This is a genomic window from Pseudomonas allokribbensis, from assembly GCF_014863605.1.
Classification (GTDB): Bacteria; Pseudomonadota; Gammaproteobacteria; order Pseudomonadales; family Pseudomonadaceae; genus Aquipseudomonas; species Aquipseudomonas allokribbensis.
Map to the genome: position 1 here is coordinate 508,493 of NZ_CP062252.1, position 57,671 is coordinate 566,163.

Consider the following 57,671-nt stretch of genomic DNA (forward strand, 5'->3'; position numbering starts at 1 on the left):
TCATTAGTGCCAGCGCTTCCTTGGGACGCAGCACCAGCGGCGTCCAGCCCAACTCGCGATGCACATCGGCAGCCTGGCGGCGTTCGCCACGGAACATCACTTCGCGCTCGCCGGACAGGGTTGCGGCGACATAGGACAGCGGCGTCAGATCGCCGCTGGCACCCACCGAACCTTCTTCGGGGATCAGCGGCAGGATGTCGTGTTCGAGGAAGGCATGCAGACGTTCCAGCAGTTCGATGCGCACCCCGGACACGCCGTGGCACAGCGACTGCAAACGCGCCGCCAGCACCGCGCGGGTGGCCTGGGCGTCGAGCAGTTTGCCCAGTCCGCAACCGTGGAAGGTGTAGAGATGACGCGGCAGCGCCTCGACGTGATGCAGTGGCACCGCGACCACGCAGGAGTCGCCGTAACCGGTGGTCACACCGTAGATCACGCCTTCCTTGTCCAGCAGCGAATCGAGGAACCGCGCGCCTTTGGCGATGCGTTCGCGGTAGTCGGCGTCGCTCTGCAACTGCACGGGCGCCTGACGGTTGGCCAGGGCCAGCACGTCTTCGATGCGCAAAGGGCGTTCGCCGAAGGTTACCGGCTCATGGGTTGGCGTCGTCATCGGTCTTCCAGAAAGGGTAAAAGTTGAACCATTGCTTGGGGGCTTCGAGGCAATAGTGACTCAGGCGTTCGGCATAGCGGGTCGCCCACTGATGAATGACCTGTTCGCGCTCGCGGCGTGTCCACGTCACGGCATCGGCGAACGGTTCGAGGGTCAGGCGATAGTGGCCGTCAGGTTGCTTGAGGCACATCAGCAGATTGACCGGGCACTTCAGCAGGCCGGCCAGCAGCCACGGGCCTTGCGGAAACCGCGCCGGATGGCCGAGGAAGTCCACGGTTACGCTGCGCCCGCCGTGCAGCGGCACACGGTCGCCGGCAATCGCCAGCCATTCGCCGCGCTCCAGGCGTTCATGCAGTTGCAGCATGATCACCGGGTCCAGCTCGCTGACCTGGATCAGTCGCAGATTGGTCGCCCCGGCCTCGCCCAGCAAGCGATTGAATTGTTCGGCGTGCTTGGTGTGCACCAGAACGTTCATGGTGACCTTTTCACCGATCTCCGCCAGCGCCCGGCACACTTCGAGGTTGCCCAGATGCGCGCCCACCAGCATTTGCCCGCGACTGCCGCGCAACTGATCGCGCAACAGCGCCGGGTCGATGATTTCGATCTGCTCGATGCGCAGCTTGCGGTTCCACACGTCGAGCTTGTCGAGCAGCGAATCGGCGAACGCCATGAACTGGCCGAACACCCGCCACAGGCTTGGGCGCAATTCGTGGCGGCCGCTCCAGTCGGCGAGGCGTTGCTGATACTGCCAGGCACTGCGCCGGGCTGTGCGGCCGAACAGGAAAAAGTACAGGACGATGCTGTACAGCAACGGGCTCAACAGGCGTCGGCCAAGAACCTTGGCGGCGAACGCGGTGAATTTCATCAGCAGGAAACTGCCGCGCTCTTCGCGGTCGGCCCAGTGCTTCTTGTCGGTCTCGACCGTCATGCGCGCCACCGTCGCCAGAGGATGGCGGGCGAGCGCAGCAACATGCCGAAGAACAGGCGCGTGTGCATGCTCGAAATCAACACGTTGTCGTGGAACATCCGAAAGTGCGACACGCCGTCCAGCGGGTAGTGCACGCTGGTTTGCAGCCAGCGCATCGGCTGGTTGCGCCATGACAGGCGCACGAGGATGTCCGAGTCGAAATCCATGCGCTTGCCGATCCGCGCCGAGTCGATCAGTGCCAGTGTCGGCTCCAGCGGATAGACACGGAAACCACACATCGAATCGCGAATCTGCAGTGACAGGCTGTTGATCCACACCATCACGTGAGTGAGGTAACGGGCGTACAGGCGCCCCTTGGGCACGCTGGCGTCGTAGAGCGGATAACCGCAGATCAGCGCACGCGGATGGGCGCGGGATTCTTCGACGAAGCGGCTGACGTCCTGCAAGTCGTGCTGACCGTCGGCATCGACCTGCAAGGCATGAGTGAAACCCAGTCGCGCGGCTTCACGCAGTCCGGTCATCACTGCGCCGCCCTTGCCCTGATTGGTGGTGAGTCGCACCAGATACACCCGCTCGCGTTCGGCCAGAACATCCAGCACGGCTGCGCAGGATTTGCTGCTGGCGTCGTCCACCAGAATGCACGGCAAGCCTTGGGCGAGCAGGGCCTCGACCACCGTGGTGATCGCGGTTTCGTGGTTGTAGACCGGGATGACCGCACAAGGATTATGCATCGCCAGCCCCCAGCAGAATCCGGCCGCTGGAGCAGGTCGCGGTGTCGTTGCGGTAGGCGAAATACAGCTTGCCGCGTTCGGCGTCGAAGCGCAGGTGCAACTGGATTTCATCGCCGGGGCGCACCAGTTGCTGGAACTTCAGCACTTCCATCCCGGCGAATGCACCAGACAGGTTCAGCAGGTGCCGGCCGAGGTTCAGCGCCCATTCGACCTGCACCACGCCGGGCAACACCGGGGCCTTGGGGAAGTGACCGCTGAAGTAGGCCAGATCCGGCGGCACGCTCAGTTGCAGGCTCCATTCGCCCTCGGTTTCGGTCTGCTCCAGAACTTCCGGTGCCTTCGGACGCGGTGCCAGCAGCAAGGCTTCGACGTCAGCCTGAGGCAATTTGCCTTGAGTGTTCAGCGGCAGTTGTCGCAGCAAGCGCCAGCGCCGAGGCAGGGCGAGGGCTTCGCAATGCTCGCCGAGGTGACGGCGCAGGGTTTCGGTGAGGCTGCGCCGGCCGTGTTCGCGCAGGGCAAACAGACCGGATTCGCTGAGCACCAGCAAGGCACCGAGAGACGCACGGTTTTCCTGCACCACACCGAGTCGCGCTTCGGCGACCCAGTCGTGGGCGACCAAGGCCTGTTCCAGCATCGGCAGGGAGATACGCTTTTCTTCCAGTTTGACGATCCGGTCCAGTCGCCCGAGCAGTTCGAAACGACCATCGGCCTCGATGCGCGCGGCATCGGCGGTGTGTTCGACATGTCCGAAGGGCAAGTACGGTGAGGCGATCAGCAACGCGCCGTCGCTGTCCTGGCTCAGTTCGACCCCGGCGAACGGCTGCCACAGCGACTCGCCCTGACGCCAGGCGATACCGCCGGTCTCCGAGCTGCCGAGGATTTCCGTCGGCCACTGTTGCAAACGCTGGTGCAGGCTTTGTGCGGCATCCACAGGCAACGCACCACCGGAGGAAAACACCCGGCGCACGGCGCTCAGGGCCGGCCAGTCGGGGTTGTCGCCCATGCGCTTGAGCAGCGCCGGGCTGGCGACCCAGGCGAAGGCCGGGTGCTCGCGACTGGCGCGCTGCATGTCTTCGGGAAAGGCCAGTTGCTTGCGCAGAAACGGGCGTCCGGCACACAGCGGCCACAGCACACGGAACAGCAGACCGTAAATGTGTTGGGTGGCGACGCTGCCGATGATGCAGGCCTCACCGAGATCCATGCCCCACAGTTGCTCGAGGGCTTCGACTTCGTTGGCCAGTTGCCGCAGGGATTTGTCGATGCGCTTGGGTTCGCCGCTGGAACCGGAGGTGCACAGGCTCAGGCGGCACTGGTCGAGATCCAGTTCGGCGCCGGTCAGTGCGGTGTGCTGCCAATCGCTCAGGTGCGCGTCGTCCGCGTGATCGGTCAGCCACAGGTCGACTTCATGCGACCAGCGCTGGCGAGTCTGTGCTTGTAGATCCGAAGGCAGCAATACGCTGACGCCGGCGCGCCAGGCACCGAGCAGGGCGACGGCCAGTTCTGCGGCATCTTCCAGGTGCACGGCCATTCGCTGCACACCTTTGGCTTGCAGGCCCGCAGCCAGGCTCAGGGCCTGTTCGCGCAGGTGTGCGTGATCGAGTGCCGGCGCGACGGTGATGGCGCGCTGCGGCAGATCCTTGAGCAACAGTTGCTCAAGTTTTATCCAGTTCATGGGCGACCTCTTACCCGTTGTCGTATCAGCCATTCAATGGCAAACATCAGGCCGATCAATCCGTAGGAGATCAGGCCGGTGTACAACATCCACCAGTGCAGCGGCGCCCAAAGGGTCAGCAGGGCCGCGCACAAGCCGTTACAGAAAAAGAACACGCTCCAGGCCACGGTGACCTGGCGGGTGTAGCGGATCGCTTCGGGTGGCAGCTGCGGTTCACGCAAGCGCGCCAGGCGCTCGACCATCGGCGGGCCGTATTTCAGGCTCAGGCTGAACAGCATCAACATGAAGCCGCTGATCAGCACCGGGTACCAGCGCAGTAACAGCGGGCTGTCGAACAGCGCCAGCAGCAGGCAGAACACGATCGCGACGCAGGCCATCCACAGGCTGCCGGGCTTGCGCTCGCCGGTCAGCGCACGGGCCAGCCACAGGCTGCCCAGCAGCAGGCCGAACTGCCACGGCGCAAAGTGCTCCATGCCGAAATACACCGCAAAGGGGTACAACAGGCCCGCCAACAGCAGGCCGAGGCCGATCAGTCGGCTCATGCGGCCGGTTGAACCAGACGGTAGACCGCCTCGACCACGTCGCCGACGGTGCGCACCGACTTGAATTCCTCGGCGGCGATTTTCTTGCCGGTCTGACGCTTGATGTGGTCGATCAGGTCGACCGCGTCGATGCTGTCGATTTCCAGGTCCTGATACAGGTTCGATTCCAGGCTCACACGGGCCGGGTCCAGTTCGAACAGCTCGACCAGGGCATCGCGCAGGGTGTTGAAAATGTCGTCACGAGTTTGCATGGTCCGGTCTCAAGCTGCCTGTTTTGCCGTGACGAACGCCGCAAGGCTCGCCACGTTGGTGAAATGGTTGCGGGTGTCCTTGGCGTCGGCATCGATCTTGATGCCGTACTTTTTCTGGATGGCCAGGCCAAGTTCCAGGGCGTCGACCGAATCCAGGCCCAGGCCTTCGCCAAACAGCGTCTGGTCGTCGCCAATATCGTCGACGCTGATGTCTTCGAGGCCCAGGGCGTCGATGATCAGCAGTTTTATCTCACGGTGCAGATCGCTCATCTTCGGCGAGCTCCTTGATAAAAAAATGGTGCAGAAAGTCGTTTAGCTTGCGCGAGGCCTGCGGTGCAGGGCCTTGTGCGGCAAAGGTCTGTGGGTCTATATCGGCCCCGACGCGAAAACTGAAGTGAACACGGCGGCAGGGGATGCGATACCACGGCTCGGCCTTGGTCAGCGTAGTCGGGCTGACCTTGATGATCACCGGGGTGAGAATTTTCGCACCCCGCAGTGCGATGGCCGCCGCGCCCCGATGGAAGGCCGGTGCCTGTCCGGGCTGGGTGCGGGTGCCCTCCGGGAAAATGATCAGGGTCTGCCCGTCTCGCAGCGCATCGGCGGCGGCATCGAGCATGTCCATGCTGCCGTCGTTGCTGATGTATTCGGTGCTGCGCAGCGGGCCGCGGGTGAAAGGGTTTTCCCACAGGCTTTTCTTCACCACGCAATTGGCGTGGCGCACCAGACCGATCAGGAACACCACGTCGATCAGCGACGGGTGGTTGGCGATGATCATCTGCCCCGGACGGCCAAGGCGTTCGGCGCCCTGGATGTCGTAGGTCAGCACCCCGGTGCGGGCCATGAACCGGACGAAAAACCAGAACAGCCGACTGACGGTCTGCCGCGCCCGCTCCCGATGGGTCTTCGCATCGCCCGGCAGGCAGCCCAGCAGCGGAAACACCAGCAGTCGCAGGCACAGCCCGCCCAGCCCGAACAGGGCGAAGCTGATGGCGGTGGCCAGCAGACGCCAGTAGTAGGCGTCGCGGTTTTTTTCGGTTACGGGTTGCGTTGCCAGGTCCATACACGATTTTTCCAGGCATGTTGGCAAAGGGTTTGCTGGCCGAGCAGGGTTTGCAGCAGATTCAGCGCGTGGGGCCATTGCGCTTTGGACAGTGCTTCGGGGGCGCTGTTCAGGGTCAGCCGCCAGTCGGTACCGGGGGTCAGCAGCAAGCCCACCGCATACGGAAACGGCACGTCATCGATCCATGCCGAATAGGCGGCGGGCGGTTGTTCTTCGGTGATCACCAACAGTACCGCTGGAGCACCTTCGTCCAGCAGGGCGGCGGCTTCCAGCACGCCGTGCTCGAGGCCGTCGCCCGCTGCTGCGAGGGCGGTCATCTCACTGGTTTCGCCGCGCATGATCGACCACAGGCCGATGATCGCGTTGTGCACGGAGAGGCTGAACTGGGTCGGTGACAGCGGTTGTTCGTTGGCCAGGTCGCTGAGGATGTCGAACGTACGCGGGGTTTCACCGTGGCGGGAGACGAAGACCAGCGGCAGGTTTTCCCGACCGTCGGCCAGTGGCCAGCCGACACTGAAGGCCATCCGTGCCAGACGACTGAGACGGCGGCGCTGCATGGCGGGAAGGAACGACACATCGGGCGCGGCATCGCTGCTCGGGAGCACGACCGGCTGTCGGCTCCAGGCTTGCCAGGCGTCCACACTGTCGAGCCCGGGAGCCCAGGCGCGCCATTGGGCGATGTTGAAGTTGATCACGGACATTCATCCCGCCCCTGCGGGCTGTTTTTGACGCGGTTCTGCCAAAGCCACAGAGGTGCTGACCTTGCCGAAAGTGGCGTGGCGCTTGGCGCCGGGTGGCGCGCATTATCCCGGTGCGACGAGTGTGTAGCAAATGCTGGTTACATTTTGCGCGCTGAAATGGACCGAAGGGTACATGGCAAAAACTGTCACTTGGCCATTATCCGGATTGCGACGGGATTGTCTGTCGGGCATATCGGCGGCCAATGGCGGCATTTGCGCCGTGTCCATTGAGATATTTGCGCCTGACCCTGTAGTCCGTGTCCGTGAAGGTAGCGAAGCGGGGCCGGGCACCACTACACTCGGTCATTCTTTGATACACGGAGGTTTTGTCATGCGGCGCGTGGTGTTCAATCAGAAAGGTGGCGTGGGCAAATCCAGCATCGCCTGCAATCTGGCGGCGGTCAGCGCCAGCGAGGGTTATCGCACGCTGTTGGTGGACCTCGATGCCCAGGCCAACTCCACTCAGTATCTGACCGGGCTCACCGGTGACGACATTCCGATGGGCATCGCCGACTTCTTCAAACAGACCCTGTCTTCGGGTCCGTTCTCCAAGAAGAACAAAGCGGATATCTACGAAACCCCGTTCGACAACCTGCACATCATCACCGCCACGGCAGAACTGGCCGACTTGCAGCCCAAGCTCGAGGCCAAGCACAAGATCAACAAACTGCGGAAGTTGCTCGATGAGTTGAGCGAGGACTACGACCGTATCTACCTTGATACGCCGCCGGCCCTGAATTTTTATGCGGTTTCGGCACTGATTGCTGCTGATCGGGTGTTGATTCCCTTCGATTGCGACAGCTTTTCCCGTCAGGCCCTGTACGGGCTGATGTCGGAGATCGAAGAGTTGAAGGACGACCACAACGAAGGCCTGGAAGTCGAAGGCATCGTGGTCAACCAGTTCCAGGCCCGGGCCAGCCTGCCGCAGCAGATTCTCGACGAATTGATCGCTGAAGGTTTGCCGGTGCTGCCGGTTTATCTCGCCAGCTCAGTGCGCATGCGCGAATCGCATCAGGCCAGCACGCCGCTGATCCATCTCGACCCGCGACACAAGTTGACCCAGCAGTTCGTCGAACTGCACAACCTGCTCGAAGACGCCTGAAAAAACAATGTGGGAGCAAGCTCCCACATTGGAGGGTGTCGTTTTAGATGCCCTGGCTGCGCAGCCACGCCATCAGTTGCGGCAGCGGAAACGCCCCGCTTTGCCGCGCCACCTCACGACCGTTCCTGAACAGAATCAGGCTCGGAATCGAGCGGATCCCCAACTGCGCCGACAACTGCTGATTGGCCTCGCTGTCCAGCTTGGCCAGCCGGCACTTGCCTGCCAATTGCGCAGCGGCTTGCTCGAACACCGGTGCAAACGACTTGCACGGCCCGCACCAGTCCGCCCACACGTCCACCAGTAACGGCAGATCGCCCTTGATCTGGCTGGCGTAGTCGCCTTGCTTGAGTTCGAACGGCTTGTTCAACAGCACCTCTGACTTGCAGCGTCCGCATTTCGGGTGGTCGTTGAGGCGCTCGGCGGGAATGCGGTTGAGGCCGTTGCAGGAGGGGCAGGGGATGAGGAGTGGGTCGATCATGATTGGCTCAATGAACAAAACGGGATCGTACGACTGATCTGGAGCCGTACGGATCGATTATCAAGGTTCAGTCGTTCCCGCTCACGACGAACAACTGATCTCCAAATGCTTGCCCCACTCCGGCGGTCGCTCGGCATAGCTCTCCATTCCAGGCTGTTCCTCGAATGGATTGCTCAACACGGCATGTAAGCGTCGCACTTCTGAATAATCACCCTGTTCCGCCGCATCAATCGCCTTCTGCGCCAGGTAATTGCGCAGGATGTACAGCGGATTCACCGCGTGCATCCGCGCGCGGCGCTGTTCCTGGTCAGTAGCACCATCGCGCGCGACACGGTCGACGTAACGCTCGCCCCAGGCATCGAAGCCTCGGATATCGACGAAGTCATCGCGTAAACGAGCGACAGCCTGATCCGCAGACTCCTCACCCAGACGACGGAAGAACAAGGTGTAGTCGACACCGCTGTTCTGCATCAATTGCAGCAGTTGTTCCAGCAGTTGCTGGTCCTCGTCCTCGGCCGTGGTGAAGCCCAGACGGCGGCGCATCAGGTCGAGGTAATGGGCCTGGAACAGTGGCAGGTACAGGCCAAGGGTTTCGCGCAGGGCTTCGACGCTGATGAACGGCGTCAGGGCCTGGGCCAGGGCGCTGAGGTTCCACTGGCCGACGGGCACCTGATTGCTGAACGAGTAGCGGCCCTGATCATCGGAGTGGTTGCAGATGAAGTTCGCGTCGAAGTCGTCGAGGAAGGCGAACGGGCCGAAGTCGAAGGTGATGCCGAGGATCGACATGTTGTCGGTGTTCATCACCCCGTGGCAGAAACCGTAGGCCTGCCACTTGGCGATCAGTTCGGCGTTGCGCTCGACGATTTCGCGGAACATCGCCAGGTACGGTTCCGGCTGTTCCAGGCATTCGGGGAAGTGCATCGCCAGCACGTGTTCGCCGAGCAGTTTCTGCTGCTCGGGACGCTTGGTGTAATAGAAATATTCGAAGTGGCCGAAACGCACGTGGCTCGGCGCTAGGCGCAGGACCATCGCGGCGCGTTCCTGTTTCTCGCGCCACACCGGGGTGTCGGAACCGATCACGCACGCGGCGCGTGAGGACGGGATGTTCAGCGCATACAGCGCTTCGGAGGCGAGAAACTCACGAATCGACGAACGCAGCACCGCACGACCATCGCCCATGCGCGAAAACGGTGTCTGGCCGGCGCCCTTGAGGTGCAAGTCCCAATGCTCGCCGGCCGCGTTGTAGACCTCGCCCAGCAGCAGACCGCGACCATCGCCCAGTTGCGGGGTATAGCCGCCGAATTGATGCCCGGAATAGACCATCGCCCGCGGCTCGGCATCGGCCCACAACTTGTGGCCGCCGAACAGTTCAGCGAATTCCTGAGTGTCGGCCGTCGCCGGATCCAGATCCAGCAGCGCCAGGGCCGCCGGGCTGGCGACCACCAGTCGCGGGTTGTCGATCGGTTCAGGCAGCACATGGGCCGAGAACGCGTCGCCCAGGCGGGCGAAGCGGTTGTCGAAGGTCAGTTCGTCGAGGGCTTTCAAGGGCCGGCTCCAGCAGAATGTCCGAGCATTCTGCTGGGATTAGTCGGGTTAGTCGAGTTTGGCGGGCGGCGGCTCTTGCAGCGGTTTTTGCTCGCCGCTGACGGGCACGATGGTTTTGCTGTCGTCTTCGACCGGCACCAGTTTGTACTCCTGGCCGTGGAGGTTCTTCAGGTAAACCTCCATCTGCCGGAACGAGATGTTGATGTGCTGCTTCTTGAACTCGCGGTTGATGAAGCGGTTGACCTCGTCGATCACCGGGTTGCGGTCACCGAGGTCGCGCACGTGCATGCGCAGTTCGTGGTCGAGGGTGCTTTCGCCGAAGTTGAGGAAGTACACGTGCGGCTCGGGTTCTTTCAGCACGCGCGGGTTTTCCCGGGCGGCCTTGAGCAGCAGTTCCTTGACCAGATCCAGATCGGAGCCGTAATCGACGCCAAGTTTCAGCGTCACCCGGGTGATGGTGTCGGTCAGCGACCAGTTGATCAGTTGCCCGGTGATGAACGTCTTGTTCGGGACAATGATGTCCTTGCGGTCGAAGTCGGTGATGGTCGTGGCGCGGATGCGGATCTTGCTCACCGTGCCCGACAGGTTGCCGATGGTGATGGTGTCACCGATCCGCACCGGGCGTTCGAACAGGATCATGATGCCGGAGATGAAGTTCGCGAAGATCTCCTGCATACCGAAACCGAGGCCGACCGACAGCGCCGCCACCAGCCATTGCAACTTGTCCCAGCTCACCCCGAGGGTCGACAGGGTCGAGACGAAACCGACCCCGGCGATCACGTACGACAGCAGCGTCGTGGTCGCGTAGGCACTGCCCTGGGCCAGATTGAGTTTCGACAGCACGAACACTTCAAGCAGACCCGGCAAGTTGCGGGCGAGCGCAAAGGTGATGCCGATGATGATCAGCGCGCCCAGCATGTCGCCGATGCTGATTGGCACCATGCTCATGTTGGCGCCGGTGCCACTGGTGTATTCGTAGAGGGTGATGTTGTCGAGGTACGAGAACACCGTGATCAGGTCGGCCCAGACCCAGTACAGCGCGGCGATGAAACCGCCGAGCAGTGCCAGGCGAATCAGGCGCAGGGACTGTTCGTTGACCTTCTCGATGTCCAGGGTCGGTTCTTCGATCACCGCTTCGCCGTCGCCGGCTTCTTTCGCTGCCTGACGTTTGGCCAGGGCCCGCTGGTAGGCGAGACGCCGTGCCGCGACCGCCAGACCACGGACGAAGGTGGCTTCGATCACCAGCCAGAACATCAGCAAGTACAGGGTGTTGATCAAGCGGTCGCTGAGTTTCAGCGCGGTGTAGTAGTAGCCGAAGCACACCGCGACGAACAGGGCGATCGGCAGAAGGGTGAACATCACACCCACGGCCTTGCGGAACAGCGAGGCGTTTTCGTGGGCCGGGCTGCTGATCAGCAGTCGACTGAGCAGCCACCCCATCAGGGCGTAGCAGGTCAGCACCACCGGCATGCCGATGACGTCATCGGCCAGCGCCGCCGGTTGCAGCTCGGCAACCGCCACCACCGCCACAAGTGCCATCACCACCAGACCGAGGCGACGCACCCAGCCCTGAAGGAATTCGACCTGCGGCTTCTCCCAGCGGAAATGCAGCTCGGCCACACCGCCCGGCGCGAGGATCCGGTAAGCGGTGTAGAACACCAGCCACGCCTGGCCCATTTGCAGCAGGGCCGCACCCATGTTGGCGTTCTGGCCCCGGGCGTCGATCTGTAGCGCCAGCCCGCACAACGCCAGGCCCAGCGCCACCGGCATCGCCAGCAGGATGTTGATCAGAATTGCCTGCGGGGTGTGCCACTGGCTGTCACGTTTGAAGTGACCGATATCCTGGTGAACCTTGTTCAGTCGTGAATACAACTGTTTGCGGCGCCACAGCAGCGCGCCGATCAGCAGCGCCAGCGGCAGGAACAGCAGCGGGCGCTGAGTGAGGCCGTCGGTCAGTTCGCTCAGGCTCGAGGCCAGCGGCAGGGTGTCGATCTGGCGTTTCAGGCGTTCCGGCACGCCGCGAATCCACTCGTTGTCCAGCGGCTTGTTGCTGGGGATCCAGAACATCTGCTCGTCGAGGGTCGCGCGCAGGCTTTGCGCGGTGCTCAGCAGCTGCTTCTGGTTCAGTTGCAGGGTGATCGACTCGTTGAGCATCGCGCTCAGTTCGCGACTCAGTCGCTCCAGCAGATCGACACGGGTGTTGGCCAGCTCCAGCAGGCTCTTGCGCAGCTGTGGCGTGACTTGCTCCGGCGGCTGGGTGGACAGCAGGTTGTCGACGTAAGTCGCCGGATTGCTCAACTGTTCGCGCTGTTGGTTGATTTCGAACTGGTACAGGCGAATGTCGGCGATCTGATCCGCCAGGTCGCGGTCGACCTTGAGGCGTGGCAGTGCCTGTTTCTGTTTATAGAGAATCTTCGACAGCAGCAGGCTGCCCTTGAGCACGTTGATCTGCTCGTCGAGGGCCGAATCGCTCTGGGTCACGCTGTCCAGTTGCTGCTTGGTCTGCAGGTTCTGCTGGGTGAGCTCGTTGAGGCGGTCGGTGCTTTTGAGCAGATAGTCGGAGAGCTTGAGGTTGGCCGCGCTTTCAGTGGCGAGCAGGGTGCTGCTGCCCGACTTCTGAGCCTCGATCGACTGCTGCGTCACGGTTTCCTGAGACAGGGTCAGACGTTTCTGGTTGATCAGGGTTTGCAGTTCCTGGATCTCATGGTCCAGGCGGTCGGACTTTTCCGTGAGCAGGTCATGCTGGCTGTTGCCCAGGTCCTGCAACTGGTTGTTGCCGGCCAGTTCCTGACGGCGCAGCGGGATCAGTGCATTGAGCGCCGACAGCTCGGCGTTGAGCAGGTCGCGTTGCTCGGCGCTCAGGGTCTTGCCGCTGTCCTTGCCGGTCTTGAGGATGTTGTTGATCTGCTGGATGCGCGTCTGGCTGCTGGCGATTTCTGCCTGGGCGCGCTCCGGGCGAGTCTGCGCAGTGATGATCAGGCTGTTGGCATCGGCCAAGGCTTTTTGCAGATCGCTTTGCTGGGTCGAGCGCTCGGTGAGTATCTGCTCCAGCTGCTGGATGTTCTCTTTGGTGAAGCGCTGCGCCACAGGCACCACAGGGGTGGCCTTGAGTCGCGTCAGTTCGCGCGCGTTCTCGATGGTCTGCTTCGGCGCGGTGGCCAATTGCTGCTTGAGGTCGCTCAGCTTCTGCTCGTAGTCACGCCGGTTGTTGAGCTGGTTCAGCGTGTTTTGCAGGAGCGTTTGCAGGGCCTTTTTGTCGACCTCGGGCAGTTTGCTGTCGGTGAGCTTGTCCAGGTTGGCCTGCACGGCGTCGCTGGATGGCGGTTCTGCGGCGTGCAGCGGGCCGACAGTAAGACTCAGGCCCAGCAGGGCCGCGAGGAAAAAGGAGCGCAGGGTAGGCATAGAGACCGGTCAAGCAAGTGAGAGTGGAGGCAGTTTAGAGGAAGAGCCCGGGGCCCGGGCGACTTCCTTCGGGGAATCTGACGCCCACTTTGGCGATCTTGTTCCCGTCCATGACCGCAACCGTCCAGTGGGTGTTGTTCCATTCCACCTGGTCGCCCACGATCGGCGCACCGCCGACTTTCTGGGCAATGAAGTGGCCCAGGGTCATGTCCGGATCGATGCCTTCGGCCGGTAGGCCGTACAGGGCCGCAACCGCTTTGAGCTGGGCGTCTCCTTCGAGTACGAAGTCGCCGAAGAAACGCAGATCGAGGCCCCGTTGCGGTGCCTGGCTGAACAGTTTTCCGAGGGCCGGCAAGTTGTGTTCATGGCCGATAACGCACAGCAAATCATCGACTTCCAGCACCGTACTACCCGACGGATGGAGCAGTTGCTGGCCGCGAAACAGGGCGGCGATACGGGTGCCTTCGGGCATTTTCAGCTCCCGCAGGGGCGAACCGATGCACCATTTCTCCGCGCCGAGCTTGTAAACGAACAGCTCCCACTCGCTGGTGATGTGCACTTCCAGGGCCGAACGGGAGATCGGCGCAGGCTCCGGCGGCACCGTCACCTTGAGCAGTCTGGCCACCCACGGCAGGCTCGTGCCCTGCACCAGCAGCGACACCAGCACGATGAAGAACGCGAGGTTGAAGTACAGCTGCGCATTCGGCAGCCCGGCCATCAGCGGGAACACCGCCAGAATGATCGGTACCGCGCCGCGCAGGCCGACCCAGGAAATGAACGCCTTTTCGCGACCGTGGAAAGCCTTGAACGGCAGTAACCCGACCACCACCGACAGCGGCCGTGCGAACAGAATCATCCATAGCGCCAGACCCAGAGCGGGCAGGGCGATCGGCAGCAGATCGTGCGGAGTGACCAGCAAGCCCAGCACCAGGAACATGCCGATCTGCGCCAGCCACGCCATGCCGTCGAGCATGTGCAGAATGCCGTGGCGGCTGCGCACCGGACGGTTGCCGATCACCAGGCCGCACAGGTAAACGGCAAGGAAGCCGCTGCCGTGCAGGGCGTTGGTCAGGGCGAACACCACCAGACCACCGGCGATTACCAGGATCGGATAGAGGCCGGTGGCGAGGTTGATCCGGTTGACCAGTTGCAGCATCAGCCAGCCGCCGCCGAGGCCGATCACGCCACCGATGCCGAACTCGCGGATCAGGTGGGTCAACAGGCTCCAGTGCAGGCCGGTCTGGCCGCTGGCGAGCATGTCGATCAGGGTCACGGTGAGGAACACCGCCATCGGGTCGTTGCTGCCGGATTCGATTTCCAGGCTGGCGGTCACCCGTTCGTTCAGGCCCTTGCCGCCGAGCAGCGAGAACACCGCTGCGGCGTCCGTTGAACCGACGATGGCGCCGATCAGCAGGCCCTGGATCAGATTGAGGTCGAACAGCCAGGCTGCGGCCATCCCGGTGAGGCCGGTGGTTATCAGAACGCCGACGGTGGCCAGCGACAAGGCCGGCCACAAGGCCACGCGGAAACTGGACACCCGGGTGCGCAAACCGCCGTCGAGGAGGATCACCGCCAGAGCGAGGTTGCCGACCAGATAGGCCGTCGGGTAGTTATCGAAAATGATGCCGCCGCCATCGACCCCGGCAGTCATGCCGACCGCGAGGATGATCACCAGAATCGGGATGCCGAGACGCGACGAAAGGGAACTGACAAGAATGCTCGCACCTACCAGCAACGCGCCGATCAAGAACAGGCTGTTGATGGTCGTCGCATTCAAAGGCAGTACTCCAGAAGCGGAAAGACGGGCACAAACTGACCATGCAGTCTGCGTGCCAGCGATTCTAACCTGTTGAAATGTGATGCTGTCAAAAAGCTTTTTGCGCGGAGTGCAAGATCGTTCCCACGGGCGTGGGAACGATCAGTCATGCGGAAGGTTACAGGCTGAACCGCCCAACCATATTGTTCAGATCCAGCGCCAGGCGCGACAGCTCGTTGCTCGCCGCACTGGTCTGATTCGCGCCGGTCGCCGATTGCACCGACAGATCGCGAATGTTCACCAGGTTGCGATCCACTTCACGTGCAACCTGTGCCTGTTCTTCGGCAGCGCTGGCGATTACCAGGTTGCGCTCGTTGATTTCGACGATGGCCGTGTTGATGGTGTCCAGCGACAGACCAGCGCCACGGGCGATGTTCAGGGTCGATTCGGCGCGCTCGGTGCTGTTGCGCATCGAATCCACGGCGTGCTCGGTGCCGCTCTGGATGCTGCCGATCATGCGCTCGATTTCGCTGGTCGACTGCTGAGTACGGTGCGCCAGGGCACGGACTTCGTCCGCCACCACGGCAAAACCGCGACCGGCTTCACCGGCACGGGCCGCTTCGATGGCGGCGTTGAGTGCCAGCAGGTTGGTCTGGTCGGCCAGGCCGCGAATCACGTCCAGCACCTTGCCGATGTCACGGGATTCGTTGGCCAGATCACCGATCAGGGTCGCGGTGCTCTGCACGTCGGCGCTCATGCGCTCGATGGCGCTGACGGTTTCCTGCACCAGGTCACGGCCGTCGCCGGCGGAAGTGGTGGCGTTCTTCGAGGCTTCCGAGGTGCTGACGGCGTTGCGTGCGACTTCTTCAACCGCGCTGGTCATCTCGTTGACTGCGGTGGCAGCCTGTTCGATTTCGTTGTTTTGCTGGGTCAGGCCACGGGCGCTTTCGTCGGTGACGCTGTTCAGCTCTTCGGCGGCGGAGGCCAGTTGGGTGGCCGAGCCGGAAATCCGTTGCAGCGTGTCGCGCAGTTTCGATTGCATCTTGGCCATGGCTGCCAGCAGGCGACCGGCTTCGTCGGTGCCGTCAACGTGGATCGGCTGGGTCAGGTTGCCTTCGGCGATGGTTTCCGCCGCATCCAGCGCTTTGGAGATCGGCTTGGTGATGCTCAGGGTCAGCAGCCAGGCGAAGAGGAAGGTCAGGCCGGTCGCGATCACCAGCAGCGTCACCACCAGACTGAAAGCCGAAGAAAACTGCTCGGCGGCTTGCTGGTTGGTGGTGCTGATCTGCTCGCCGTTGATTTGCATCAGACGGTTGAGCACCGAGTTCATCGCTTCGGAGTTGTCGAGCAACTGGGTGTTCAGCAGGTTGCGCAGTTCATCCACCTGATTGTTGCGCGACAGGGTTTTCATCCGGTCTTCGATCTGGCGGTACTGACCCAGCAACTGCACGTATTGGTCATAGGCCGCACGCTCGGCCGGGCTGCCGATCAACGGCTCGTAATCGGTCTGGGCCTTGCGGATCTGCTGGTTGCGCATCTCCAGCAGTTCGATGGTTTTCTGCTGGATGTCCGGCTCGCGGTTCACCAGCAAACGGTACGACAGCACTCGCAGACGCAGGGTCAGCTGAGTGAACTCGTCGAGGTTCTTGATGCTCGGCACGCTGGTGGTGGTGATGTTTTCGGCGGCGCCGCGGATCTTGCTCATCTGGTTCAGGGCGAACACACCGAGAATGAGCATCAGGCCGCCGATCAGGGCAAAACCGGTGAACGCCCGGGGGGCGATATTCATATTGCGAAGGGACATGGGGCGTATACCAGGAAGGGCCGCATCCATGCGGGCTGAGACTGCTGTTGGATGACTTATCGGTCATACGACTAAAGTCTTGAGCCGGTGCGCGTATTTGTCGCACTGAAGGCCGGGCGACGAAGTGCAGGAACCAGATCGGCAGATCACAGTCTCTAACACTCGCAGGAACGGTCGGCCACCAGGAAAATCAAGGCCTTGCGCCGGTTTAACCCTGGCATCCACGACGACTTTTCTTTATCGTACGCGCCCTTTGAAAATGCCCTGGAAGATCAAAATGTTGGAAGCATCCCTCAGCCAATTGGAACAGCTCGTCAGCGACCTGGTGCAACAGAACCAGACCCTCTCGGAAACCAACCAGACCCTGTCCACGGAACTGGCCCAGGCCAAGGATGAAAACGAAAGCCTGCAACTGAGCCTGATGGAACAGGAAGAAAAGCACGGCGCCACCGCCGCACGCATCCAGGCCCTGGTTGATCGCGTCAACGCAGGTCCTGTCAGCGCATGAACCACGGCACAGCAGGGGTAAAAGTCGTCTCCATCATGGGGGAGGACTATTCGATCAAGGCACCGGCCGGGGAAGAACAGACCCTGCTGGACGCCGCATTGATGCTCAAGGCCGCACTGGCCGATACCAAACGCAAATACCCGACGCTGATCGGCGACCGCCTGCTGGTGCTGGCGGCGATGAATCTGTGCTCGCAGCAGATTGAAATGAAGAAGCAGCACCAGCAGGAACTCGAGCGTTACCAAGAGCAAGTCAGCGCCACGGTCGAGACCATCGCCAAGACCATCAATCAGGGTTGATGGGTTGCGCACAACCAAAGAGTAAGATTGTCGATTGCGCTGTATACAATCGGCACGGCTGTTGCAGTGTTTCAGCCTCTTATTCTTTGGGGGTGCTCCATGCAGTTCTGGCGTCGCAGTATTCAATGGCAGTTGATCCTCGGCATGGGCACCGCTCTGCTGGTCAGCATCCTGATCGTGGTTGGCATTTATACCCTGGTGGTCAACCGCCTCGCCCAGAGCTATCTGGTCGAGCAGGCGTTGCCGTCGAGCATCGAAGCGACGCGCAACGACATCGAGCGAATCCTCGTTCAACCCCTCACTGCCGCCAAAGACATCGCCAGCAACACCATGGTCCGCGACTGGCTGGCCACAGGTGAAGACTCCGCCAAAACGGCAGACTTCGCGCAATATCTGGAAGGCATCCGCGCCGAACACAAGGCGTTTACCGCGCTGATCATCGGCACCGAATCCAATCACTACATCACCGAAAAAGGCCTGGATCGCACCCTCAGCCGCGCCAAACCGGCCGATGCGTGGTTCTACTCATTCCTGGACAGCAATCAGCCCCGAACCCTGAACATCGACAACGACGGGGCCACCGGAGAGTTGGCGCTGTTCATCGACCTGAAGGTCGAGCAGGCCGGCAAAGTAGTCGGCGTTGCGGGGCTAGGTCTGAGCATGAAAGAGCTGTCCGAGCTGATCCACAACTTCAGCTTCGGTGAACGCGGGAAGGTCTATCTCGTGCGTTCCGACGGTTTGATCCAGGTCCATCCCGAGGCGCAATTCAGCGGCAAGCGCACGCTTACGGAGCAGATCGGCGCAAGCGCGGCACAAGCGGTCATGGGCCATAAAGTGGCGGCCAACAGCAGCTTCCAGCGTGACGGCGAAGACTTCCTCGCCTTCAGCCTGCCTTTGCGTGACCTCGGTTGGACTCTGGTGGCCGAAGTGCCGCAGTCACAGATCTACGCTGAAGCCCGCCGCGCGATGTGGATGAGCAGCGGCATCGGTCTGGCGGTGGCGCTGGTTTGCCTGGCGCTGGTGATCTGGCTGGCTCAGGGATTGGTGCGACCGATTCGTCAGGTAACAGCTGCGCTGGTAGCAATCGGTAGCGGTGGTGGAGATTTGACCCATCGGTTAGATTCCAGCCGCGCCGATGAGCTGGGCGACCTCGCTCGGGGCTTCAACCGCTTCCTCGACAGCCAGCGCGGGATGATCGCCGAGGTGTTGACCACCAGTGAGCGTTTGCGTGTCGCTGTGGGTCAGGTGGCCAGGGTTGTGGATAACACCGCCGAGCGCTCCGGCCGCCAGCAGGAAATGACCGACATGGTTGCCACCGCCGTCCACGAAATGGGCCTGACCGTGCAGGAAATCGCCCAGAACGCCGGCAACGCCGCGCTCGCCTCGCAAACCGCTCGCGATGAAGCGATGCAGGCGCGCGAAGTGGTCGGCGGCTCGATTCGCCATATAGAAAGCATGTCCGATGAAATCGGCGTCGCGGCCGGCGCGGTGGGTGAGCTGGCGCATCAGGTGGCGTCGATCGATCAAGTGCTGGCGGTGATTCGCGGCGTTTCCGAGCAGACCAATCTGTTGGCATTGAACGCGGCGATTGAAGCGGCGCGGGCCGGGGACATGGGGCGTGGTTTTGCGGTAGTGGCTGATGAGGTGCGGACGCTGGCGCGCCGCACCCAGGCATCCACTGACGAGATCCAGCAAATGATCGGCAGCCTCAAGCAGGGGGCGGAGAACGCGGTGTCTTCGATGCGTACCGGGCAGGCCGCAACGGGGACTGGCGTTGAATCGAGTCAGCGTACCGGTGCGTCGCTGACCGCGATTACCGGGCAGGTCGAGCGCATCAGCGACATGAACCATCAGGTGGCGACGGCGACAGAGGAACAGTCGGCGGTGACCGAGGAGATCAACCGCAACGTGCAGGGAATTTCCGATCTGGCCCGGGCGACGGCGGGGGAGGTTCGGGCTTGTCGTGAGGATTGTCAGATGCTGCAGCGGCTGGCGGATGATCTGGCGCGGCAGATGGGTGGGTTCAAACTTACCTGATTAGTTGATCGTTCCCGCGCAACGCGTGGGAACGATCATCAACGGGTCAGAACCACGCGTCCTGCATTGCAAGGCACGTATCATCCCGAGCCTCCAGCAACGCCAGCTCATGATGGCAGCCCGGCACTTCCCACGTCAGGAAATACCGCGCCGCCTGCAACTTGCCCTTATAGAAGTCGGCATCCGCCACATTCCCCTTGGTCAACCCTTCCTCGGCGCGAATCGCCTGCTCCAGCCAGCGCCAGCCAATCACCGTGTGCCCGAACACTTTCAGGTACAGCGCCGAATTCGCCAGGCTGCTGTTGACCTTGCCCTGGGCCAGATCCGTCAGCAGGCCGATGGTCACGCTCTGCAGGCGTGCGACCAGTTTCTCCAGCGGCTCACGCAATGCGGTCAACGATTCGTACGCCACCGCGCGTTCGGCCGTGTCGGCAATCAGGCGGATCAGTTGCTTGAGCCCGGCGCCACCGTTCTGCGCCAGTTTACGTCCCAGCAAGTCGAGCGACTGAATGCCGTGGGTGCCTTCATGGATCGGGTTAAGGCGGTTGTCGCGGTAATACTGCTCCACCGGGTATTCGCGGGTGTAACCGTGGCCGCCGAGAATCTGGATCGCCAGTTCGTTGGCCTTGAGGCAGAACTCCGATGGCCAGGATTTGACGATTGGCGTCAGCAAGTCCAACAGTTCATGCGCCTGTTTGCGCTCGGCTTCGGTTTCCAGCGTGGTGGTGTCATCAAACAGCCGCGCCGCGTACAGGCCGAGATCGAACGCACCTTCGACGTAGGATTTCTGCGTCAGCAGCATGCGTCTGACGTCCGCGTGCTGAATGATCGCCACCGGCGCCGTCGTCGGGTCCTTGCTGTCCGGCACTCGGCCCTGCGGACGTTCGCGAGCGTATTCCAGCGAGTACAAATAGCCGGCGTAACCGAGCATCACCGCGCCCATGCCGACGCCAATCCGCGCCTCGTTCATCATCTGGAACATGTAGCTCAAGCCGTGATGCGGCTTGCCCACCAGATAGCCGACACACTCGCCGTTATCGCCGAAATTCAGTGCCGTGGACGTGGTGCCGCGCCAGCCCATCTTGTGGAACAGCCCGGCCAGCAACACGTCGTTGCGTTTGCCGAGACTGCCGTCATCGTTGACCAGAAACTTGGGCACGATGAACAGCGAAATCCCCTTCACCCCGGCCGGCGCGTCCGGCAGTTTGGCCAGCACCATGTGCACGATGTTTTCCGAGAGCGGGTGATCGCCGCCGGAGATGAAGATCTTGTTGCCCTTCAGGCGATAAGTGCCGTCGGACGCTGGTTCGGCGCGGGTACGAATATCCGACAGCGACGAACCGGCATGGGGTTCGGTCAGGGCCATGGTGCCGAAGAAACGGCCATCGATCATCGGTTGCAGGAAGCGCTGCTTCTGCTCTTCGGTGCCGAAGCTTTCGATCAGGTTGGCCGCGCCCATGGTCAGGAACGGGTACGAGGTCGACGCCGCGTTGGCCGACTGAAAGTGAGCGAAGCAGGCCTGGGACAGCAGTGTAGGAAGTTGCATGCCGCCGGCGTCGAAACTGCGCGCCGCGTTGAGGAATCCGGCTTCGAGGAAGGCATCCACCGCCGGTTTCACTTCGGGAATCAGAATCGCCTGACCGTTCTCGTAGCGCGGCTCGTTCTCGTCGCCCTTGCGGTTGTGCGGTGCGAAGTACTTCTCGGCGATGTTACGCGCCGTGCCGATGGCGGCATCGAAGGTTTCGCGATTGTGCTCGGCAAACCGCTCGCGCCGGGTCAGGCCCTCGGCATCGAGGACTTCGTACAGCTCGAAAGCCAGATTGCGGGAACTGAGCAGCGTCTCGGACATGGCGGCCTACCTTTTTTTGGAATGGACCGAGTCTAGGCGTGCGAATAAAGGCTGAACAGGAAGATTGATAACGGTGATGGAGAGGCCAAAAAAATGGGCGCCGGTGAGGGCGCCCATTTTTATGTTGCTGACAGAGTCGGCGATTAACCGATGGTCATCAGGCTGGCGTTGCCGCCCGCCGCTGCGGTGTTGACGCTCAACGCGCGCTCGATCACCAGGCGCTCCAGCGCAATGTTGGTCTCGCCCTGGGACAGGCCCTGAACCCCGACGATGGCGCCGGCACGCTTGGCGATCTGCTGGCAGACCGCGCGCAACTGGTCGGAGTGGCCGTGATGCAGAACTGCATCGAACACCACGTCGTCCTTGTTCCAGTCGGAAACCAGTTTGATCCGCGCCTGAATCTCCTTCGGCAGGCGTGCGAACAATGCCTTGCTGGTGTCGGATTCCGGCCAGACCGCCGAACCGCCCACTGCCAGTACTGCCGCGAGTTGAGTCAGCAGGTCACCTTCGATGTCCGCCAGGCACAGCACGTGCTCGCGCGGCAGGATCGCGTAGCTGTTCTTCTCGCCGGTCGGGCCGGCCAGTACGCGGGTGATACCGCTTTGCGACTGGGCTGCGTATTGCACGCACAGAGTGCTCAGGTCGGCGAACTTGTTGCTGTCGGCCCAGGCTTTCAGGGCGACCAGCGGTTTGCTCAGGGCATCGCGCAGACGAACGTCCGGTGCCACGGCAGCATCTCCGCGAGCGAAGGATTGTTCGATGGCATCGGTAGGACGCGTCGACAGCAAGCGGTACAGGTACAGCGGGCCACCGGCCTTCGGACCGGTACCCGACAGGCCTTCGCCACCGAACGGCTGGACGCCGACCACGGCACCCACGATGTTGCGGTTGACGTAGACGTTACCGGCGTTGACGTTGTCGATCACCTTGGCGATGGTCTCGTCGATGCGGGTGTGCACGCCGAGGGTCAGGCCGTAACCGGAGGCGTTGATCTGGGCGATCAACTGGTCGATCTCTTTACGCTTGTAGCGCACCACGTGCAGCACCGGGCCGAAGATCTCGCGTTGCAGCTCGTCGAAGCTTTCCAGTTCGATCAGGGTCGGCATGACGAAGGTGCCGCGTTTGACTTCCTCGGCATCGGCGATGGCCACCTGGTACACGTTGCGACCTTTGTCGCGCATGCCCTGGATGTGCTTCTCGATGCCGGCCTTGGCTTCGGCGTCGATCACCGGGCCGATGTCCACGGACAGGCGCTCCGGGTTGCCGAGACGGCTTTCAGCCATCGCACCCTTGAGCATTTCGATGACGCGATCAGCGGAATCTTCCTGCAAGCACAGCACACGCAGAGCCGAGCAACGCTGACCAGCGCTGTCGAAGGCCGACGAAACTACGTCGATCACCACCTGTTCGGTCAGTGCCGAAGAGTCGACGATCATCGCGTTCTGGCCGCCGGTTTCGGCGATCAGCGGAATCGGACGGCCCTGGTTGTCGAGGCGACCGGCGATGTTGCGTTGCAGCAGACGCGCGACTTCGGTGGAACCGGTGAACATCACGCCTTTGACGCGCTCATCGCCCACCAGACCAGCGCCGACGGTTTCACCGCGCCCCGGCAGCAGTTGCAGCACGCCTTCCGGGATCCCGGCTTCGAGCAGCAGGCGTACGGCTTGTGCGGCGACCAGCGGCGTCTGTTCGGCCGGTTTGGCCAGAACCGGGTTACCGGCGGCCAGTGCTGCAGCGACCTGGCCGCTGAAGATCGCCAGCGGGAAGTTCCACGGGCTGATGCAGACCACTGGGCCCAGTGGGCGGTGGGCGTCGTTGCTGAAATCGTTGCGTGCCTGCACTGCGTAATAGCGCAGGAAGTCGACGGCTTCGCGGACTTCGGCGATGGCGTTGGCGAAGGTCTTGCCGGCTTCGCGAGCCAGCAGGCCCATCAGCGGCTGAATCTCGCCTTCCATCAAGTCGGCGGCGCGTTCCAGAATCGCGGCGCGTTCGGCCGGCGGGGTGGCCTGCCAGATCGGTGCAGCGTTCAGGGCGCATTGAATGGCGTTGTCGACGTCTTCGACAGTGGCTTCCTGCACGTGGCCGACCACGTCACGCAGATCGGAAGGGTTCAGGACTGGTGCCGGCGCTTCGTTGCTGGAGGCGCAACCGAGCATCGGTGCGGCTTTCCAGTGGTTGTGCGCGGTCGCCAGCAGGGCGCAGGACAGCGATGCCAGACGATGTTCGTTGGCCATGTCGATGCCGCTGGAGTTGGCGCGCTCGGAACCGTACAGGTCACGCGGCAGCGGAATGCGCGGGTGCGGCAGGCCGAAACCACCTTCCACGGTCGCCATTTGCTCGATCTGCGCAACTGGATCGGCCACCAGTTCCTGAATCGAAATCGACTGGTCGGCGATGCGGTTGACGAACGAAGTGTTGGCGCCGTTTTCCAGCAGACGACGTACGAGGTACGCCAGCAGGGTTTCATGGGTGCCGACCGGAGCGTACACGCGGCACGGACGGTTCAGCTTGCCTTCGGAAACTTTGCCTACAACTTGCTCGTAGAGCGGTTCGCCCATGCCGTGCAGGCACTGGAATTCGTACTGGCCCGGGTAATAGTTCTGACCGGCAATGTGATAAATCGCCGACAGGGTGTGGGCGTTGTGCGTGGCGAACTGCGGGTAGATGACTTCCGGCACCGACAGCAGTTTGCGTGCGCAAGCGATGTAGGAAACGTCGGTGTACACCTTGCGGGTGTAGACCGGATAGCCTTCCAGACCTTCGACCTGGGCGCGCTTGATTTCGCTGTCCCAGTACGCGCCTTTCACCAGACGGATCATCAGGCGATGACGGCTGCGGCGAGCCAGGTCGATCACGTAGTCGATCACATACGGGCAACGCTTCTGGTAGGCCTGGATCACGAAGCCGATGCCGTTCCAGCCCGTCAGTTGCGGCTCGAAGCACAGGCGCTCGAGCAGATCCAGCGACAGCTCCAGGCGGTCGGCTTCTTCGGCGTCGATGTTCAGGCCGATGTCGTATTGCTTGGCCAGCAGGGTCAGCGACAGCAGGCGCGGATACAGCTCATCCATCACGCGCTCGTACTGGGCGCGGCTGTAACGCGGGTGCAGGGCCGACAGTTTGATCGAGATGCCCGGGCCTTCATAAATCCCACGGCCGTGAGAGGCTTTGCCGATCGAGTGAATAGCTTGTTCGTACGAGGCCAGGTACTTCTGGGCGTCGTGTTCGGTCAGCGCTGCTTCACCAAGCATGTCGTAGGAATAGCGGAAACCCTTGGCTTCGAACTTGCTCGCGTTGGCCAGGGCTTCGGCGATGGTTTCGCCGGTCACGAACTGCTCGCCCATCAGGCGCATGGCCATGTCGACGCCCTTGCGGATCATCGGCTCGCCGCTCTTGCCGATGATGCGGCTCAGGGACGAAGTCAGGCCGGCTTCATTGTGGGTCGACACCAGTTTGCCGGTCAGCAGCAGACCCCAGGTCGCCGCGTTGACGAACAGCGACGGGCTGTTGCCCAGATGCGGCTGCCAGTTGCCGGTGCTGATCTTGTCGCGGATCAGTGCATCGCGAGTGCCTTTGTCCGGGATACGCAGCAGCGCTTCGGCCAGGCACATCAGCGCCACGCCTTCCTGGGACGACAGGGAAAATTCCTGCAGCAGACCCTGAACAATGCCTGCACGACCGCCGGCACTCTTCTGGTTACGCAGTTTTTCCGCGATGGAGGCGGCGAGCTTGTTGGTGGCTTCGGCCATCGGCGCCGGCAGGCGAGCCTGCTCGATCAGCATCGGTACCACTTCCGGCTCAGGGCGACGGTAAGCGGCGGTGATCGAGGCGCGCAGCACCGATTGCGGCAGGATGCTTTCGGCAAATTCGAGGAAGCATTGGTGAGCGTGATCGGTGTGGACTTCGCCTGCCTCATCGGCGTCCTTGGCGGTCAAACCGTTCAGCTCGGTCAGGGTTGCACCACCCTCGAGTTTTTCCAGGTAATTGAAAATTGCCTGCTTGATCAGCCAGTGCGGCGTGCGATCAATCGAGGTTGCGGCGGCCTTCAGGCGCTCGCGGGTCGGGTCATCGAGTTTGACCCCAAGGGTGGTGGTAGCCATATTTTTATCCTCATAGGTGCCGCAGTTGCGCGACAACAGCTGGCGGCAAGATTAGCCGTGAGCTTGCAGAGGTGCAACCGGGTGCAACCCTTTTTTTGTCGGAATATTCGGCAATTTGTCAGGAATAAATTTCAGCTTCGCGATGACCGCTCTAGATAGGTGCTTTCAAGGCAGATGGAGGGGTGTCACTGCGCCGGAACAGTGCAAAATAGGCGGTTTGCAGTCGAAAAAACGACGTAGGTGCAACTAATTCTCAAGAAACTGGTTGCACCTGTTTTGCTTTGTTGCATAGGATTCGCGCCAAAGGTGCAACCGGGGAACCCGGTGTACCGGCCAATGGCTTTCCTGGGGAAACATTGGTCATAAATGCGCGGCCGTGCGAATCGTCTGTCAGACGTCAGTCTGCAAACGGTGCAACCGCCGCCGCTACATAAAAACAAAGCCAGGGCACGTACGTAATGAGCGCAAGCAATCCAACCCTGATCACGTTCGTGATCTACATCGCAGCAATGGTGCTGATCGGCTTCATGGCCTATCGCTCCACCAACAACCTTTCCGACTACATTCTGGGCGGCCGCAGCCTGGGCAGCGTGGTGACCGCATTGTCCGCCGGCGCTTCCGACATGAGCGGCTGGTTGCTGATGGGCCTGCCGGGCGCCATCTACATGTCCGGCCTGTCCGAAAGCTGGATCGCCATCGGCCTGATCGTCGGTGCCTACCTGAACTGGCTGTTCGTCGCCGGTCGTCTGCGTGTTCAAACCGAACACAACGGTGATGCGCTGACCCTGCCGGACTACTTTGCCAGCCGTTTCGAAGACAAAAGCGGCCTGCTGCGGATCATTTCGGCGGTGGTGATTCTGGTGTTCTTCACCATCTACTGCGCTTCCGGCATCGTGGCCGGTGCCCGTCTGTTCGAAAGCACCTTCGGCATGTCCTACGAGACCGCGCTGTGGGCCGGTGCTGCGGCGACGATTGCCTACACCTTCGTCGGCGGTTTCCTCGCGGTAAGCTGGACCGACACCGTGCAAGCCACCCTGATGATCTTCGCGCTGATCCTGACGCCGATCATCGTGCTGCTGGCCACCGGCGGCGTGGACACCACGTTCCTGGCCATCGAAGCCAACGATCCTGGCAACTTCGACATGCTTAAAGGCACCACTTTCATCGGCATCATTTCGCTGATGGGCTGGGGCCTGGGTTACTTCGGTCAGCCGCACATCCTGGCGCGCTTCATGGCCGCTGACTCGGTGAAATCCATCGCCAACGCCCGCCGCATCTCCATGACCTGGATGATCCTGTGCCTGGGCGGCACCGTGGCTGTGGGCTTCTTCGGTATCGCTTACTTCTCGGCCAACCCGGACGTGGCAATGCCCGTGAGCGAGAACCACGAGCGTGTGTTCATCGAACTGGCGAAGATCCTCTTCAACCCGTGGATTGCCGGTGTCCTGCTGTCGGCCATTCTGGCGGCGGTGATGAGCACCCTGAGCTGCCAGTTGCTGGTGTGCTCCAGCGCCCTGACCGAAGACTTCTACAAAACCTTCCTGCGTAAATCCGCCTCGCAAGTCGAGCTGGTATGGGTCGGCCGCGCCATGGTGTTGCTGGTTGCACTGATCGCTATCGCGATGGCCGCCAACCCGGAAAACCGCGTGCTGGGCCTGGTGTCCTACGCCTGGGCCGGTTTCGGTGCAGCCTTCGGTCCGGTCGTGCTGATCTCGGTGATCTGGAAAAAGATGACCCGCAACGGCGCATTGGCCGGCATCCTGGTCGGCGCGATCACCGTGATCGTGTGGAAGCATTTCGAAGTGCTGGGCCTGTACGAAATCATCCCGGGCTTCATCTTCGCCAGCCTGGCGATCTACTTCGTCAGCCTGCTGGGCCAGCCGAGCAGCGGCATGGTTCAGCGCTTTGAAGCGGCCGAGAAGGATTTCCATCTGAACAAGTGATGGGAATGAGCTGAGGCTCACAAAAGAACGGCCCGATTCCTATAGGAAGCGGGCCGTTTTTTTTGCCTGCGTTTTCCCTGAAGGAAAAGTCTGTAGTCGAATACGCCGATTATTGAAGGGGAGATCGAAATTTGAAGTAGGGAAAATCTGATTTTCCGGTCACCCATCCTGCACCCCTTGCCCCTCATGCAGAATCGCCCGCCCTCATTCTGCAGAGAGACATCGGATGTTCGCGCCTGCCAATCAACCGCGTTTCACGTTGACCGTCGAAGGCGCCCAGTTTGATCTCAAAGTCCTTGAGTTCACGGGCAAGGAAGCCATCAGCCAACCCTTTCGCTTTGACCTGGAACTGGTCAGCGAGCGGCCGGACCTGGAGCTTGAAAACCTGCTGCACTGTCAGGCGTTTCTGAGTTTTGATGAAGACGGTTCCGGTATTCACGGTCAGATCTATCGGGTCGGGCAGGCGGATTCCGGCAAGCGTCTGACCCGCTACCACGTCAGCCTTGTTCCGCGTCTGGCCTATCTCGGCCACCGGATCAATCAGCGGATCTTCCAGCATCAAAGCGTGCCGCAGATCGTGACGCAGATCCTCAAGGATCACGCGATCCTGCGCGATGCCTTCGAATTTCGCCTCGGTAGCGATTACCCGCCCCGTGAATATTGTGTGCAGTACGCCGAAAGTGATCTGGTGTTCATTCAGCGCCTGTGTGCCGAAGTCGGCATTCATTTCCACTTTCAGCACAGTCCTGACGGGCATTTGTTGGTGTTCGGCGACGATCAAACGGTGTTCCCGCGTCTGGCCGAACCGACGCTGTACCTCCCGGGCAGCGGCATGGCTGCATCGGCCCCGGCGATCAAGCGTTTCACGGTACGTGTTGAAACCCGCACCAGCGTAGTCACCCGGCGTGATTACGACTTCACCAAACCCCGGCTGGCGCTGCAAAGTCGCGCCGAAAGCGAACAGCGCCCGGTGCTGGAGGATTATCACTTTCCCGGCCAGTTCACCGAGCGCGAAACCGGCAAGCAACTGGCCCAGCGCACGCTTGAGCGGCATGTCGCCGACTACCGTCAGGCTGAGGGTCGCAGCGATCAATCTGCCTTGGTCAGCGGACATTTCCTGCAACTGACCGAGCATCCACGCCAGGACTTGAATGACCTCTGGCTGCTGACTGCCGTCGAGCACCATGGACGACAGCCGCAAGTGCTGGAGGAGTCGGTCACCAGCGATGGCGATGAATTCCAGGGTTACCGTAATACCTTTCTCGCCACGCCGTGGGACGTGTTCTTCCGTCCACCGATGGGCCCGGAAAAGCCACGGATGCTTGGTTATCAACCGGCCGTGGTTACCGGCCCGAAAGACAGTGAAATCCATTGCGACGAGTACGGCCGGGTCAAGGTGCAACTGGCCTGGGATCGCGACGGCGAACTCAACGAGCATTCCAGTTGCTGGCTGCGGGTCGCCAGTGGTTGGGCTCATGACCGCTATGGCAGCGTGCTGATTCCACGGGTCGGCATGGAAGTGCTGGTGGGGTTCATCGATTCGGATGCCGATAAACCATTAGTCATGGGTTGCCTGCCGAACGCGGCGACGCCGGTACCGCTCGATTTGCCGGCCGACAAGACCCGCAGCATTTTCCGTAGCCAGAGTAGTCCCGGCGGCGGGGGCTACAACGAATTGCGCATCGAAGATCGCAAAGGCGCCGAGGAAATCTACCTGCGCGCCCAGCGAAACTGGACGCAGCATGTATTGAATGATCAGCAAGTTCAGGTCGACAACCAGCGCAGCGTCGTCGTCACTGGCCTTGCTAAACATGAACTGAAAGCCGATGAGCAGCGCATCACCCACGGCCAGCGCCAGACCGAAGTGAAGCAGGACGACCATCTTACGGTGACCGGTGACCGGCACATCCGCGTGAGCAATCAGGCGATCAACGCCAGTGCGCAATTCCACGTCAGCGCCGGTCAGCAAGTGGTGATCGACGGCGGGGCGAGCGCAACGATTCAGGCGGGCGGGCAGTGGATCAACATCGGCCCCGGCGGGATCTTCAGCAGCGTGCCGATTGTGGTGGGTGGTGCGCTGATGGCGGCGATGAGCGCCGCGCCGACCGTGCCGGGGTTGCCGGAGAAACTGGTGGCGGCACCGGCAGCGATTCTGACCGCTGCGCAAATCATGAGCCTTAAAGGTGACGCGCCGTTCTGCGAAGAATGTGAACGCTGCAAGGACGGTATTTGTGCAGCCTGATCAATGGTTGAAGAATGAGTCGCTGAAACCGTCGGAGCAGTTGTTCGCGATTTTCAGCAGCGCCAGTGAGGTAGAACCGCTGAAAGTCTGGCCTTCGAATGCGCAGATGCCGAAACCGGTCTGGGCGGAAACGATCTATGCCGAGTGGGATGCGGTGATGCCCTACGTGGGAATCGTCGACGCGGGCAGTGAGTTTCTGGATTGGGTCGCGACCACCGAGTCTCGCGACTGGGGTTGGCTGGCGGTCTCTTCGGCGGGGCTTGAGGCGGTGGTCGAGCATTTTCGCAGTTTGACTCAGGTACTGATGCCGGACGGGGAAGCGGTGTTCTTTCGGTTTTGGGATGGGCGGTATTTGTTGCCGATCCTTGAGTCGCCTGAGGTGGAGGTCGGGCAACTTCTACCGGTCCTCTCGCGAGGGTTGATCAACGGTCAGGCCGTCGAGATCGGGGGCAGGGCGCAGGCCTCGGGTCAGAAGTTTCCTTGGTGGTCGGTGCCGGAAAAACTGCTGGCGCAATTCGGTGGTGATGCCCGGATCAACAATGCCTTGCAGTGGTTGAGCGAGGAACAGACGGCGTTGTTCGAGGCGTTTCCCGCCGATGTCCTGCGCTGCAAGGTTGTCAGGTTTTTTGCGGTTTCGGCGTCGGACGAATCGTCGGCTTCGGCATTGCTGGACTACTTGCGGGACGAATCAGAGTGAAATTTCCGGGCAAGGGCTTCGGACGTTTCCTGCGAGTTGTGGCGGTTTGCGTGAACTGGTGGGGGCGGTGGTGCGGGGATAGTCTTTTGGCTGTCACTGCGAGAGTGGTGACAGGGTGTAGGAACCCTTGGAAAACTCACCGTGCATTAGCTCTGTCCTTTGATTGCGGCACTTAAGTGTGTCCATAACATCGTTCGCGGCGGCTGTGCGCGGGAACGCTTCGGCGTAGCTGAGTTTGGTGGGTTCCTCAGTTTCCTACTCTCGTGTACAGCTGCCACCCAAACCTGTAGGAAGGTCGTTGGCAGCCTCACTTAACCTGCCGAGGTGCAAACAATATGTCGACGTTAAAACCCGATCCACCGTACGAACCCTTAATCCCCCACCCCAACAACCGCCTCATGGCGCTGACCAGCAACTGCAACGACATGCCCACCCTGTTCATCGACACCCACGCCCCGCTCGACATCCTGATGGACGCCGCCAACTACCGCATCCGCGCGGTCATCCAGGTCCTGGAAAACATGTGCATGCGCGGCTCGGTCGAGTGCGACTCGGTCATCCTCAGCGACTTCGCCCAGCTCTGCGTGATTCCGCTGCGTGATGGCTGCGATGTGTTGGATGTGATTGGCAAGCGCCTACGCGCCATACCGTCCTGACTCGATCGTTCCCACGCTCTGCGTGGGAACAAACGCCCACTCAGCCCCCAACCCCTGACTTGCCGCCCGGTAAAAGGTAAACTTCACGGCCCTCGCAGGAGCAGCCATGAATTATCGTCACGCCTTCCATGCCGGCAATCACGCCGATGTGTTCAAACACCTGACCTTGACCCGCCTCATCGCCCTGATGTCGCGCAAGGAGCAGCCGTTTGCCTATCTCGACAGCCACGCCGGCATCGGTCTGTATGACTTGCAGGGCGATCAGGCCAACCGTACCGGCGAGTACCTGGAAGGCATCGCGCGCTTGTGGGACCAGCCGGATCTGCCGGCGCTGACCGCCGATTACATGAAAGTGCTGCACGAGATGAACCCGGACGGCCAGTTGCGCTATTACCCGGGGTCGCCGGAGCTGGCGCGGCGTCTGACCCGGCCGCAGGATCGGGTGATGCTCAATGAGAAGCACCCCGAAGACGGCGTCCTGCTCAAGGACAACATGGCCGGCGATCGTCGGGTCAAAGTGCATCTGGGCGAGGGCTGGCATGTCGCCCGCGCGATGTTGCCGGTGCAGGAGAAGCGCGCGGTGATGCTGATTGATCCGCCGTTCGAACAGCTCGATGAAATGCAGCGCTGTGCAGCCTCGATGAAAGAGGCCATTGGCCGGATGCGCCAAACCGTGGCGGCGATCTGGTATCCGGTGAAGGACCAGCGCGCACTGCGTCGTTTCTATCAGGATCTGGCCGGCACCGGTGCGCCGAAGTTGCTGCGGGTCGAGCTGCTGGTGCATCCGCTGGACACGCCGAACAGCCTGAACGGTTCCGGGCTGGCGATCGCCAATCCGCCGTGGGGGCTGGAGGAAGAATTGCGTGAGCTGCTGCCGTGGCTGTCCAAGAAACTGGGCCAGACCCAGGGTGGGTGGCAGATGGATTGGTTGATCGCCGAGAGCTGATCAACCGTCAATCGCTCCCACGCCAAGCGCGGGAGCGATCAGGGCGGGCTTAGTTACCTGCCAGGCTCGGTGGCATGCAAACGCCCGTGCCGCCAATCCCGCAGTAGCCTTCCGGATTTTTCGCCAGATACTGCTGGTGATAGGTCTCGGCAAAGTAAACGGTCGGCGCCTGTTCAATCTCGGTGCTGATTTCACCCAGACCTGCCTTCGACAGCTCAGCCTGATAAACGGCTTTGCTCTTCAACGCCGCATCCAGTTGCTCCGGATGGGTCGCATAGATTACCGAACGGTACTGGGTGCCGATGTCATTGCCCTGACGCATGCCCTGCGTCGGGTTGTGTAATTCCCAGAACATTGCCAGCAGCTCTTCGTAGCTGACTTTGTCTTTGTCGAAAACCACCAGCACCACTTCCGAATGACCGGTCAGGCCCGAGCAGACTTCTTCGTAGGTCGGGTTCGGCGTGAAACCGCCGGCGTAACCGACCACGGTGCTGACCACGCCTTCACGCTGCCAGAAGCGGCGTTCCGCACCCCAGAAACAGCCCAGTCCGAAAATCGCGAAATCGACGTCCTGAAAGAACGGGCCAAGCAGCGGCGTGTCTTTGAAGACGAAATGGTTTTCAGGCAGGGTCATTGCCGTTTCGCGGCCAGGCAGAGCTTGTTCTTTAGTCGGTAGCACGTTTTTGTTCACCAGAATTTCCGAGCGCAGAACCATGATCGTTCCTCTCAGTCAGGATGGGATGTCAATACACAGACCACCAGTGTGCCCAATGATGCCCAGTTAATCACTAGTCAAAATGTGCGGGTACTTTGGTTGTGGTTTACAGAGGGAGAGGGCCGCGCGGGTAGCGCTTGAGCGCCTGAATCAGCTCGCCGCCCGGAATCGGCCGGTCGAACAGGTAACCCTGGCCGACGTCGCAGCGGTGACGGCGCAGGAACGCCAGCTGCTCGGCGGTCTCGATGCCTTCGGCCACGACCTTGAGTTTCAGGTTGTGGGCCATGGCGATCACGGCGGAGGTGATTTCCATGTCGTCCTGGTTGTCCGGGATTTCGTGGATGAAGCTGCGATCGATCTTGATGATGTCGATCGGGAATTTTTTCAGGTAGCTGAGCGACGAGTAACCGGTGCCGAAGTCGTCCATGGCCAGGGTCAGGCCCAGGCGCTTGAGCTGGTCGAGCTGCAAGTGGGTGTCTTCGGTGGCTTCCAGCAGCAGGCCTTCGGTCAGCTCCAGCTCCAGCAGATTGGCCGGCAGCGCTTCTTCCTTGAGGATGTTGGCGATGGAAGCCACCAGATCCGGGTCGGAAAACTGTTTGGGCGACAGGTTGATCGCCACTTGCAGGTTGCCCATGCCCGCAGCGGTCAGCGCTTTGCTCATGCGGCAGGCCTGGCGGGCGATCCACTTGCCGATCGGAATGATCAGGCCGGTTTCCTCGGCCACGCTGATGAACTGGTCCGGGCGGATCATGCCGCGTTCCGGGTGGTTCCAGCGCAGCAGCGCTTCCATGCCCAGCAACCGGCCGCTGCGCAGGCACAGCTTCGGCTGGTAGAACACGTCCAGCTCGTTCTGGGTCAGGGCGCGGCGCAGGTTGTTCTCGACGAACAGCTTGTAGCTGGCCTCGGCGTTCAGCGCCTCGGTGAACACCTGCACCTGATGTTTGCCGTTGGCCTTGGCCTTGTGCAGGGCGAGGCCGGCGTTGCGCATCAGGGTCTGCGGGTCGCGGCCGTGCAGCGGCGCGCAGGCCAGGCCCACGGAACCGGTGACGCTGATCAACTGGTTGTCGACGAACATCGGTTTGTCGAGGGTCAGCAGCAACTGGCTGGCGATCTGTTGGCCGGCCTCAAGGTCGGTGTTGTCGAGCAACACCGCGAATTCGTTACTGGCGAACCGCGCCAGACTACCGCTCGGGCTCAGGCTGTTGCGCAGACGCCGGGCCAGGCTGATCAACAGTTTGTCGCCGGTCTGGTGGCCGAGGCTGTCGTTGATCCGCTTGAAGTTGTCGATGTCCACCAGCAGCAGGCTGATCGGGGTATCGCTGTCTCGGGCGAAGCGCTCATCCAGATTGCGGATAAATGCAGGCCGGTTGCCGAGGTTGGTCAGGTTGTCGGTGTAGGCCAGACGCTCGATGCGCTGCTGCGCCAGTTTGGTCTGGGTGATGTCTTCGTAGATGCCGATGTAGTGCGTCAGCTCACGGTTGTCGCCGTAGACCTTGGAAATCGACAACTGGCCCCAGTAGGGTTCGAGGTTTTTGCGGCGGCTCTTGAATTCGCCCTGCCAGCTGTTGCTCTTGGCCAGCGCCGAGGGTGCGTCGAACAACAGCTCGCTGAGGTTTTCCAGGGCCGGCAGCTCTGACAGGCGCTGGCCGTGGACTTCCTCGGTGGTGTACTGGGTGATGGCGGTGAAGCTCGGGTTGACGTATTCGACCACGCCGTCGCAATTGACCAGCAAAAAGGCGTTGGCACTTTGCTCGACCGCACGCTGGAACAGATGCAGGGCGCTGGTGGCGGTACGGCGGTTGTGATTGTTGATGACCTGGGCGAACTGGTCGGCCAGTTCACCGGCAAAGGCGATTTCGTCGGACTGCCAGGCGCGGGTGACGCCGGTCTGCTCCAGGCACAGCACGCCGACCACCTGGCCGTCGACACGGATGCTGGCGTCGAGCATGGCGTTGACGTCACGCGGACGCAGGGCTTCGGCCATTTCCCGGGTACGTGGGTCGCGCATCGCGTTGTGCGCGTCGATGGCGCGGCTGCCGTGCAGGGCGTCCATGTAATCGGGGAAGCCGCTGACGTCGATCACCTCCGGCAGAATGTATTCCTGGGTGGCGCGGTGGTAGGCGGAAATCGGTACCAGCTTCTGGCCTTCGAGGTTCCACAGGCTGGCGCAGTCGATTTCATAGATATCGCAGGCGCAGCGGGTAATCAGCTCGGCGGCTTCTTGCAGGGAGTTCTGGCTGCTGTAGCGCTGGCGGGCCAGCAACAGGATCAGGTCCTGCTGGGCGCGCACCCGCTCCAGATGCTGCAGTTGTTCCTGCTGGGCACGCTGATTGAGTTCAAGGGCGATTTGCAGGCGCGAGTTCTGGGTTTCCAGGTCGACGGACGGCAGCGTCGGCGCTTCGTCGAACACATCATCGACCGCCAGCAGGTAACCGCGCAGCAGGTGACGGTTGTGCTGTTTGTAGGCTTCACCCAGTTCAAGAATGCTCAGCGCCCCGGCGGCGGTGTGCAGGGTATAGCGCACCAGATAATGCGGGCTGTCGCGCAGTTGTTGCTGGATCGCATCGTGCAACTGATAGCGCGCTTCGGGCTCCATCAGGCTGGCGTAGGGTGAACCGACCAAAGCGCAGAGTTCGACGGCAGGCTGGCCGAACTGGCGTTCACAGTTGGGATCGAGAAACAGCATCGCCCAGCTGGCTTCATTCAGGCGCTCGAAACGCAGCATGCCGAGCCGCGAGGGCACAGGCAACTGCGTCACTACCTCGGCCACCATACGGCTGGCGGCATCGGGTTGGCTCTTCATGAAGGGAACTCGCTTGGAAATTTGCTGAACGCGCCGGGCTCTCGCCCTCTTTACTGTTGCCTGCGGCAAGGTTGCATCATTGCGGCACCGACTGACAAGAGACATGAAGGCCAAGTGCTATAAGAATATGTCGGCTGCGCTGAACATTTCTCCAGCGGGCGCTGGAAAGTAATGCAGCGGCGCGCTGAGAGCGCCGTTCCAGAGCCTTCTGGCATCCGGAGCGGCGGCATTTTTCCATTCAGCGCAGTGGAATGTCGATTGATTGCAAGTGTTTGCCATCCCGGTCGTGGTAGTTGACCCGGATGTGTTCGACCTCGACCACCATGTGGGCAAAATTGTCCTGGCTGACGACTTGGCTGGTTAGCGTGTGCCGGTATTCTCCCGCGTCTGTGCGAGCCAGCGGCTGATCGAGAATGAACGTCGATGCCCTGGCATAGGGCAGCAGTTTGCTGTTGCTCAGCGGCGAGGACACGACGGTGTGTACTTCAAAGTCCTGGTCTTCGCTGTGGGTCAGGCGACTGGTCAGCGAACCATGCACATCGCCGGAAATGAGCACGACGTTTTTGAGCCGATGCCGGCGGATGGTTTCCAGCAGGCGCAGTCGCTGTTCGGGGAAGCCCGCCCAGGCATCATCGCTGTTCATTTTGCGGTCGGGGTAGAACATGACGCTGGTGACCACGAACTTGACCCGCGCCGGGCTCTCGACCAACCACTTGCACAAGGCCTGTTCCTGTTCTTCATCGAGGATGCGGCGGTTCTCGCTCGACAAGTTGCGGCGAGTTCGACTGTCCGTCACAAACCATTCGATATCGCCGTCGCTGAATTGATACCAGTAGTGCTTCAGTGTCGTGCGATCAATTGTGCCGTTAGTTGTTGTCGCGCAGATCGGGCTATGACTTGCTTGATAAATATCGTAAGCCGCTATTGCATTGCGATACAGGGTTTTATCGGACTTGCTGGCATTCATTGGCCAGTTGTCTTCTATTTCGTGATCATCAAGGATCATGTAAGTCGAAGTGCCGGACATCAGTCGTCGGATATTGGGCAGGGAAAACGCTACACGATACTTTTCAATGAACTCGTCGTAGTCGCGATCCGGTGCGAACAGGTTCAGATCGTCCGCGTAGATCTGATCGCCACACATCATGATTGCACTGATCGCCGGTTGTGCCCCCTCGATCAACTGGCTGATGGACGCGAAGATCCGGTCGCCCAGATGCGGGAGCGACGGGATGCCGGCGGTCAGGCGCAGATAGCGGCAGGAACCGAGGATGTAGGCGCGAGGCTGCAAAGGCCGATGGCTGCGGGTGCGCAGGCGATACGTCTCCCGTGGCCATTGCAGCGGCAACTCCGCCACGCTGTGGATGGTGTGGACGGGACTCATCGGGCTGAACCAGCCGGTCTGGTATTCGTAGTCGGTGTCGGCTTGCAAGTGATCGAGTACCAGCACTTCAGTCATGTCGCGGGTTGAATCCAGTTTGACAAACTGGCCCGATTGCCATTGTTTCGAATCCAATATCCGATAGCGAATGCCGGCAAATACGGCCGTGTTATGTTGCAGTCCGCCGCGAATGAAGATCCGCGCCTGATTAGTTGTTGTGTGGCCAACGATCGGGCCGACAGTAGGTTTCAGCATGTTCGAATCCATTCGAATAAGTATTGGTAATGAATAAAGTTATCCAGCTTTATAGGCGTAACTTTAATGCGCAAAGGTTAGTTGTCTGTTGCTGAAAAATATCGACAGGAAGTGGACTCGAGTCGTGGCTTATATCAGCGCAAGTTGTGGGAAAAGTGCGGGCGGCAGTTATTTCAGGCAAAAAAAAGCCCCGCCAAACTGACGGGGTTGAGGTACGAGCGTGTGGCGCTCGAAAACGTGGAACCCGGTTGGCCCTCCGTTGCCGGAGGGCCAAGCGGTTTACAGCAGGATGGTGCGGATGTCCGCCAGCAGGCTGCTCAGACGCTGGGTGAAGCGTGCAGCAGCGGCGCCATTGATCACACGGTGATCGTAGGACAGCGACAGTGGCAGCATCAGTTTCGGCTGGAAGGCTTTGCCGTCCCAGACTGGCTGGATGGTTGCCTTGGAAACACCGAGGATCGCCACTTCCGGCGCGTTGACGATCGGCGTGAAGCCGGTGCCGCCAATGTGGCCGAGGCTGGAAATGGTGAAGCAGGCGCCCTGCATGTCGTCAGCGGTGAGCTTCTTGTCGCGGGCCTTGGCGGCCAGCGCAGCGGCTTCGGCTGCCAGTTGCAGCAGGCTCTTCTGGTCGACGTTCTTGATGACCGGTACCAGCAGGCCATCCGGGGTGTCGACGGCGAAGCCGATGTTCACGTACTTCTTGCGGATGATCGCCTTGCCGCTTGGAGCCAGCGAACTGTTGAAGTCCGGCAGTTCCTTGAGCATGTGCGCGCAGGACTTGAGCAGCAGCGGCAGGATGGTCAGCTTGACGCCAGCCTTCTCTGCAACGGCTTTCTGAGCGATACGGAACGCTTCCAGCTCGGTGATATCAGCCGAATCGAACTGAGTCACGTGCGGGATGTTCAGCCAGCTGCGGTGCAGGCTCGACGCGCCGATCTGCATCAGACGAGTCATCGGCACTTCTTCGATTTCGCCGAAACGGCTGAAGTCGACGACCGGAATCGGCGGGATGCCCGCGCCACCGGTTGCGCCAGCAGCAGCGGCCGGAGCTTCCTTGGCCTTCTGCATCATGGCTTTGACGTAAGTCTGCACGTCTTCTTTCAGGATGCGACCGTGCGGACCGCTGGCGCCGACAGCGCTCAGCTCGACACCGAATTCGCGAGCCAGTTGACGCACGGCAGGGCCGGCGTGAACTTTCGCACCAGGCTTGGCTGGAGCAGCAACTGGAGCGGCAGCAGGTGCAGGTGCAGCGGCAGCCGGAGCAGCAGCGGCCGGCGCCGGAGCACTCGGAGCGGCAGCGGCAGGTGCCGAGGCAGCAGCCGGAGCGGCGCCTTTGACTTTCAGCTTGAGGATCAGATCGCCAGTGCCGACTTCGTCGTCCAGCTTGATGGAAATGCTTTCCACCACGCCAGCGGCAGGCGACGGGATTTCCATGCTCGCCTTGTCGGATTCCAGAGTGATCAGCGACTGGTCGGCTTCAACGCTGTCGCCAGCCTTGACCAACACTTCGATGATCTTGGCTTTGCCGGCCGAACCGATGTCCGGAACGTGGATGTCCTGAACGCTGTCGGCAACCGGTGCGGCAGGTGCAGCGGCCGGAGCCGGCGCAGCGGCAGCGGCTGGAGCAGCAGCCTGGGCCGGAGCGGCCGCAGCAGGGGCCGCAGCACCCGCCACTTCCAGATCCAGGATCAGGTCGCCAGTGCCGACTTCGTCGTTCAACTTGACGCTGATGGCCTTGACCACGCCAGCGGCAGGCGACGGGATTTCCATGCTCGCCTTGTCGGATTCCAGGGTGATCAGCGACTGATCAGCCTCGACCTTGTCGCCGACCTTGACCTGGATCTCGATGATCTGGGCCTTGCCCGACGAACCGATGTCCGGCACGTGCACTTGCTGAACCGAAGCGGCAGCAGGCGCAGCGGCTGGCGCGGCAGCAGCAGGAGCGGCAGCCGGTTTGGCTTCAGCCTTGGCAGCAGGAGCAGCGGCAGGCGCCGGGGCCGCTTGCGCGGCGCCCTCGACTTCCAGTTCCAGCAGTTCGTCGCCTTCTTTCAGGCGATCGCCCAGCTTCACTTTCAGGCTCTTGATGACCCCGGCCTTCGGGGCCGGCACTTCCATGCTGGCCTTGTCCGATTCCAGAGTCAGGATGCTCTGGTCGGCTTCGATACGGTCGCCGACCTTCACAAACAGTTCGATTACTTCACCTTCACCGCTGCCGATGTCAGGTACGCGAATGAGTTCGCTCACAGAGTTTCTCCTCAGCAGTCCAGTGGGTTGCGTTTTTCCGGGTCGATACCGAACTTGGTGATGGCCTCGGCCACGACTTTAGGTTCGATATCACCACGGTCAGCCAGTGCTTCCAGGGCTGCCAACACCACGAAATGACGGTCGACTTCGAAGAAATGACGCAGTTTCTTGCGGCTGTCGCTGCGGCCGAAACCGTCGGTGCCCAGGACTTTGAATTCCTTGGACGGTACCCACTGACGGATCTGCTCGGCGAACAGTTTCATGTAGTCGGTAGAGGCGATGACCGGACCCTTACGGCCGCTCAGGCACTCTTCGACGTAGCTGCGCTTAGGCTTCTGGCCTGGTTTCAGACGGTTGCTGCGCTCTACGGCCAGGCCGTCGCGACGCAGTTCGTTGAAGCTGGTGACGCTCCACACGTCGGCACCGACGTTGAACTCTTCACGCAGGATCTTCGCCGCTTCACGGACTTCACGCAGGATGGTGCCGGAGCCCATCAGCTGTACGTGGTGCGCCGCTTCGCGGGTGTCTTCTTCCAGCAGGTACATGCCTTTCTTGATGCCTTCTTCGGCACCGGCCGGCATGGCTGGCTGCTGGTAGGACTCGTTCATCACGGTGATGTAATAGAAGATGTCCTGTTGCTCTTCGGTCATCTTCTTCATGCCGTCCTGAATGATCACCGCCAGCTCGTAGCCGTAGGTCGGATCGTAGGTGCGGCAGTTCGGGATGGTGGCAGCCAGCAGGTGGCTGTGACCGTCTTCGTGCTGCAGGCCTTCACCGTTCAGGGTGGTACGGCCGGCGGTGCCGCCGATCAGGAAGCCACGGGTACGGCTGTCGCCGGCAGCCCAGGCCAGATCGCCGATACGCTGGAAGCCGAACATCGAGTAGAAGATGTAGAACGGCAGCATTGGCTGGTTGTGGCTGGAGTACGAAGTGCCGGCCGCGATGAAGGAGCTCATGGCGCCCGCTTCGTTGATGCCTTCTTCAAGGATCTGACCTTTCTGGTCTTCCTTGTAGAACATCACCTGGTCTTTATCGACTGGCTCGTAGAGCTGGCCGACGGACGAGTAGATGCCCAGCTGACGGAACATGCCTTCCATACCGAAGGTACGGGCTTCGTCCGGGATGATCGGAACGATGCGCGGGCCGATTTCCTTGTCCTTGACCAGTTGCGCGAGGATCCGCACGAACGCCATGGTGGTGGAAATTTCACGGTCGCCGGAACCGTCGAGGATTGCCTTGAGGGTATCCAGATCCGGGGTCGGTACGCTGAAGCTCTGTGCGCGACGCTGAGGGACGAAACCGCCCAGTGCAGTGCGACGCTCGGCCAGGTAACGGGCTTCGGCGCTGTTTGGCTCCGGCTTGAAGAACGGCAGGTTTTCCAGCTCTTCGTCTTTCACCGGGATGTCGAAGCGGTCGCGGAACAGCTTCAGGCTGTCGACGTCGACTTTCTTGGTGTTGTGCGCGGTGTTCTTCGCTTCGCCCGCACCGGTACCGTAACCCTTGATGGTCTTGGCCAGGATGACGGTCGGTTGTTCTTTGTGGTTGACCGCTTCGTGGTACGCCGCGTAGACCTTGTACGGGTCGTGGCCGCCACGGTTGAGTTTCCAGATCTCGTCGTCGGACAGGTCTGCAACCATCGCCTTGAGTTCAGGCGTGTTGAAGAAGTGTTCGCGAACGAACGCGCCGTCTTTGGCCTTGTAGTTCTGGTACTCGCCGTCGATGACTTCGTCCATGCGACGTTGCAGGATGCCGTCGACGTCCTTGGCCAGCAGTGGGTCCCAGAAACGGCCCCAGATGACTTTGGTCACGTTCCACTGAGCACCGCGGAACACACCTTCGAGTTCCTGGATGATCTTGCCGTTGCCGCGAACCGGGCCGTCGAGGCGCTGCAGGTTGCAGTTGATGACGAAGATCAGGTTGTCCAGCTTCTCGCGGCCGGCCAGGGAGATTGCACCCAGCGATTCCGGCTCGTCGCACTCGCCGTCGCCCAGGAAGCACCAGACTTTCTGTTTGCCTGGCTGGATGAAACCGCGGTGTTCCAGGTACTTCATGAAGCGAGCCTGGTAGATCGCCTGGATCGGGCCCAGACCCATCGATACAGTCGGGAACTGCCAGAAGTCAGGCATCAGCCAAGGGTGCGGATAGGACGACAGGCCCTGACCGTCGACTTCCTGGCGGAAGTTGTTCATCTGGTCTTCGGTGATGCGGCCTTCCATGAACGCACGGGCGTAGACGCCTGGCGAGGTGTGGCCCTGGAAGTAGATCAGGTCGCCGCCGTGTTCGTCGGTCGGGGCCTGGAAGAAGTAGTTGAAGCCGATGTCGTACAGGGTCGCGCTGGAGGCGAAGCTGGAGATGTGACCGCCCAGGTCAGAATCTTTCAGGTTCGTACGCATTACCATGGCCATCGCGTTCCAGCGTACCAGCGAGCGAATGCGGCGTTCCATGAACAGGTCGCCAGGCATGCGTGCTTCGTGGGTAACGGGAATCGTGTTGCGGTAAGGCGTGGTGATGGCGTAAGGCAGTTGCGAGCCGCTGCGGGTCGCGAGTTCGCCCATACGGGTCATCAGATAGTGAGCACGGTCTTCGCCTTCTTTGTCGAGAACCGATTCCAGGGCGTCCAGCCATTCCTGGGTTTCGACGGGATCGAGGTCTTGCATGGCTTGCTCCAGGGCGGAAAGGCTTCCAGAATCGGTTGCCTGAGTTTGCGACTGGCCTTGTGGGCAGACGATTTAAAATTCTTGGATTGCCGACAGGTTGTTCCGGCGGCGTGTAGTTTTACTACAAATCATCCGGCATTTCAGCCTTTCGAATGTATAGACGAGTAGTAAAACTACAGATGAAAGGCTTGTGGCCTCCGACTGCGTTGTGAGAATAATCGTTAAGGTTGCTCTTTAGCCATCCGAAAAAGGTGAAAGTTTGATGCTGGCTGCCAAAGAAAAAGAAATTTCAGCTATTTCTCACTTTTGTTCGACAGTCCTTCGCGTAGCGGTTTTTCAATCATCACTACAAGCGGCCATTTACACGCCGATCAAGGATAGACCATGACCCTGCCCGCGCTTGCCGAACTGCCCGCCATTCTCCTGCCGTTGGTCAGCCGATCCGAGCAGTCGTTCCGTACGGCCGTCGCCGGACTTGAGGATGATCAAGGCTTCTCCACCTGGACTCCGGAGCGCTGGGCGCAGTTCGCCCGCGTCACCGCCGCCAGCGATTTCGTGATTGAACAGAGCGTTCGTGACCCTTTGATGTTGCTGTCGCTGGCGCAGTCCGGTGAGCTCGATCGGCCGTTCGCCCCCGGCGAGTTGTGCGGGCAGATTGCGGCGGCGGTCAGCACCGCGCAGACCGAGGATGAACTGGGTCGCGTCCTGCGTCGTCAGCGCGCCCGGCATCAGGTGCGGATCATCTGGCGCGACCTGACTCGCCAGGCCGATCTGGTGCAAACCTGCCGCGACCTCTCGGACATGGCCGACGCCAGCATCGACCAGGCTTATCAATGGCTGTACAGCCGCCATTGCGAACAGTTCGGCACACCGACCGGCCGGCGCAGCGGCGAACCGCAGCAAATGGTCATCCTCGGCATGGGCAAGCTCGGTGCGGTCGAGCTGAACCTGTCGTCGGACATCGACCTGATCTTTGCCTACCCCGAGGGCGGCGAAACGGTCGGCGTGAAGCGCGCACTGGATAACCAGGAATTCTTCATTCGTCTCGGTCAGCGCCTGATCAAGGCCCTCGACCCGATGACCGTCGACGGCTTTGTGTTCCGCGTCGACATGCGCCTGCGCCCGTACGGCTCGTCCGGCGCGCTGGTGCTGAGCTTCAATGCGCTGGAGCAGTATTACCAGGATCAGGGCCGTGACTGGGAACGCTACGCGATGATCAAGTCGCGGGTGGTGGCTGGCGATCAAGTGGCCGGTGCGCAGTTGCAGGAAATGCTGCGGCCGTTCGTTTACCGGCGCTATCTGGACTTCTCCGCGATCGAAGCGCTGCGCACCATGAAGCAACTGATCCAGCAGGAAGTCCGGCGCAAGGGCATGGCCGACAACATCAAGCTCGGCTCCGGTGGCATTCGCGAGGTCGAGTTTATCGCTCAGGCCTTTCAGTTGATCCACGGCGGTCGTGATCTGAGCCTGCAACAGCGGCCTCTATTAAAGGTGTTGAGCACGCTGGAAGGGCAGGGTTATCTGCCGCCGGCAGTGATCAGCGAATTGCGTGAAGGTTATGAATTCCTGCGCTACACCGAACACGCGATCCAAGCGATTGCCGATCGGCAGACCCAGATGCTGCCGGACAGCCCGCAGGATCAGGCGCGCATTGCGTTCATGCTCGGTTTCGCCGACTGGGACGCCTTCCATGAAAAGCTGATGTTCTGGCGAGGCCGGGTGGCCTGGCATTTTGCTCAGGTCATCGCCGATCCCGATGAGGAAGAAGGCGCCGACTGCGAAGTGGTGGTCGGCGGTGAATGGCTGCCACTGTGGGAAGAGGCGCAGGACGAAGAAGCCGCTTGCCGCCAACTGGAAGAGGGCGGTTTCGCCGACGCCACCAAAGCCTTGAAAGCGCTGGCCGGTCTGCGCAGCAGTCCACAACTGCGGGCGATGCAGCGTCTGGGGCGCGAACGTCTCGACGCCTTTATTCCGCGCCTGCTCGCCCAGGCGGTGGAGCATGACAATCCGGATCTGGTGCTCGAACGGGTTCTGCCGCTGGTCGAGGCGGTGGCCCGGCGTTCGGCTTATTTAGTGTTGCTGACGGAAAACCCCGGCGCGCTGCGTCGCTTGCTGACTCTGTGTGCCGCGAGTCCGTGGATCGCCGAGCAGATCACCCGATTCCCGTTACTGCTGGATGAGTTGCTCAACGAAGGTCGCCTGTTCAAGCCGCCCTTGGCGCCGGAACTGGCCGCCGAATTGCGCGAGCGCCTGACCCGGATCCCCGAGGACGACCTCGAACAGCAGATGGAAGCCCTGCGCCATTTCAAACTGGCGCATCGCTTGCGCGTCGCCGCGTCGGAAATCGCCGGCAGCCTGCCGTTGATGAAAGTCAGCGATTACCTGACCTGGCTCGCCGAGGCGATTCTGGAACAAGTGCTGGCCCTGGCCTGGCGCCAGACCGTGGCCAAGTACGGCACGCCGCTGCGCACCGACGGCACGTTGTGCGATCCCGGCTTCATCATTGTCGGTTATGGGAAAGTCGGCGGGATCGAATTGGGGCATGGTTCGGACCTGGATCTGGTGTTCATCCATGACGGCGATCCGCAGGCGGAAACCGACGGAGCGAAGCCTATTGATGGCGCGCAGTTCTTTACCCGGCTCGGCCAGCGGATCATTCACTTGCTGACGGCCCAGACCAACTCCGGCCAGCTGTATGAAGTGGACATGCGCCTGCGGCCGTCCGGTGCGTCGGGGCTGTTGGTCAGTTCGCTGGGGGCATTTGCCCGCTATCAAGAAAATGAAGCCTGGACGTGGGAGCATCAGGCTCTGGTGCGGGCGCGGGTGCTGGTGGGCAGTCAGGATGTCGGCCAGGCGTTCGAGAAAGTACGGGCTCAGGTGCTGGGCAAGGCGCGGGATCTGGCGAAACTTCAACAGGAAGTGAGCGAGATGCGCGCCAAGATGCGCGATAACCTCGGCAGCAAGAGCACCGCCGCCGGTACCGCGGCGAATGCCTTCGACGCCACGGCGCCGTTCGACCTCAAGCAGGACGCCGGAGGTATCGTCGATATTGAATTTATGGTGCAATACGCGGCCCTGGCGTGGTCGCAGACCCACCCGCCGTTGCTGCGCTGGACGGACAATATCCGCATTCTGGAAGAGCTGGAACACGAGGGGCTGATGCCCGTCGAAGACGCCAGCCTGTTGCGCGAGGCCTATAAGGCCTATCGTTCCGCCGCCCACCGGCAGGCCTTGCAGAAGGATGCCGGGGTGATACCGGGCGATCAGTTCGCGGACGAACGGCGGCAGGTGATGCGGATCTGGCGCGAGCTGGGGCTAAGCTGATTCTCGAGACGGGGAGGCGTAAAGCCTCCCCGGTTCGTTTTTGGAAACCACATGAATATTCTGATCGTTGGGCCCAGTTGGGTCGGTGACATGGTGATGGCGCAGACACTGTTTCAGTGTCTCAAGCAACGCCACCCGCAGTGCGAAATCGACGTGCTGGCCCCCGAGTGGAGCCGGCCGATCCTTGAGCGCATGCCTGAAGTGCGCAAGGCCTTGAGCTTTCCGCTCGGCCACGGCGCGCTGGAGCTGGCGACCCGTCGGCGGATCGGCAAATCCCTGGCCGGCCAGTACGACCAGGCGATCCTGCTGCCGAACTCGCTGAAGTCGGCGCTGGTGCCGTTCTTCGCCGGCATCCCGAAGCGCACCGGCTGGCGCGGCGAATTCCGCTACGGCCTGCTCAATGACGTGCGCACACTGGATAAAGAACGTTATCCGCTGATGATCGAACGTTTCATGGCGCTGGCCTACGAGCCGAACGCCGAGCTGCCGAAACCGTATCCGCGCCCGAGCCTGCAAATCGACCCGGTGACCCGCGAGGCGGCGCTGGCCAAGTTCGGCCTGACCCTCGATCGCCCGGTGCTGGTGCTGTGCCCCGGTGCCGAGTTCGGTGAAGCCAAACGCTGGCCGTCCGAGCATTACGCCAAGGTCGCCGAGGCGCGCATCCGCGAAGGCTGGCAGGTCTGGCTGTTCGGCTCGAAGAACGATCACGCGGTGGGCGAAGATATCCGCGCGCGGCTGATTCCGGGCCTGCGTGAAGAGTCCGTGAACCTCAGTGGCGGTACTTCGCTGGCCGAAGCCATCGACCTGATGTCCTGCGCTGACTCTGTGGTTTCCAACGATTCCGGTCTGATGCACGTTGCTGCAGCGCTGAACCGTCCGTTGGTGGCGGTCTACGGTTCGACTTCGCCGGGTTTCACCCCGCCGTTGGCCGAGCATGTGGAAATCGTCCGTCTGGGCCTCGATTGCAGCCCTTGCTTTGATCGCACTTGCCGTTTCGGCCATTACAACTGCCTGCGCCAGCTGATGCCGGACGCGGTCAACGATGCCTTGCAGCGTTTGCAGGGTTCTGTGGTCGAGGTCCATTAAGTTGCGGGTATTGCTGATCAAGACTTCATCGCTGGGCGACGTGATTCACGCGTTGCCGGCGTTGACCGACGCTGCCCGGGCGATTCCCGGGATCAAATTCGACTGGGTGGTGGAAGAAGGCTTTGCCGAAATCCCGACCTGGCACCCGGCCGTGGGCAAGGTCATTCCCGTGGCGATCCGCCGCTGGCGCAAGAACCTCTGGAAAACCATCACCAGCGGCGAGTGGAAGCGCTTCAAGCAATCCGTTCGGGCGAACAAATATGACTTGGTGATCGACGCTCAAGGCTTGCTGAAAAGCGCCTGGCTGACTCGTTACGTCAAAGCCCCGGTGGCCGGTCTCGACAAGGGCTCGGCCCGTGAGCCGATCGCCGCGCGTTTTTATGATCGCAAACTGGCGGTGGCCCGTGGGCAGCACGCCGTTGAGCGTGTGCGTCAGTTGTTCGCGATTGCATTGGGTTACGACTTGCCCAAAGGCCTGGGTGATTACGGCCTCAACGTCGAGCGTCTGGTGGAACTGCCACGCAAGAATGCTTACGTGGTGTTTTTGCACGGCACCACCTGGGACACCAAACACTGGCCGGAAAGCTATTGGCGTGAGCTGACCGAGCGGGTCGGCTACCTCGGCGTCGGGATCAAGCTGCCGTGGGGCAACCCGCTGGAGAAGGCCCGGGCCGAGCGCATCGCTGCCGGCTTCAAGCATGCCGAAGTGCTGCCGAAGCTGAACCTGGCCGGGGTCGGCAAGGTGCTGGCCGGTGCTCAGGCCTGTGTCGCGGTGGACACCGGTCTCGGCCATCTCGCTGCGGCACTGGACGTGCCGACGATTTCGCTGTTCGGCCCGACCAATCCGGGCCTGACCGGTGCCTACGGCAAGCTGCAGATTCACCTCGGCAGCGATTTCCCGTGCGCGCCGTGCCTGCAAAAGAAATGTACGTATCAACCGACCGCGCAGGATGCCCGTCAGTTTGACCTGAAACGCGAGTTGCCTTTGTGCTTCACGCGTCTGAATCCCGAGCGTGTCGCCAGCCGACTGAGCACGTTGTTGATGGCTGAGGAGCTGCGTTGATGCAATTGGCATTTGTCCTTTACAAGTATTTCCCGTTCGGTGGTTTGCAGCGCGACTTCATGCGCATCGCCCTCGAATGCCAGAAGCGTGGCCACAAGATCCGCGTCTACACCCTGATCTGGGAAGGTGACGTGCCGCCCGGTTTCGAAGTGCTGGTGGCGCCGGTCAAGGCGTTCTTCAACCATCGCCGCAACGAGAAACTCAGCGCGTGGATGGAAGCGGACCTGGCCAGGCGCCCGGTGGATCGCCTGATCGGCTTCAACAAGATGCCGGGGCTGGACGTCTACTACGCCGCCGACGGCTGCTTCGAGGACAAGGCGCAGAACCTGCGCCATTCGCTGTATCGCCGTTGGGGGCGCTATCGCCACTTCGCCGAGTACGAGCGCGCGGTGTTCGCCAAAGACGCGAAGACTGAAGTGTTGATGATCTCCGAAGTGCAGCAGCCGCTGTTCATCAAGCATTACGACACGCCGCTCGAGCGCTTCCACCTGCTGCCGCCGGGCATCGCCCAGGATCGTCGGCGTCCGGCGGATGCCGACGAAATTCGCGCCGGTTTCCGCGCCGAATTCAACCTCAAGGACGACGAACTGTTGCTGGTGCAGATCGGCTCCGGGTTCAAGACCAAGGGCGTCGATCGCAGCCTGAAGGCGCTGGCCGCATTGCCCGCCGAACTGAAGAAACGCACCCGGCTGTTTGTAATCGGCCAGGATGACCCCAAATTGTTCCAGATGCAGAGTGCAACATTGGGTCTGGGCGACAACGTGACGTTCCTCAAGGGGCGCAGCGATATCCCGCGTTTCCTGCTCGGCGCCGATCTGTTGATCCACCCGGCGTACAACGAGAACACCGGTACGGTATTGCTTGAAGCGCTGGTCGCCGGGTTGCCGGTGCTGGTCAGCGCGGTCTGCGGCTACGCCCATTACATTGCCGAGGCCGATGCCGGGCGCGTACTGGACGAGCCGTTCGATCAGGCGCAACTGACGCAATACCTGACTGACATGTTGAACGACGACGCTGCACGGGCGGCCTGGAGCCGCAACGGTCTGGCTTTCGCCGAGACGGCCGACCTCTACAGCATGCCGCAGCACGCGGCCGATGTGATTCTGGCGGAGCACGCATAAATGAAGTTGATGCTGGCTGAACCGTTCAAGAGCCTCTGGGCCGGCCGCGATGCGTTCGCGGAAGTCGAGGGCTTGCAGGGCGAGGTGTACCGCGAGCTGGAAGCCCGCAGGACTTTGCGCACGGAAGTCGACGGCAACGGATTTTTCGTCAAGATCCACCGTGGCATTGGCTGGGGCGAGATTTTCAAGAACCTGCTGACTGCCAAGCTGCCGGTGCTTGGCGCGGGCCAGGAATGGAAGGCTATCCAGCGTCTGCAGGAAGTCGGTGTGCCGACCATGACCGCCGTCGCGTACGGCGAGAAGGGCAGCAACCCGGCGGACCAGCATTCGTTCATCGTCACCGAAGAACTGGCGCCGACCATCAGCCTCGAAGATTTCAGCATCGACTGGGTCAAGCAGCCGCCGCAGCCAAAGCTCAAGCGCGCGCTGATCGCCGAAGTTGCACGCATGACGGGGATGATGCACCGCGCGGGGGTCAACCACCGCGACTGCTACATCTGCCACTTCCTGCTGCACACCGACAAACCGGTCACCCCGGAAGATTTCAAACTCTCGGTGATCGACCTGCACCGCGCCCAGACCCGCCCGGCCATCACTCAGCGCTGGCGCAACAAGGATCTGGCGGCGCTGTATTTCTCCGCGCTGGACATCGGCCTGACCCGTCGCGACAAGCTGCGCTTTCTCAAGGGTTACTTCCAGCAACCGCTGCGCCAGATCCTGGCTGAAGAAGCGCCGTTGCTGAGCTGGCTCGAAGGCAAGGCCAACAAACTCTACGAGCGCAAGTTGCGCTACGGGGATGCGCTCTGATGGCGGGTTGGAATCTTGAACCCGGGTACAGCGACCTCGCAGCGGATTTTGGCAGCCTTGAAGCGGTATTCGCGCTTGAAGGCGAGCGTCTGACCCGCGACCCGCTGTCCGAAGTCATCCGCGTGCAGCGCAACGGTGTCAATTACTACGTCAAACGCTACGTCGGCGCCGGCAAGGGCTTGCGCCGTTACCTCGGCAAGCCGCGGGTGAAGATGGAGTGGCAGAACCTCAAGCGTTTCGCCAAGTGGGGCATTCCCACCGCCGAAGTGGTGGCCTGGGGCCTGGAGCGCAATGGCATGGCCTACGATCGCGGGGCGATGATCACCCGCGAACTGCCGCGTACCGAGGACCTCTCGGCGCTGGCCGAGCGCAATGACCCCAAACTGAAGAGTCACAGCTGGGTTGACGGCATCAGTCGGCAATTGGCCGTTTACACCCGGACAATGCACGACCATCGCTTCACTCATAACGATCTGAAGTGGCGCAACCTGCTGATCGACGATCAGGCGCGACTGTTTCTGATCGACTGCCCGAACGGCGATTTCTGGCGCGGTTTCTGGCTCAAATACCGGATTACCAAGGACCTGGCCTGTCTCGACAAGGTTGCCAAATATCACCTGTCGAACACCCAGCGCCTGCGCTTCTACCTGCAATACCGCCAGCGTGACCGGCTCAATGCCGCCGACAAGAAACGGATTCGCCACGTGGTGAGATTTTTCGAGGGACGCGAATGACTGATTTTCTCGCCGCTGAAGACCGTGCGCTGCTGGAGCGCCACGGCCTCGGCACGTTCGACGCGTTGTGGGACAAGCAACTCGATGCGGTGGATGAACCGAACACCGACGGCGGCGGCTGGAGCAGTGTGTTCCGGCTCGAACTCGAAGGCCACGGTTATTACCTCAAGCGTCAGAGCAATTACCTGACCCGCACCCTGCACGCGCCGTTTGGCGAGCCGACGTTCGCCCGGGAGTTTCGCAACATCAGCCGTTACAACCAGCTCGGCATTCCGGCGCTACAAGCGGCGTTTTTCGGCCAGCGCAAAATCAACGGCGAAGTGCGCGCGATCCTGCTGACCCGCGCCCTCGACGGTTGGGATGATCTGGATTCGTTGCTGCAGCGCTGGTCCAGCCTGGAAGTCACGCAGCATTCGGCGATTCTCAAGGCCTGCGGCCAGCTGGCGCGGCGCCTGCACGGTGTACGTCAGGTGCACGGCTGCTTCTATCCCAAGCACATTTTTCTGCGTGCCGAGGGTACCGGGTATCAGGCGCAACTGATCGACCTGGAAAAGACCCGACCCCTGCTGTTCGGCCAGCGTGATCGGGTCAAGGATCTTGAGCCGCTGCTGCGTCGTGCGCCGGAGTGGAACGAAGCTCAACTGCGCGAGTTGCTGGCGGCCTATCTCGATCAGTCGGTCGACAGTTCACTGGTCGATAGCTGGGTCACGCGGCTGACCGCGCGGCGCAGTCGCAAGGAGACGCGCTGATGCAGTTGTCCGATCTGAAACACGCCGGACGTACGCCGAGCCTGCCGCTGACGGTTTCGTTGGCTGATGCGGCGGGTGCCGCCGATTTGCAGTTGCTCAGCCTGTTGCGGGTGTTGCCGGGGCAGCGCTATGTCGGTGCCGGCGTGTGGCGCGGGCGTCCGGTGTTGGCCAAATTGCTGGTTGGCAGCAAGGCTGCACGGCATTTTCAGCGTGAACTGGAAGGGGTGAAACTGCTTGCCGCCCAAGGCATGACTACGCCGCTGCTGCTGGCCGATGGTCTGAAGGATGGCGAGGGTGGCTGGTTGTTGTTCGAGTTTCTCGAAGGCGCCGAAAGCCTGGGTGATGCCTGGAGCAAGGTTGAATCCTTGCCGGTGCTGGCCGACGAGCAATCGTCGGTACTGGCCGAGGCCCTCGGCGCCATTGGCCAATTGCACGGCAAAGGCCTGTGGCAGGAAGACCTGCATTTGGACAACCTGCTGCGCCACGACGGTCAGTTGTACCTGATCGATGGCGCCGGTATCTGCGCGGAAAACACCGGCCAGCCATTGTCCCGGCAGAAAGTGTTGGAAAACCTCGGGGTGTTTTTTGCCCAGTTGCCCAAGTCGCTTGAGCCTTTCACCGAAGAATTGTTGGTGTATTACCTGCTGAGCAACAGCGAGCACGCGCTGCCGCTGGAAGCCTTGCAGAAGCAGATCGACAAGGTGCGCGCCTGGCGGTTGAAGGATTTCCTGATCAAGGTCGGTCGTGAATGCACGTTGTTCAGCGTGCGACGCGGAGCCTTTGGCCTGCGTTCGATTCGTCGCGAAGAAGAACCCGCGATGCTGCCGGTGCTGGAGCAGGCCGATGCCTTGCTCGATCAGGGGCACCTGTACAAGACCGGCGGCGCGGCCAGCGTCGGCAAGGTCGAAGTCGCCGGGCGTCCGCTGGTGATCAAGCGTTACAACATCAAGAACTTTGCCCATTGGCTCAAGCGCTTCTGGCGCCCGAGCCGTGCCTGGCATTCGTGGCGCGAAGGCAATCGCCTGGCGTTTCTCGGCATTGCTACGCCGAAGCCGCTGGCGGTGCTGGAAACCCGGTTTTTCTGGTTGCGCAGCAAGGCGTACCTGATCACCGAGTACCTGGCAGGACCGGACATCATCGAGCGTTTTGCACCGTATGTTGAAAGCGGCGAAGCGCCGGAAGCCGAGTTGCAGGCGCTGGATCAGTTGTTTGCGCGGTTGATTGCAGAGCGCATCAGTCATGGTGATTTCAAGGGCCACAACCTGTTCTGGCGTGAGGATCGCTGGGCGCTGATCGATCTGGATTCGATGTGCCAGCACGGCTCGGCGGGCAGCTTTGCTCCGGCTTATGCCAAGGATCGTGCGCGGTTCATGCGCAACTGGCCTGAGAGCAGTGCGCTGTATCAGGTGATTGATCAGCGTTTGCCCAAGGATGCATCGGGCGCTGCGTGATTTCTTTCGCAAGCCGGTAAGACGTTTCTGCAATAAAAATCGGGTAAGGCATGTGGCGACAAATCCTTGTAACTTGTCCTACGGCCTTCCCGGAACCCATGAACTGCCCCGCATAGAGCCCCGATGCTAGTTTGCCCCGACGTTCCCGGAGGGCAAACCTTGACCATCAAAACGGCTATCACCATCGGCGCATTTTCCCTGGCGCTATCCGGCTGCGGCACCGCCGTCACCGTGTTGCAGGACGACGAGGACGCCACGCGCGGCCTGCGCAAACAGAAAACCTACTGCCAGTCCATTCCGCGCATCTACAGCGGACTCGCCCACGACTTCTGCCTGCTGCACGCGCCGCCCGATCCCTCCGGCATTCTGGTGCCGGTCGTCCTGCTCGACCTGACCCTGTCCGGCGTCTTCGACACGGCTTGCCTGCCTTATACGATCTATCGTCAGGCGGTGGACGGGAATATCAGTGTTTATTGGCGGCCAGGTCGGGGGTAATTACCTTGCCCCCAACCAGTGAATACAGCGATGTCATCGTTTATGTCGATGAGAGCGGTGATCATGGAATGCAAACACTGGATCCCAACTATCCAGTTTTCGTGCTCGCGTTTTGTGCGTTTCATAAAAGGCATTATTGCGAGAAGGTCATTCCGGCCCTGCAGAAATTCAAGTTCACCCATATGGGACACGATCTGATCGGTCTGCATGAGCTCGAAATTCGTAAAGAAAAAGGAGCGTTTTCTGGCCTCTTCATGTCGAGAGAGCACAAGAATGCTTTTCTTGAGGAGCTGACTTGCATCATTGAAGCCAGCAACTTCGTTCTGATCAGTTGCGTCGTAGACAAGGCTTCCCTTCGCGAGAAACAAGGCACGGGACACAATCCTTATCACCTCGCGCTCGGCTTTTGTCTGGAAACGCTCTATGAGTTTTTGCAGGAGAAGAATCAACAAGGGGCACTGACGCACGTGATTTTCGAGCGCCGAGGAAAGCGAGAGGATAACGAGCTTGAATTGGAGTTTCGCAGGATGTGTGGTGGGGTGAATCGATGGGGTATTCAACTGCCGTTTGACATCGTTTTTGCAACTAAACAGGTGAACTCCACCGGCCTGCAGCTAGCCGATCTTGTTGCGAGGCCCATTGGCATGAGCGTGTTGAGGGCGGGTCAGGGAAACCGTGCTTTTGACGTGCTCAAGCGCAAGTTCTATTGCAGCGGGGGGCGGAGCAAAGTTGGAGAGGGTTTCGAGAATTGGGGTTTGAAAATTTTCCCATCCCCAGAAAGCGAAAAGCCCCGATGATCTCACCGAGGCATTAGCGCCGACCGGGATCTCCCAGTCCATTTGGGTTGGAGTCTATGTCGATGCTACTCGAGTGTCAACGCACCGGCCGGCCAGTTCCGCTAGAGGTTTGTCGGCGCTTTTAAGCTATAATCCCGCCCTTTAGCTGTCTCTCGCCCGGTGCGAGGGCACATCATTTTTCAAGGCGCATCGCGCCTGAATGCAGACTAAAGAGGCTAGACCCCTGTGGCATTGACGATTCTTGGCCTGTCCGGCGCCCTTAGCCATGATCCTTCAGCAGCCTTGTACATCGACGGCAAGCTGGTCGCGGCGGCTGAGGAAGAGCGCTTCGTACGCGATAAACATGCAAAGAACCGCATGCCCTACGAATCGGCGAAGTTCTGCCTGGAGCAGGCTGGCATCAAGCCGTCCGACGTTGACGTGGTCGCGATTCCGTTCGCCCCGATCAGCATTTTCGGCAAGGCCCGCTGGCAGTACGCCAAGCGTTACTGGTACGCCCCGGACCGTGCACTCGACGCGATCCTGATGGGTAACCGCCGCTACAAGCGCTATCGCAACAAGATCGTCTGGTGCCTGGAGCAACTGGGCTTCGATCCGAAGAAAATCAAGATCGAACCGGTCGAACACCACCTGGCTCACGCTTCCAGCGCTTACCACTGCTCGGGTTTCAAAGAGAAAACCGCGATCCTCGGCATCGACGGCAAGGGTGAGTACGCCACGACCTTCTTCGGTTATGGCGAAAACGGCAAGATCCACAAGATCAAGGAATTCTTCGATCCGGACTCCCTCGGCGGCCTGTACGGTGCGATCACCGAGTTCCTCGGTTTCGACATGCTGGACGGTGAGTTCAAGGTCATGGGCATGGCGCCGTACGGCGACGCCAGCAAATACGATTTCTCGCGCCTGGCCTCGTTCGAGAACGGCGAGTTGGTGATCAACACCGACTACGCCAACGTGATCGGCCTGCGTCGCTACAAAGAGAAGGGCAAGGGTTACTACTTCTCGCCGAAGCTGATCGAGTGGCTGGGTCCGAAGCGCGAAGGCGACATCGCCGACGAGCCTTACATCCACTACGCCGCCAGTATTCAAGCGCTGTTCGAAAAAATTGCGCTGCAGATGATCGACTACTACCTGGGCGATGTGCTTAAGGAAACCGGCAAACTGGCCTACGCCGGTGGCTGTGCGTTGAACGTCAAGCTGAACCAGAAAATCATCGCCCGCGATGACGTCAAGGAACTGTTCGTGCAGCCTGCATCCGGCGATGCCGGCACTGCGGTCGGCGCAGCGGCCTATGTGTCCAACGCCCGTGGCGTGCCGGTCGAGAAGATGGAACACGTCTACCTCGGCCCGTCGTACAGCAACGAAGACGTGATCGCAGCGTGCGCCCGTCATGAGAACAAGCCGACCTGGCGCAAGCTCGACAACATGCCGGAGCAGATCGCCAAGATCATGGTCGATGGCAACCCGGTGGCCTGGTTCCAGGGCCGTATGGAGTTCGGTCCGCGTGCACTGGGTGGTCGTTCGATCATCGGTTGCCCGAGCGTGGCTGGCGTGGCTGACCGCATCAACCACCAGATCAAGTTCCGCGAGCGCTGGAGGCCTTTCTGCCCGTCGATGCTCGACACCGTTGCGCCGCAGATGATCAAGATCGATCACCCGGCGCCGTTCATGACCTTCACCTTCGAAGTGGCGGAAGAGTGGAAGACCCGCGTGCCGGAAGTCGTCCACGAAGACGGTACTTCCCGGGCCCAGGTGCTCAAGCGCGAATACAACCCGCGCTACTACGACATGATGAAGGCGCTGGAAGTGCTGACCGGCAACGGCGTGTCCCTGAACACCTCGCTCAACCGCCGTGGTGAACCGATGATCTGCTCGCCGACCGACGCCCTGAACATGTTCTTCGGCTCCGATCTGCAGTACCTGATCATGGAAGACATCCTGGTGGTCAAAGAAGGCGCAAACGCTTATGACACGCTCGGCTGAACGCCATGTGCTGCAGTTCTGCCACGGCTATGACGGGCCGTTCCTGGACTGCGCGCGGCAGTACGCCAGCCTGTTCGCGGGCACCGGTTATCGGGTCACCACGGTCTTTCTGACCGGGGCGGCCGATAGCGAGGTGGCTGCGGCCTGCGCCTCCGACGAAGTGTTGTTCATGGAATACAGCTCCAAGGCCATTCGTGGCCTGAAGCTGGGCGCCATCGGCGATCTGCGCAAGATCGCCGCTTCACGCAATTTCAGTTTCTGCATCGCCCATCGCTTCAAGCCGATCTATATCGCCTTGCTCGGCACTTCGCTGCCGGTGATTGGCGTGCACCACGCGTTTGGCGATTACAAACGCGGCACGCGCAAGCTGTTCGCGCACATTTTCCGCAAGCGCCTGAGCCTGCTCGGCGTGTCCGACGCGGTGCGCGACGACATGCGCCGCTGCCTGCCGAAATGGCCGGCGACGCGCATCCAGACCCTCTACAACCGCATCGATGTTTCGGCATTGCAGATGAGTCAGGTGTCCGCCCGTGAAGCCCGCGAGACCCTCGGTCTTTCAGCGGATGCGTTCATTGTCGGCAACGTCGGTCGCCTGCACCCGGACAAGGATCAGGCCACGCTGCTGCACGGTTTTGCCGCGGCGCTGCCCGGTCTGCCGGCCAACAGCCAACTGGTGATTCTCGGCAAGGGGCGTCTTGAGGATGATCTGAAGGCGCTGGCCCGCGAACTGGGCGTCGGTGATCGCGTGCTGTTTCTCGGTCAGGTGCCGGACGCGCGCAATTATTTCCGTGCATTCGATGTGTTTGCCCTGAGTTCCGACCACGAACCGTTCGGCATGGTGCTGCTGGAGGCCATGGCCGCTGGCGTGCCGTTGTTGGCGACTGCGTGCGGCGGGGCGAAGGAAGTGGTCGAAGGCGTGGGCATTCTGTTCCCGCTGGGTGATGCCGAACATCTGGCCCAGGGCCTGAAACATCTGGCCGGCATGGACGAGCAGCAACGCCGTCAATGCGCCGAGATGATGTTCGATCGCCTGCGCGAGCGCTTCTCCGACCGCGCCGTACGCGACACCTTCTGGCATTTGCCGCAAGTTACCGATCTGGCACCGAGGGGCTGATGCTCAACCGATTTCAAGGCTGGCGCGAACGTGGCTGGTCGCCCGTTGACGCCTCAACTTATGCACAGGCCTGGCAGCGTTTTGGCGGCAGCGTCGCGACTCATCCGCTGGTCGTCGAGCGTCTGGCGGATCTGGCCGGCATCCCGGTGCGCTATCTGGCCTGGGAGCAGCAGGGCGAAGTCAAAGCGGCGATCCCGACCTGGGGCCGCGATCTGGCCTTGTCCAAGGACGTGCTCAAGCGCAACGGCAAGAAAGGCCTGTTCGACCTCGGTAACGCCGAGCTGATCCTGCCGGCCGCCGTCGATGCCCAGGCCCCGCTGCGCCATCGCGGGCGCTACCTGTCGGCGCTCAACGAAAACCGCTTCAGCGGCCTCAAGTTGCAGACCGAACAACTGGCCATGGCCCGCACTCCCGAAGAACTGTCGAAGAAGTTTCGCTACAACCAGCGCCGCGAACTGCGCCTGCTGGAAGAGGCGGGCGGGGTGGTGCGGCCGGTCAGCGAGTTCACGAGTGCGGAACTGGCGGCGATCTATTGCGACCTGTTCCAGCGCCGCTGGGGTTTCCCGGCCACTGGCGCGGCACGTATGGCCGAGGTCATCGAGTTGTTGCGCGAGTTGTTGATCGGTTCGGTGATCTTCCTCAACGATGCGCCGATCGCCATTCAACTGGTGTATCGCGTCGAAGCGCCGGAGTGGATCAGCGTCGAGTACATCAACGGCGGCGTCGACCCCGAAACCCGTGAATTCAGCCCCGGCAGTGTCTTGAGCTTCCTCAATACGCAATCGGCGTGGGAGCACGCCCGGGCGCTGAACAAGCCGCTACGCTTTTCTTTCGGTCGTGCCGACCGTGAATACAAGGATCGCTGGTGCAATCCTGTGCCGGTCTTCACCGTATGAGTCAGCCCATGAGCCGCAAACAGCAACTGCTCAAGCGTCACCGGCGCAATAAACGCATCGGCCTGTTGATCGCGCTGATCGTGTTGATCGCCCTCGGTGTGCTG

Annotated in this window: 45 protein-coding genes and 2 pseudogenes (2 of these 47 running past the window's edge); 25 read left to right on the forward strand and 22 right to left on the reverse strand. The window is 61.3% G+C overall.

Going from position 1 to position 57,671, the window contains the following annotated elements:
• The 9 genes in view from IF199_RS02295 to IF199_RS02335 are tightly spaced (at most 9 nt apart) and all read right to left on the reverse strand, a layout consistent with a single transcriptional unit that may run on beyond the window.
• Positions 1-607, reverse strand: the 5' portion of a protein-coding gene (locus tag IF199_RS02295; protein ID WP_192559588.1) for an HAL/PAL/TAL family ammonia-lyase. It extends 938 nt beyond the left edge of the window; only the first 607 of its 1,545 coding nucleotides appear in the window; its start codon is at positions 605-607; its stop codon lies off the left edge, out of view.
• Positions 588-1,535 (reverse strand): LpxL/LpxP family acyltransferase, encoded by a 948-nt coding sequence (locus IF199_RS02300; RefSeq protein WP_192559589.1) that lies wholly within the window; start codon positions 1,533-1,535, stop codon positions 588-590. The genes IF199_RS02295 and IF199_RS02300 overlap by 20 nt, the downstream gene beginning before the upstream one ends.
• Complete coding sequence (locus IF199_RS02305) at positions 1,532-2,266, reverse strand: glycosyltransferase family 2 protein (RefSeq protein ID WP_096819896.1); 735 nt, start codon at positions 2,264-2,266, stop codon at positions 1,532-1,534. The genes IF199_RS02300 and IF199_RS02305 overlap by 4 nt, the downstream gene beginning before the upstream one ends.
• A complete protein-coding gene (locus IF199_RS02310) occupies positions 2,259-3,938 on the reverse strand; it encodes an acyl-CoA synthetase family protein (RefSeq protein WP_192559590.1) in 1,680 nt (559 codons plus the stop codon). Before IF199_RS02310 ends, IF199_RS02305 begins: the two co-directional genes overlap by 8 nt.
• Entirely contained in the window at positions 3,935-4,480 is a 546-nt protein-coding gene (locus tag IF199_RS02315) for a COG4648 family protein (protein WP_096819894.1), read from the reverse strand. The genes IF199_RS02310 and IF199_RS02315 overlap by 4 nt, the downstream gene beginning before the upstream one ends.
• Positions 4,477-4,731 carry an acyl carrier protein gene (locus IF199_RS02320; RefSeq protein WP_007909503.1) on the reverse strand — a complete coding sequence of 85 codons (255 nt, stop codon included), beginning with the start codon at positions 4,729-4,731 and terminating at the stop codon, positions 4,477-4,479. The genes IF199_RS02315 and IF199_RS02320 overlap by 4 nt, the downstream gene beginning before the upstream one ends.
• A 9-nt stretch (positions 4,732-4,740) precedes the next feature.
• On the reverse strand, positions 4,741-5,001 hold the full coding sequence (locus tag IF199_RS02325) for a phosphopantetheine-binding protein (RefSeq protein WP_085711082.1): 261 nt from the start codon (positions 4,999-5,001) through the stop codon (positions 4,741-4,743).
• The gene (locus tag IF199_RS02330; RefSeq protein ID WP_096819893.1) at positions 4,982-5,791 is read right to left on the reverse strand and encodes a lysophospholipid acyltransferase family protein; all 810 of its coding nucleotides are present in this window, start codon (positions 5,789-5,791) and stop codon (positions 4,982-4,984) included. The genes IF199_RS02325 and IF199_RS02330 overlap by 20 nt, the downstream gene beginning before the upstream one ends.
• Positions 5,767-6,492: a beta-ketoacyl synthase chain length factor gene (locus IF199_RS02335; RefSeq protein WP_096819892.1), complete on the reverse strand. Its 726-nt coding sequence runs from the start codon at positions 6,490-6,492 to the stop codon at positions 5,767-5,769. Before IF199_RS02335 ends, IF199_RS02330 begins: the two co-directional genes overlap by 25 nt.
• A 370-nt stretch (positions 6,493-6,862) precedes the next feature.
• Here IF199_RS02335 and IF199_RS02340 point away from each other — a divergent pair, with 370 nt between their 5' ends.
• Entirely contained in the window at positions 6,863-7,633 is a 771-nt protein-coding gene (locus tag IF199_RS02340; protein ID WP_096819891.1) for a ParA family protein, read from the forward strand.
• Between the two features lie 43 nt (positions 7,634-7,676).
• Here IF199_RS02340 and trxC read toward each other — a convergent pair whose 3' ends face one another.
• The 6 genes and pseudogenes from trxC to IF199_RS30545 form a co-directional block, all read right to left on the reverse strand.
• Positions 7,677-8,111 (reverse strand): thioredoxin TrxC, encoded by a 435-nt coding sequence (gene trxC, locus IF199_RS02345; protein ID WP_192559591.1) that lies wholly within the window; start codon positions 8,109-8,111, stop codon positions 7,677-7,679.
• Positions 8,112-8,192: 81 nt separating this feature from the next.
• Complete coding sequence (selO, locus tag IF199_RS02350; RefSeq protein ID WP_192559592.1) at positions 8,193-9,656, reverse strand: protein adenylyltransferase SelO; 1,464 nt, start codon at positions 9,654-9,656, stop codon at positions 8,193-8,195.
• A gap of 48 nt (positions 9,657-9,704) precedes the next feature.
• The gene (gene mscK, locus IF199_RS02355) at positions 9,705-13,058 is read right to left on the reverse strand and encodes a mechanosensitive channel MscK (RefSeq protein WP_192559593.1); all 3,354 of its coding nucleotides are present in this window, start codon (positions 13,056-13,058) and stop codon (positions 9,705-9,707) included.
• A 34-nt stretch (positions 13,059-13,092) separates the two neighbouring features.
• A complete protein-coding gene (locus tag IF199_RS02360; RefSeq protein ID WP_096819886.1) occupies positions 13,093-14,835 on the reverse strand; it encodes a potassium/proton antiporter in 1,743 nt (580 codons plus the stop codon).
• Between the two features lie 157 nt (positions 14,836-14,992).
• On the reverse strand, positions 14,993-15,865 hold the full coding sequence (locus tag IF199_RS30540; protein ID WP_371850982.1) for a methyl-accepting chemotaxis protein: 873 nt from the start codon (positions 15,863-15,865) through the stop codon (positions 14,993-14,995).
• Positions 15,866-15,895: 30 nt separating this feature from the next.
• Positions 15,896-16,648: pseudogene (locus IF199_RS30545) on the reverse strand (MCP four helix bundle domain-containing protein); the annotation flags it as partial.
• Positions 16,649-16,895: 247 nt separating this feature from the next.
• Here IF199_RS30545 and IF199_RS02370 point away from each other — a divergent pair.
• The 4 genes and pseudogenes from IF199_RS02370 to IF199_RS30725 all read left to right on the forward strand — a co-directional run bounded on the left by IF199_RS02370 (position 16,896) and on the right by IF199_RS30725 (position 19,462).
• The gene (locus IF199_RS02370; protein ID WP_007952320.1) at positions 16,896-17,126 is read left to right on the forward strand and encodes a hypothetical protein; all 231 of its coding nucleotides are present in this window, start codon (positions 16,896-16,898) and stop codon (positions 17,124-17,126) included.
• Entirely contained in the window at positions 17,123-17,425 is a 303-nt protein-coding gene (locus IF199_RS02375) for a cell division protein ZapA (RefSeq protein WP_096819884.1), read from the forward strand. Before IF199_RS02370 ends, IF199_RS02375 begins: the two co-directional genes overlap by 4 nt.
• 144 nt (positions 17,426-17,569) lie before the next feature.
• Positions 17,570-18,595 (forward strand): annotated as a pseudogene (locus IF199_RS30720) (cache domain-containing protein); the annotation flags it as partial.
• A 135-nt stretch (positions 18,596-18,730) separates the two neighbouring features.
• Entirely contained in the window at positions 18,731-19,462 is a 732-nt protein-coding gene (locus IF199_RS30725) for a methyl-accepting chemotaxis protein (RefSeq protein WP_459797306.1), read from the forward strand.
• A gap of 46 nt (positions 19,463-19,508) precedes the next feature.
• On the opposite strand, the gene IF199_RS02385 is transcribed toward IF199_RS30725, so the two are convergent.
• Positions 19,509-21,311 (reverse strand): acyl-CoA dehydrogenase, encoded by a 1,803-nt coding sequence (locus IF199_RS02385; RefSeq protein ID WP_192559595.1) that lies wholly within the window; start codon positions 21,309-21,311, stop codon positions 19,509-19,511.
• Positions 21,312-21,454: 143 nt separating this feature from the next.
• Entirely contained in the window at positions 21,455-25,408 is a 3,954-nt protein-coding gene (putA, locus tag IF199_RS02390) for a trifunctional transcriptional regulator/proline dehydrogenase/L-glutamate gamma-semialdehyde dehydrogenase (protein WP_192559596.1), read from the reverse strand.
• Positions 25,409-25,866: 458 nt separating this feature from the next.
• Between putA and putP the strand changes: the two genes are divergently transcribed.
• From putP to IF199_RS02415, 5 genes are all read left to right on the forward strand, one after another.
• On the forward strand, positions 25,867-27,351 hold the full coding sequence (putP, locus tag IF199_RS02395; protein WP_096819880.1) for a sodium/proline symporter PutP: 1,485 nt from the start codon (positions 25,867-25,869) through the stop codon (positions 27,349-27,351).
• A 226-nt stretch (positions 27,352-27,577) separates the two neighbouring features.
• Positions 27,578-29,593 (forward strand): type VI secretion system Vgr family protein, encoded by a 2,016-nt coding sequence (locus tag IF199_RS02400; RefSeq protein ID WP_192559597.1) that lies wholly within the window; start codon positions 27,578-27,580, stop codon positions 29,591-29,593.
• Complete coding sequence (locus IF199_RS02405) at positions 29,583-30,290, forward strand: DUF4123 domain-containing protein (protein WP_192559598.1); 708 nt, start codon at positions 29,583-29,585, stop codon at positions 30,288-30,290. The genes IF199_RS02400 and IF199_RS02405 overlap by 11 nt, the downstream gene beginning before the upstream one ends.
• A gap of 335 nt (positions 30,291-30,625) precedes the next feature.
• Entirely contained in the window at positions 30,626-30,946 is a 321-nt protein-coding gene (locus IF199_RS02410; protein WP_192559599.1) for a hypothetical protein, read from the forward strand.
• 106 nt (positions 30,947-31,052) lie between these two features.
• A complete protein-coding gene (locus IF199_RS02415) occupies positions 31,053-31,892 on the forward strand; it encodes a 23S rRNA (adenine(2030)-N(6))-methyltransferase RlmJ (protein WP_007952304.1) in 840 nt (279 codons plus the stop codon).
• A 49-nt stretch (positions 31,893-31,941) separates the two neighbouring features.
• Here IF199_RS02415 and msrA read toward each other — a convergent pair whose 3' ends face one another.
• The 5 genes from msrA to aceE all read right to left on the reverse strand — a co-directional run bounded on the left by msrA (position 31,942) and on the right by aceE (position 41,947).
• Positions 31,942-32,607, reverse strand: a complete 666-nt coding sequence (gene msrA, locus IF199_RS02420) for a peptide-methionine (S)-S-oxide reductase MsrA (protein ID WP_102620170.1) — start codon at positions 32,605-32,607, stop codon at positions 31,942-31,944.
• A gap of 106 nt (positions 32,608-32,713) precedes the next feature.
• Positions 32,714-35,410: a putative bifunctional diguanylate cyclase/phosphodiesterase gene (locus IF199_RS02425; RefSeq protein WP_192559600.1), complete on the reverse strand. Its 2,697-nt coding sequence runs from the start codon at positions 35,408-35,410 to the stop codon at positions 32,714-32,716.
• 238 nt (positions 35,411-35,648) lie between these two features.
• Positions 35,649-37,046 carry an alkaline phosphatase D family protein gene (locus IF199_RS02430; RefSeq protein WP_192559601.1) on the reverse strand — a complete coding sequence of 466 codons (1,398 nt, stop codon included), beginning with the start codon at positions 37,044-37,046 and terminating at the stop codon, positions 35,649-35,651.
• A gap of 279 nt (positions 37,047-37,325) precedes the next feature.
• Positions 37,326-39,290: a dihydrolipoyllysine-residue acetyltransferase gene (gene aceF / locus IF199_RS02435; protein WP_192559602.1), complete on the reverse strand. Its 1,965-nt coding sequence runs from the start codon at positions 39,288-39,290 to the stop codon at positions 37,326-37,328.
• 11 nt (positions 39,291-39,301) lie between these two features.
• Positions 39,302-41,947 (reverse strand): pyruvate dehydrogenase (acetyl-transferring), homodimeric type, encoded by a 2,646-nt coding sequence (aceE, locus tag IF199_RS02440; RefSeq protein ID WP_096819872.1) that lies wholly within the window; start codon positions 41,945-41,947, stop codon positions 39,302-39,304.
• Positions 41,948-42,209: 262 nt separating this feature from the next.
• Here aceE and IF199_RS30440 point away from each other — a divergent pair, with 262 nt between their 5' ends.
• From IF199_RS30440 to IF199_RS02510, 15 genes are all read left to right on the forward strand, one after another.
• On the forward strand, positions 42,210-42,335 hold the full coding sequence (locus IF199_RS30440) for a hypothetical protein (RefSeq protein WP_255261909.1): 126 nt from the start codon (positions 42,210-42,212) through the stop codon (positions 42,333-42,335).
• Entirely contained in the window at positions 42,332-45,271 is a 2,940-nt protein-coding gene (gene glnE / locus IF199_RS02445; RefSeq protein ID WP_192559603.1) for a bifunctional [glutamate--ammonia ligase]-adenylyl-L-tyrosine phosphorylase/[glutamate--ammonia-ligase] adenylyltransferase, read from the forward strand. Before IF199_RS30440 ends, glnE begins: the two co-directional genes overlap by 4 nt.
• A gap of 51 nt (positions 45,272-45,322) precedes the next feature.
• Positions 45,323-46,357: a lipopolysaccharide heptosyltransferase II gene (gene waaF, locus IF199_RS02450; protein ID WP_039766536.1), complete on the forward strand. Its 1,035-nt coding sequence runs from the start codon at positions 45,323-45,325 to the stop codon at positions 46,355-46,357.
• Position 46,358: 1 nt separating this feature from the next.
• The gene (waaC, locus tag IF199_RS02455) at positions 46,359-47,420 is read left to right on the forward strand and encodes a lipopolysaccharide heptosyltransferase I (protein ID WP_085711109.1); all 1,062 of its coding nucleotides are present in this window, start codon (positions 46,359-46,361) and stop codon (positions 47,418-47,420) included.
• Positions 47,420-48,541 (forward strand): glycosyltransferase family 4 protein, encoded by a 1,122-nt coding sequence (locus IF199_RS02460; protein WP_192559604.1) that lies wholly within the window; start codon positions 47,420-47,422, stop codon positions 48,539-48,541. Before waaC ends, IF199_RS02460 begins: the two co-directional genes overlap by 1 nt.
• Positions 48,542-49,348, forward strand: coding sequence for a lipopolysaccharide core heptose(I) kinase RfaP (rfaP, locus tag IF199_RS02465; RefSeq protein ID WP_096819869.1), 807 nt, complete (start codon positions 48,542-48,544; stop codon positions 49,346-49,348).
• Positions 49,348-50,082 (forward strand): lipopolysaccharide kinase InaA family protein, encoded by a 735-nt coding sequence (locus tag IF199_RS02470; protein WP_096819868.1) that lies wholly within the window; start codon positions 49,348-49,350, stop codon positions 50,080-50,082. The genes rfaP and IF199_RS02470 overlap by 1 nt, the downstream gene beginning before the upstream one ends.
• On the forward strand, positions 50,079-50,831 hold the full coding sequence (locus IF199_RS02475) for a lipopolysaccharide kinase InaA family protein (RefSeq protein WP_192559605.1): 753 nt from the start codon (positions 50,079-50,081) through the stop codon (positions 50,829-50,831). Before IF199_RS02470 ends, IF199_RS02475 begins: the two co-directional genes overlap by 4 nt.
• Entirely contained in the window at positions 50,831-52,282 is a 1,452-nt protein-coding gene (locus IF199_RS02480; RefSeq protein ID WP_192559606.1) for a lipopolysaccharide kinase InaA family protein, read from the forward strand. The genes IF199_RS02475 and IF199_RS02480 overlap by 1 nt, the downstream gene beginning before the upstream one ends.
• A gap of 159 nt (positions 52,283-52,441) precedes the next feature.
• Positions 52,442-52,777, forward strand: a complete 336-nt coding sequence (locus tag IF199_RS02485; RefSeq protein WP_192559607.1) for a YceK/YidQ family lipoprotein — start codon at positions 52,442-52,444, stop codon at positions 52,775-52,777.
• Positions 52,778-52,782: 5 nt separating this feature from the next.
• Positions 52,783-53,574 (forward strand): DUF3800 domain-containing protein, encoded by a 792-nt coding sequence (locus IF199_RS02490; protein ID WP_341807720.1) that lies wholly within the window; start codon positions 52,783-52,785, stop codon positions 53,572-53,574.
• A 225-nt stretch (positions 53,575-53,799) separates the two neighbouring features.
• Positions 53,800-55,557, forward strand: a complete 1,758-nt coding sequence (locus IF199_RS02495) for a carbamoyltransferase family protein (protein WP_007952261.1) — start codon at positions 53,800-53,802, stop codon at positions 55,555-55,557.
• Entirely contained in the window at positions 55,541-56,671 is a 1,131-nt protein-coding gene (locus IF199_RS02500) for a glycosyltransferase (protein ID WP_096819863.1), read from the forward strand. The genes IF199_RS02495 and IF199_RS02500 overlap by 17 nt, the downstream gene beginning before the upstream one ends.
• A complete protein-coding gene (locus tag IF199_RS02505) occupies positions 56,671-57,567 on the forward strand; it encodes an antimicrobial resistance protein Mig-14 (RefSeq protein ID WP_096819862.1) in 897 nt (298 codons plus the stop codon). The genes IF199_RS02500 and IF199_RS02505 overlap by 1 nt, the downstream gene beginning before the upstream one ends.
• A gap of 8 nt (positions 57,568-57,575) precedes the next feature.
• Positions 57,576-57,671: the beginning of a PIG-L family deacetylase gene (locus IF199_RS02510; protein WP_192559609.1), read on the forward strand. 1,350 nt of this gene lie beyond the right edge of the window; the window shows 96 of its 1,446 coding nt (coding positions 1-96); it begins with the start codon at positions 57,576-57,578; its stop codon lies off the right edge, out of view.

Excerpts from the sequence above, each read along its gene's own strand:
- IF199_RS02300 (WP_192559589.1), bottom strand. The coding sequence starts at position 1,535 with ATGACGGTCGAGACCGACAAGAAGCACTGGGCCGACCGCGAAGAGCGC.
- IF199_RS02305 (WP_096819896.1), bottom strand. The coding sequence starts at position 2,266 with ATGCATAATCCTTGTGCGGTCATCCCGGTCTACAACCACGAAACCGCG.
- IF199_RS02310 (WP_192559590.1), bottom strand. The coding sequence starts at position 3,938 with ATGAACTGGATAAAACTTGAGCAACTGTTGCTCAAGGATCTGCCGCAG.
- IF199_RS02315 (WP_096819894.1), bottom strand. The coding sequence starts at position 4,480 with ATGAGCCGACTGATCGGCCTCGGCCTGCTGTTGGCGGGCCTGTTGTAC.
- IF199_RS02320 (WP_007909503.1), bottom strand. The coding sequence starts at position 4,731 with ATGCAAACTCGTGACGACATTTTCAACACCCTGCGCGATGCCCTGGTC.
- IF199_RS02325 (WP_085711082.1), bottom strand. The coding sequence starts at position 5,001 with ATGAGCGATCTGCACCGTGAGATAAAACTGCTGATCATCGACGCCCTG.
- IF199_RS02330 (WP_096819893.1), bottom strand. The coding sequence starts at position 5,791 with ATGGACCTGGCAACGCAACCCGTAACCGAAAAAAACCGCGACGCCTAC.
- IF199_RS02335 (WP_096819892.1), bottom strand. The coding sequence starts at position 6,492 with ATGTCCGTGATCAACTTCAACATCGCCCAATGGCGCGCCTGGGCTCCC.
- IF199_RS02340 (WP_096819891.1), top strand. The coding sequence starts at position 6,863 with ATGCGGCGCGTGGTGTTCAATCAGAAAGGTGGCGTGGGCAAATCCAGC.
- trxC (WP_192559591.1), bottom strand. The coding sequence starts at position 8,111 with ATGATCGACCCACTCCTCATCCCCTGCCCCTCCTGCAACGGCCTCAAC.
- mscK (WP_192559593.1), bottom strand. The coding sequence starts at position 13,058 with ATGCCTACCCTGCGCTCCTTTTTCCTCGCGGCCCTGCTGGGCCTGAGT.
- IF199_RS30540 (WP_371850982.1), bottom strand. The coding sequence starts at position 15,865 with ATGGCCAAGATGCAATCGAAACTGCGCGACACGCTGCAACGGATTTCC.
- IF199_RS02370 (WP_007952320.1), top strand. The coding sequence starts at position 16,896 with ATGTTGGAAGCATCCCTCAGCCAATTGGAACAGCTCGTCAGCGACCTG.
- IF199_RS02375 (WP_096819884.1), top strand. The coding sequence starts at position 17,123 with ATGAACCACGGCACAGCAGGGGTAAAAGTCGTCTCCATCATGGGGGAG.
- IF199_RS30725 (WP_459797306.1), top strand. The coding sequence starts at position 18,731 with ATGGTTGCCACCGCCGTCCACGAAATGGGCCTGACCGTGCAGGAAATC.
- IF199_RS02385 (WP_192559595.1), bottom strand. The coding sequence starts at position 21,311 with ATGTCCGAGACGCTGCTCAGTTCCCGCAATCTGGCTTTCGAGCTGTAC.
- putA (WP_192559596.1), bottom strand. The coding sequence starts at position 25,408 with ATGGCTACCACCACCCTTGGGGTCAAACTCGATGACCCGACCCGCGAG.
- putP (WP_096819880.1), top strand. The coding sequence starts at position 25,867 with ATGAGCGCAAGCAATCCAACCCTGATCACGTTCGTGATCTACATCGCA.
- IF199_RS02400 (WP_192559597.1), top strand. The coding sequence starts at position 27,578 with ATGTTCGCGCCTGCCAATCAACCGCGTTTCACGTTGACCGTCGAAGGC.
- IF199_RS02410 (WP_192559599.1), top strand. The coding sequence starts at position 30,626 with ATGTCGACGTTAAAACCCGATCCACCGTACGAACCCTTAATCCCCCAC.
- IF199_RS02415 (WP_007952304.1), top strand. The coding sequence starts at position 31,053 with ATGAATTATCGTCACGCCTTCCATGCCGGCAATCACGCCGATGTGTTC.
- msrA (WP_102620170.1), bottom strand. The coding sequence starts at position 32,607 with ATGGTTCTGCGCTCGGAAATTCTGGTGAACAAAAACGTGCTACCGACT.
- IF199_RS02425 (WP_192559600.1), bottom strand. The coding sequence starts at position 35,410 with ATGAAGAGCCAACCCGATGCCGCCAGCCGTATGGTGGCCGAGGTAGTG.
- IF199_RS02430 (WP_192559601.1), bottom strand. The coding sequence starts at position 37,046 with ATGCTGAAACCTACTGTCGGCCCGATCGTTGGCCACACAACAACTAAT.
- aceE (WP_096819872.1), bottom strand. The coding sequence starts at position 41,947 with ATGCAAGACCTCGATCCCGTCGAAACCCAGGAATGGCTGGACGCCCTG.
- IF199_RS30440 (WP_255261909.1), top strand. The coding sequence starts at position 42,210 with ATGCTGGCTGCCAAAGAAAAAGAAATTTCAGCTATTTCTCACTTTTGT.
- glnE (WP_192559603.1), top strand. The coding sequence starts at position 42,332 with ATGACCCTGCCCGCGCTTGCCGAACTGCCCGCCATTCTCCTGCCGTTG.
- waaF (WP_039766536.1), top strand. The coding sequence starts at position 45,323 with ATGAATATTCTGATCGTTGGGCCCAGTTGGGTCGGTGACATGGTGATG.
- IF199_RS02460 (WP_192559604.1), top strand. The coding sequence starts at position 47,420 with ATGCAATTGGCATTTGTCCTTTACAAGTATTTCCCGTTCGGTGGTTTG.
- rfaP (WP_096819869.1), top strand. The coding sequence starts at position 48,542 with ATGAAGTTGATGCTGGCTGAACCGTTCAAGAGCCTCTGGGCCGGCCGC.
- IF199_RS02470 (WP_096819868.1), top strand. The coding sequence starts at position 49,348 with ATGGCGGGTTGGAATCTTGAACCCGGGTACAGCGACCTCGCAGCGGAT.
- IF199_RS02475 (WP_192559605.1), top strand. The coding sequence starts at position 50,079 with ATGACTGATTTTCTCGCCGCTGAAGACCGTGCGCTGCTGGAGCGCCAC.
- IF199_RS02480 (WP_192559606.1), top strand. The coding sequence starts at position 50,831 with ATGCAGTTGTCCGATCTGAAACACGCCGGACGTACGCCGAGCCTGCCG.
- IF199_RS02500 (WP_096819863.1), top strand. The coding sequence starts at position 55,541 with ATGACACGCTCGGCTGAACGCCATGTGCTGCAGTTCTGCCACGGCTAT.
- IF199_RS02505 (WP_096819862.1), top strand. The coding sequence starts at position 56,671 with ATGCTCAACCGATTTCAAGGCTGGCGCGAACGTGGCTGGTCGCCCGTT.